This window comes from Mucilaginibacter sp. OK268 (assembly GCF_900103125.1).
Lineage (GTDB): Bacteria > Bacteroidota > Bacteroidia > Sphingobacteriales > Sphingobacteriaceae > Mucilaginibacter.
Genome location: NZ_FNJV01000001.1, coordinates 1,383,277 through 1,427,210 on the forward strand (window position 1 = coordinate 1,383,277; position 43,934 = coordinate 1,427,210).

A 43,934-nucleotide genomic window follows, 5' to 3' on the forward strand; every position below is an offset into this window, starting at 1 on the left:
TAAAACCCCGGCAAAAAACAGTTTTACCCACGAAGGGAAAATACTTTTATCAAGGTTGAGTTTACAATTATCACAGATAGGATAAACGGATAATTTATTTAGTGTTACATCGCCAAAATCCTGCTGGCAAAAAGCACATACCGATCCGGAAGGCGTGACTTCGGGGCCCTCAACCGGTTGTTCCTTTTCGTCGTTAATGTTTTCGGAGCAGGATATGATATACTGTTTACGGGCTTGAACCTGATCCTTCCGGGAATGGTTACCGGTATCTACACCGGCGCATTTTAATGGTGACATGTGATATAAGTGATAAGGCCGTTTGTATTACGCTTATTGCATTTGTTATACAAGGGTAAATATAATTTAAAAAACTAATTCATGAATACCGTAAAAGGAAATTTTTATCGGATAAAATGGCATTATCTTTTGATAAACCGGTGTTTAAGAATACGTTCCATTACGCTATTCGCATAGTTTAGCCCCATTGTGATCTTGGTGTTACCCAGGTGCAGCATGTTACCTTCAATTGTATTTATCTTTTGAGTATTTACGATATAACTTTTATGTACCTGCAGAAATTGTTCAGCGGGAAGTTTTCCCAATATTCCTTTGATAGTGAGGTAAACCACCAGTTTGTCATTCATCGTATGAAGTATCACATAGTTAGCCATTGCTTCTACATATACCAATTCATCGTAAACTATCTTTTCAATTTTTCCATCGCACTTTACATAAAAATGGCCTGCATCAGTTTTTTGCGCAACCGACTTGCTCTCTTTTAATGATTTAAGTTCAAAAGCTTTTAGGCAGGCTTTTAAAAAGCGTTCTAATGAAAATGGCTTTACCAGGTAATCAACAACCGCTAACTCAAAACCGTCCAATGCATATTGACCGTAGGCTGTGGTCATGATCACCATGGGCAAATTAGATACCGACCTTAAAAATTCCATACCGTTCATTTTGGGCATGTTGATATCCAGGAAAATCAAATCCACATCCATGTTATTGATCAGCGTAGTTGCTTTTAAGGGGTTTTCTGCAAGCCCTGCTAATTCTAAAAAATCAATTTCTTCCATATACTCCTGTATCAGTTTACGGGCAATTGGTTCGTCATCAATGATCAGGCATTTTAATTTCATATGTCAAATAAGGTTAAGATCACTTCATAGCTTTCTTCATACTCATTGATCTTTAAGTCATATTTATTGGAGTATAAAAGCTCCAGTCGTCTTTTAGCATTGGCTATACCTAAACCGGAAGATTTTTCGGCTTGAATAATATTAGCTTGCATGATAGCAGTGTCTTTTGTGTTTTCTATTTTGAAAAAGAGATACCCTTCTGTGCTCTTTAAATAAATATCAATATAGTTATCCATTCCCTCATGAATACTCACATATTTGAAGGCATTCTCTATAAATGTGATCAATAACAATGGCGCTATTTTTAAATTCCCATTGATGTTATCCTCGCGGAATGACACCCTGATCCGTTCATCAATCCTGCTTTTTTGCAGATCGATATAATTCTTAATATAATTAAGCTCCCTGTCCAGGTCTGTTTTTTCTACATTGCATTCATACAGTTGATAGCGAAGCATCTCGGAAAACTTAAGCAACATTTCTCGCGCCGGCTTATTGGATTTATCAATGTGGCCGTAGATGGAATTAATAGAGTTAAATAAAAAATGAGGATTAAACTGCGCCCTCAAAAAGTTTAGTTCTGTAGTCGCTTTTTCTTTTTCAATTTTCTCAATATAAATTTCAGAGCGAATCTTTTCGGCGATCATTTTACCGGCGAGGATCAACACTACCCAAAACAGGATGTTAATGAACGAATTATAAAAAATGCTTAGGTAATCGAAATGGGTGTTGGTAATTTTAAACACATATATGGTAACCAGCATAGATACGGGGATCCTTATTAAAGCCGTTACCGTAATGGCCAGGGTAAATATAATTCCGAATTTTACGTAGTACTTTTTATTCAACAGGTAAGGAATAGCATATAACGTATTGAAATAGTAATTGGCAGCTATAAATATCAAATAACAAAACTGGATGGTTATAGCATGAGTAAGTACCAGCGTGCTGTTTCTGAAAACAAATATCCAAAAGATATAAGCCAGGAGCCAAAACAAAAAGTGGTATATGATCAGATACTTTTTCAAAACGGATTTGCTTTACTATAAAAATACACAACTATTTCTGTTCTTCACTTCCGTCTGGAAATGCCTGGCCTTTATGACAGGTATTACAGGTTACAGTAAGGGCATCGCTGCCTATCAGCGGATGTTTGAGCTTAAAATATTTTTTATTGATCCCGATGGTCATGCGCATCATGGCCCTGGAAATCTCTTTTTCGGGCTTGGCATCACTGGCAAAATCAAGACCGTGGCCGTCTTTTGCGGTGGCATGGCAAAAATTACAGGTAACGCCTAAGCCATCCTGAAAATCATCAACCATGATGCTTTGCAGATCCTTTGAAGTGATATTTTGGGACAGCACTTTTAAGTTCTCATAATGTACATCAGCAGGTTTTGAGGATGTGGCCGCAACACAAACGGTTACTGTAACTGCAATGCCTGCAATAACAGCTAACTTTTTATTTATCTTCAAGGTAATTTATATTAAATGTAATCAACTGTTGTAGGAGAAGGCCTCAAGCTTTAACAGCGTAAATATTGAGCTGCACTTCCAGTTCATTTGCGATGGTGCTGGTTCCCCCAATCCCAAAATCTTTTCTGTTGATTTTAAATGAACCTTTGAAAAGAAATTCCTCCTGATGTTGTTCGGCACTAAAGGGGATCGATATATCTTTTGATTTTCCTTTAATAGTAAGCTTCCCTGTAACCAAATAATGACCGCCCTTCCCATCTGCCGTAACTTTAGCTGATAAAAAATGAATATTGGGGTAATCCCTGACGTTAAAATATCCTTCATCTTTCAGGTGTTTATCTCTCAGGGTATTATCCGTATTGATAGTGTTGGCATCGATGGTAATGTCCACACTGCTGTTGCCGGGAGTTTGCGGATCAAAGTTGATCAGCCCCTGGATGCCCTTGAAAGACCCTTTTACATCGAACCCGAAATTACGGATAGTAAATTCTACGGTTGATCTTGTATCAACAGGTTTATACTGTGCCAGGGCTATGGTGCCCGTTAGTATCAGGAGCATTAATAATGGTAATACTTTCATGTTTTATTTTTTGCAATTGATAAAAATGTGGAGCTACCGGTTTATGGCAGCCCCACTTTATTATTAACCCGTTGAACTAACCAGGTTCAACAGAATCTTTATTCAGCTTTTATTAATGGGGTATCAGTGATAGCGAGTGTATGATCATGTTCCTGATAGTTTACACTGGTGAGGCCGAGCAGTGTACGGAGTTTTTCGGCTGGAACTTTCATTGGGCCCGGCGAAGGTGCCGCGCCCGGAGCCGGTTGCGGAAAAGCGGTTGAATTTGCTGTATGGAATGTGATATTCCCTTCAATCTTCTGAATAGTTTGGTGAATATGACCGTTTAATACTGATACCGAACCAAAGCGCTTTAACAGGCTTAAGGCCTGGGCACTATCCTCGGTACCCCATCCCCATTGCGGATAGATAGCCCACATAGGGATATGCGCAAACACCACAACAGGCGTGCTTGATGAAAGCCCTTTTAAATCGCCCTCAAGCCATTTGATCTGATCCGGACCTAAATAGCCCAGCCCCCCCTCCACATGGTTGGTCACATTTACCAACCCAACAAAATGTACCCCGTTGGAGTCAAAACTATACCATCCATCACCTTTAGTTCCTTTACCATAACGCTCCAGGTAAAGCTTCCCATTATCTGTTACGTCATGCTCGCCGGGTACATAAAATATTTTTTCGGTCTTTACACTTTTTAACGATTGCTCCAACGCGTCGAATTCATCCGCTTGCGCCAGGTGCGATAAGTCGCCGGTGTGCAATACAAAGGATGGCGCATTTGGCATTGCATTAATTTTGGCTATGGTAGCTTGTAAGGTTGCTATAACATCAGGATTAGCGGCCTTATTAAAACCGATATGACTGTCGCTGATCTGAACGAAGCTGAAATCAGATTTTGGCACAATGAGTCCTTTTTTAAGGTTGCCGGTTGCTTTATCGATCATCTGACTCATGCCGTATGATTTTAAAATGCCTCCGGACATCATCCAAAGTACACCAGTGCCTGCCCAGGCCATACATTCCAGGAAGCCCCGGCGATCTATACCATCGTTATTAGCGTCAAGGGCTTGGCTGTCCTCTGCGTGAAAGTGGTTTTTCATAATTCTTATTTAATAATTATTGGAATACACCACTAAGAAAGATAAAGTGCCAACCTTAATATACTATTTTACATGAAGCAGAGGAAATACTTGATGAACATCGTTTTTCATTATTAATGAAAGATATAATCTCCTAACGAAACCCTTTTAGAGCCAAACTGTGAATTATTTACGCCGATATTGGATAAAATAAATTTTAAGTTTTAAATTAGATCAATGTAATTGGCAGTAAATCAGCTTGATCAATTATATTTACCTAAACCTAACCCCACATCACATGAAAGCATTTAAGCTATGGACGCTCACACAGGAGAATACCAGTCCATTCGTTATCATCGCGGTACTTTACTCCTTTTTTCTTGGCATGCCTTTTTTTTATTTTTTAGTCCTGGCGGGACATCCCCACGATTTCTATGAACATGATCGTCTCGCTGCAAAACAGGAACAACTGTGGAGTCTTCACATCCAACAACTAAAAAAGCTGAACAAAGATACCACGGTCTACTTCAATAATAAACCTGAACTCAATTGGAGACAGGATGCTGAATCAAGAGAATATGTGATGGTATCACGGATTGCTATTTATAGTGCCGTTGCTGCATTTGGAGCGATCGGCGCTGCAGTAAGCCTGATCACCAGGGCAAGAAATAAAAAGGAAGTGGGTAATATCACACCGCTGGAGCTGATCTCCATTCAAACCATTGGGGCAATATTTGCTGGTATCCTAACCCTTATATTTGTTGCCGACCTTATCGGAGGCAGGGTATTTCCCGAACCCGACCTCTTTTACCGTATCATTTACGTACACCCGGCATTTGCCAAATTGCTCATTTGGTGTTTCATCGCCGGGTTTAGCGAACGGTTCGTGCCCAATATTTTGAATAACCTGGTCAAACAAACTGATGAGAATAAGGAGGAAATAAAGAGCGCGGAATAAAAGCGGTGATCTTATGCCCATGAAATATACCGTTTCCTCGCAATACTGGAATCGATTTTAATTTTCGCAATTTTTATTCAAATAAAAAGCCCCACAGATATGCAGGGCTTTTGCCAGTATTTGTAAATTGGGAAGCGCTACTCTTTTTTATTTTTGTGTACGGTTACTGCTGAACGAATCCCGGAACATTTTCCAACCCTTTTTTGTCTTTTTCCAGAGAACTAAGAATTTGCCATCGTCAAATACCTTTCCCTGAGCATCAAAAGACTGCCAAAGACCCTCTTCCGTAACATACTGCCGGCCATCTCCGAAAATATTTTTGGTGATGAATTTACCTCCACGCAGACCATAGTTTTCGTATCCATCTTTAAAAAATTTTGCTAATTCGGCACGGCCACAAAGGATGGGGGAATTAGGGGGCAACAAACAAGCATCATCTGCATAATGATTAAGAATGGAGCCGTCATTTTTTGCAATAGCGATAAAATAAGTAGCATTGCTTGCTACAATTGCCTTTTTTGCCTCCTGTAATAATGTATTGTCTTGATTGGATTGGGCGTTTGCAATGAAATGCGCAAATGACAGGAAGAGAAGCAATAAAAATTTCTTGTAATTTTTCATCTTGATGAATTTTAAGTTGTTTTAACAAAAGTAAAATCCAGTAAACAAGGAAAATTGTAAAAGAACGAACAAATATGAATTGAAAAGTGATATTTTTATAATGTCATTATCTTTAGTTAGTTATGAGAGATAGGATATTTTTTCCGTCAGATATTTTAAAACCTTTTGTAAAGAATTACTGGACATGCCGCCACGATACAGATGTTCTGGAGGTTATGTATCCGAGCGGTTGTGTGGAACTCTGTATAGACATCTCCACAAATGATACTATCAGGCACCGGGGGAATAATTCGATGAGGGTGCCCTGTTTGGAAGTGTTAGGGCACTGGACGATCCCGACTACGGCCGCCCTCACTAAAGGGAATACATGCCTGATAACACGATTCCAGCCACATGCCAGCTCGCTTTTTTTTCCAAATCCGGCCTCTGATTTTACCAATGAATCCATTGACCTCTGTGATATTTTCAATAAGGAATCGGATGACTTTTATAGCCGCTTAATGGAGCAGCACTCTTTAGAACAGAAAATAGAAGTTTTGGAAGCGTTCTTGATTCAACGACTGATCAGGAATAAAAAGAGCAATCACCAATTGAAATTAGTTGAGCATTTGTGTAACTATGTTTCAAACGAAGATCGATCTTTCAATATACAAAGCCTGTCTGCACACTATGGGTTTTCTGAACGATATATTCAGAAGCTTTTTATAGATTGGGTTGGCATCAATCCCCAAAAGTTTTTTTCAGTTCATCGATTTAACAGGAGCCTGGAGTTATTAAGGTCATCTCCTAAACCGCTCACTTCCATAGCCTTTGAATGCGGCTATTATGATCAGGCGCACTTTATTAAGGAATTCAAATCGTATACTGGTTTAACGCCTAATCAGGTAAAAAAGCTTTAAAATGCCAAATGGACTATGTCCTGCCCCCGAATTATCATACTACCAGGGGACTCTTTTGGAAAAAAATTTTGAAATAAAATTTGCGAAACCAGTCAGTTGCGCATATATTTGCAACCAGTTGGTTTCTCATATAAATTTATAATAATTATGAAAAGTAAAATTCTGTTTGTTTTATGCCTATTGGCCGGTCTGATGTTTATCAATGCGGGTTTAGATAAATTCTTACACTACATGCCTGTGCCAAAGGATCTGCCCGAAAAAATGGTAAAGGCCGGGAAGGCATTTATGGAAATTGGTTGGCTTTTGCCCCTCGTTGGTGCAGCGGAAATCCTTGGCGGTTTGTTGTTGATATTCCCCAGAACCAGGCCTCTTGGCGCTATTGTTATCGTACCTGTTTTAATAGGCATTTTATTGACCAACATCAGCATGGCTCCATCCGGTTTGCCTATTGTATTTGCACTAATCGCTATTATTCTTTGGGTAATTATTGACAATAGGGAAAAGTACCTGCCCCTGATCAGGAAATAAATTTGGTTACAGGGCTTGATTACCATAATTAAGGCCGGTATAAAAAACACTTCAATGAGACGAGATATTTTTCAAGCCATAGCTGACCCGACACGGAGAGCGATCATTGCTTTAATTGCCATACAAGCAATGACACCCAATAGTATTGCTGAGCATTTTGATACCTCAAGGCAAGCAATTTCAAAGCATCTAAGGGTTTTAACTGAATGCGAACTGGTGAAACAAGAGCACCAGGGCCGGGAAATTTATTATCAATTGGAGATTGACAAAATGAAAGAAGTAGACAAATGGCTGGAACAATTCCGGCAGATTTGGGAAACTCGCTTTCAACAACTTGATGAACTTTTATCAACTATTAAAAATAAAAAATAATGAATCACAATTTGTACTTCGACTTTATTGCGGACAAGGAAAAAAATACACTGACAATCAAACGTGAGTTCTTAGCCGACCGGCAATTGATTTGGGACTGTTACACCAAGAGTGAATTACTTGACCGATGGTTTGCCCCTAAACCGTTAACTACCAAGACCAAATCAATGGATTTTCGCGAAGGAGGGCATTGGCACTATGCAATGGTAGAGCCAAATGGCACAGAATACTGGGGTTATACAGAATATGTAAAAATTAAACCGATTGACTACTATACGTCTTTAGATGCTTTCAGTAATGCAGAAGCTGAAATAAATAAAGACCTGCCCCGTGCAGAATGGCTGGTAACTTTTACCGATAAAGGAGAAAACGCTCTGGTAGAAACTATCGTCACCTACAAATCGCTTTCAGATCTGGAGCAGGTTATCCAAATGGGTATGGAACAAGGGATGATGGCGACGTTGGAAAAATTGGATGAATTATTATTGGCCTTAAAAAAATAAAAGAATAATCCGTAGCAAATGTACGCGTGTTGCGTGTGCATTTGCTACGGTAATTAAAGACTTTTGTCTACTCCGGATCCCTAACAGAATCCCCTGATCTATTCAAAATCCCACCATACTACTTGCTTGGGTGGATCACCCAAAGTATAAGGTTCCCCGATACGCGGAACGTTTACTGGGATCCCCAGCTTTTTAGCAGCGGGCAGGAGTCTTTTTATAGGTTCGTTCCAGGGATGATCGGCTTCTACAAATTTGGCCCAGTGGATAGGCTGTAACAAACGGGCATGCAGGTCGACGGCAGCCTGGGCAGCTTGCCCAAGCCACAAATGCGTCCATGGCCAGTTTGGACTGTATTGCCCGCATTCTAGCAGCGCCAGGTCAAATGGACCATATTGCTGGCCTATTTGTTTAAAATGTGGTCCATAACCACTATCGCCACTGTAAAACAGCCGGTACTGGTCTGCTTGTATCACATAAGATGCCCAAAGTGTTTTATTTTCTTTGGTATAAGAACGATTGCTGCGGTGCTGCGCCGGCGTAGCGGTGACCCGGAGGCCACCAGGCAGAATGACCGATTGGTTCCAATTCAGTTCGATGATCTTTTTAGGATCGAATCCCCAGTATACCAGATCTGAACCCACACCCATCGGTACTATCGCTGTTTTAATATGGTCTTTCAGTTTTTTTAGAGTGCGATAATCCAGGTGGTCATAATGATCATGCGAAATGATTAGCACATCAATCGGCGGCATATCCTCTGCGTGATAATGCTTAGTGCCTGGAAATGCCGTAATCAATCCAGGAACCGGCCCGGCATGGTTGCTAAAAATAGGATCGATGAGTATATTACCTTGCCCGGTTTTGATCAGTAAAGACGAATGCCCGAACCAAACGACGATAGGTGCGGGAGCAGCCAGGGTCTTTAAATCAGTTTTAACCCATGGTAGTGCGTGAGAAGGCCTGATGGTTTCAGGGCGTCTGTGTAGCATCATACGCAGCCGGCTGCGCTTGACGGTAGAGTCGGAACGTTCAGCCAAATTTTCGAAACTGCCATTTTTGTAATTAGGTAGAGTATCCAACCGGGCAAGCTCTCCACCTTCCGGGTTTTTCCCCAGCGATCTTACCATGCCACAGCCGACCGCCTCTGTCAGCAACAACGCAGCCAGTCCCATCCTCAAACACCAGTATTTCATACCCTACAAATAACGGTTAAGGTTTACTTATTGTTTCATCAGCGCCGAAACCGGGTATAGCATGATAGTGGTATTAGCCCCGATACCGCAAGCGTCAGACTTGCGGTATCGGGGCTTTTGCATTTAATTATGCATCATATTTTAATGGCAAGATTTGCCCCTAATCCTCAACAATGGTTATTTTTGCTAAAATCACGTTTAAAAAGTATCTTGTTATTTCGCTCAATATAGTCGCCCGATATAATCAAATATGGATGATTAGACGAATACCCTGCGCTGCGGCTTCTTACAATTATTTTGTCGTTAACTTTCAGGCTATTTAACTGCTGAAAATCCTTAGGAATAAATTGCATCATGTATTCTTCGCCATCAATTCTGACTATAAGCCATTTTGGTCCTGATGATTTCGCATTTGTGCGCTGAAAAGTAACAGAGGTTACCACGGCCTCCATATTGGCAAAAGCTTTTATGTACTTCCTTATTTTATCAGCACTGGCGTGCACTTTTTTACCTTCGGGAGAAACCTCCCATTCTTTGTATTTTATACCGTCAGGAGAAGCCTCCCATTTTTTCCTGTCATCCGCCATGTGGGCTTTCCTGTCAGCAATGGACAACGGTTTTGGGGACGGCTTAGTTTCATTTTTAATTACACGATTAGCAAATACTAGTCCGCTCACCACAACCAGCGGTAAGATCAGCACATAGATGAGAATTTTTTTATTTTTCATATCCTTTCAAATTGATTCAGCTAATCTAGTTTGATATTTTTCGGGTCGAGTGGTTTGGATTGTAAATAAAAATGTAAACTTTGTAAATAAATTATAAAATAGTAGCGGAATCGTCAGCCCCGGACGGAACCGGAATGAAAATCAGGCGTCCCCACGCTGCCGCAAGCGTCCCGCTTGTGGCATTTAAACATAAGGAAATATAACAGTTGCTCAGCATGGTAACCACAAGCGGGGCGCTTGCGGGAGCAGGGGAATGAATGCAAGATGTACTGTTACCGGACACCCGGGTAATTATACCGTCCGTATTCGCACGGGTGCTTTTTAAGATGCGTTCTAATTAACTATAAAACAGTTAGCTGGGCTACTGGCATAGTAATTGTCAAGGTCGATAAGCAGATTTAGCGTACTTTTTGAAGTTCGACAAGCTCTACAACTTACAATAATCAAAATTATAATTATGTTCTCGAACTACTTAAAGATTGCTTTCCGTGTTCTTTGGCGTAACAAAGTTTATGTTATCCTTAACATAGCAGGTCTTGGCTTTGCTATTGCCTGTTGTATATTGGCTTATCTTAATTATAATTACCGGACTAATTTCGACCAAAACCATACTGGTACCGAGCGGATTTACCGGCTCAATAGTATGCGGTTGATTGAAGGGAATAAGCAGCCCTGGGGTGTTACACCACTGCCATTAGCTAAGGCCATTGAGAAAGACATATCAGGAGTAGAACGGGTTGCCCGGCTCAGTAGTGCTGCCATTGTAGTAAAGCATGAGGAGAATACATTTGATGAACATATTCATTACGCAGATAAGAGCTTATTTGATTTTTTTAAATTCCCCTTAAAAAGCGGAAGCCTGTTAGGCTTTGACCAACCTGGTCAGGTAATTATCAGCGAGGCATTTGCCGAGAAATGTTTTTCGAAAGAAAATGCTGTCGGTCGGTCCCTGACAATCATTGGTTCAGATGGCAGTCCTAAGGTGTATATGGTTGCAGCCGTGGCTCAGAAAGTTTCGGCCAATTCAAGTATTCAGTTTAACATCATCACCTCATTTGAGAACGCACCTGTTAATAAGCAAACAGCATTTAATAGCTGGAAGAACCCTGGTCTTGTTACTACATTTGTAAAATTAAAAGACAAACAGTCCGCCGAATTAATAACAGGCACTTTTAACTCCTATGTACAGATTAACAATCGTAGCAACATCGATTGGCCGGTAACAGGCTTTTTTCTCCAACCCTTCTCTGGTTTAGCTACAAGTTCGGATATTGATATGCCAGGATACGTTTACGGTAGTCAGCTTACAGTTAATCCCCGTGGTGTACTGGTCATTGTTCCGGTTATTATGTCTCTTTTTATTTTGCTGATCACTTGCTTTAATTTTACTAATATTTCGGTGGCATTTGCCAGTGGAAGGTTAAAGGAGATAGGTATCCGCAAAGTAATAGGGGGCCTCAGGAGGCAGCTGATATGGCAGTTTCTTACCGAGAATATTGTTCTTTGTCTTTTAGCATCAGCATTGGCCTTGTTTTTTGTGCGATTACTATTACCAACGGTTATTCAGCTTACCGGTATCGACCTTTCACCTGACTTTGCAAGGGACTATGGTTTTTGGCTGTTTTTAATACTTATTCCTGCTGTAAGCGCGGTCTTTTCGGGGCTGTACCCCGCAATGTATATCAGCTCATTTGAGCCGGTTAAAATTCTCAAAGGCAAAACAGCCCTGGGTTCTTCCAATCGCTTTACCCGTTTTTTATTGATCGCACAATTCAGTTTGTCGTGTTTTGCCCTGGTAGTTGGTATCGTGATGTCACAGAATGCCTCATTTCAGAAGAAAGCAGATTTTGGATATGCCATCAATGAGGTAGCTGTGGTAGAAATAAATAGTCCGCAGGAATATACCGCCTTCAGTCAGGTAGTTCAGCAATACCCCGAAATAAAAAGTGTAGCAGGATGTATGCAACAAATTGGCGACGGGACTTATACGCAAACGGTTAAAATCCAAAATGAGAAAATTCCGGTACAGGCAGCAAAAGTTGGCGGAGAAGCCTACCTCAAAACTATGGGTATCCAGTTAATTCAGGGACGCCATTTTTATAATACGGATGCTGATGCTGAGGAATCAATCCTGGTTAACCAAACCTTCGTGCAGCGGTTAGGGTTGAAACAACCACTTGGTAAGCGCATAAGCCTGGATAGTGCCAAATACACCATTGTTGGCGTTGTTAACGATTATAAAGAATATGGCTTACACGACCTGGTGCCGCCATGTGTTTTGCACATGGCTAAACCTGCCGACTATAAATTTATGGTGGTGCGGGCAGATGAAAATAAATTGATTCAGGTAAACAGGCTCCTGCAGACAGCCTGGCACCAGGTTGCCCCCAATGCTCCATACCGGGGTTATCTTCAATCAGATCTGATTGAAAAAGAGCTCAGGATGACGCAAGGTTTTAAGTCGATTGCGTTTTTCCTGGCTGTGGTTACATTGCTCCTGTCGGCATCAGGCTTGTTTGCTCAAATTGCATTAAATATCGACAAACGAAGTAAGGAAATTGGCATGCGCAAAGTACTTGGTGCTTCTGTGATGCAAATTATCGCATTAATTAACCGGGAGTTCATACGCATTATCCTGATCGCGTTTGTAATTGGCTCGGCATTGGGGTATTTGTTCACCAGTAAATTTATTTTTCAGGTGATCTATAAATATCACCCCGATGCAGGCCCGGAACCATATATCGGCACCTTGTTGATTGTTGTACTTTCCTGCATGGCCATCATTGGGACTAAGGTGTTTCAGGCAGCTAAAGAAAACCCAATAAAGAGATTGCGTGCCGAATAGGTTTTTTAGACGAGATGATCCGTATAGGTTCGAATGCTGCCCAGCTTGGGGAGAGTAAAGTATTATACCCAACAAAAAAGAGACGCATGTAATGCGTCTCTACAAAAAATCCTATCTCCTGCTGCCGCAAGCGTCCCGCTTGTGGCATTTATAAACAATGATGGAATAACAGTTGCTTAGCATGGTAACCACAAGCGGGACGCTTGCGGGAGCGGGGCGTGAGCGATGGTAGTGATTTTTACTTATTTCACCTTTTTTGCGTCATGTATGCCATTTTGATTTAATATTAGCTTTGTTATTTGACCTTTATCTCCTTTAATAAATTCGATTTCGGCATCAACAATCTTTAAAAAAAACTTACTTTCCGATTCGGGAAATATTTCAACTTTTTCTTGTCCAGTTGCTTGTACAAACAGATTACCATCCTCTTTTGATATAGTTAAAATATATCTTGGTTCAAGCTCATATTGGCCAGAATAATTTTGCAAAACAGAATCAGGAACATCAACCGTTTTGATTGTTTTAGAGTGATTTAGATATTTAAATCCGTAAACTTTGGCTATACTGTTTACAATTTCGGGAATAAGGTTTCCGCCGTTTGCTGTGTTTACCATTATTACCAGACCGTTGCCATCTTCAATACTTCCATAATACTGGCTGATAAAACCCTCATCCACTCCACCGTGCTCAAAGTATTTTGTGCTATCCGGATAGCTATCAATAAAAACACCTAAGGCTGCACTTTCATTAGCATAGGGAGTAAGCATTAAGTTTGTCATTTGCTGGCTAAGCACTTTATGCGACTTACCCATGTAAGCTAATTGTGTTTCAATGATATATTTACAAAGGTCGGTTGGATTTGTCCATAAACCTGCGGCTGCCTGTTCGGGATAGATATGATATTTTCCTTTTACCTGCTTCCCATCTGAATAGTATGCTGCGGAAACTAATTTAGGTGCTTTATCTGTTGGCGGCTGCTGATAAGTGCTGGCTGTCATTCCCAAAGGCTTCAATACATTATCATACATAAATTTTTCATAAGGTTCATGGGTAATATCCATCACTATTAGTTGTGATATTGTTATACCGCCACCCGAATATTCATACTTAAGGCCCGGTTCGTACATCGAGCGTACGGCAGGAGAATTGGCAGGCTTTTTTCCATCAAGCACCTGTAGGATTGTGGGTATGGCATCACCTTTCTCATACCCGCCAAAACCGTGTACGGTTAAGCCACCTGTATGACTTAAAAGATTAGCAATCGTTAGTTTTTTTCCTTTCGAAAGGGGGGCGTGAGGAAATTTCCAACTGCGTAGGTAAGTATTAATATCTGTGTACAGGTCGATTTTTTTATCCTGCGCCAGTTTAAGCACTCCAACACTGTTTAATGACTTGCTGATTGACCCTGCCTGGAAAAGAGTTTGAGTAGTCACCGGTATTTTTAGACTGTCATCTGCCCAGCCATATCCTTTCGCCCATTCTATTTTATAGTTATGAATAATCGCGATGCTTACTCCATGAATATGATAATAGGTCATGCGGTCTTTTAAATTGTAAGTACCATCATTTTCTGACTGTATAACTGTAGTGAGGTTATTTTCTACTTGTTGTATTTTTTCCGCTGTATCACTGATTCGGCCACAAGTGGTTAACCCCACAATGGATACTAAAGCTAAAGCGCCGGAAAAAATAGTTGATTTCATATAAGCGACGGTGATACCCACTAAAATAGGGATAGTTTTATGTAAATGCCGCCAGTTTGAAAGACTTAATTTTATCAGTTGGGTAACAAGGAATTGATAGAGGGCTTCCGCCCCGGCTTAGCGTACCCACGCTGCCGCAAGCGTCCCGCTTGTGGCATTTATAAACATGATGGAAATATAACAGTTGCTCAGCATGGTAACCACAAGCGGGACGCTTGCGGTAGCGGGGATCATTCTTTCTTTAATTAGCTATAGAAAGACCTATTTTTATGCGGATTAACAATAATTTAGAATGATTAAATCAGATCAAATAATTCATAGATTTTCTATATATGAGATTAAAAGACATACATTCAAACCATACGACTTTAAATGGACAAAGTTTCATGAAAACAATTCCGATTTTGTACACCTCTACCCGGAGATACAATTAGACGTAGAAGAAAATGAATTGATTATTTGTTCAACCGTTATTGATGCAGATAACTATAGCATATTGACCACCCGGCGAATTGTTACCAAAGAAAACGGCATTGAGGATATAGGTTATATGGCAGGCGCAACAACACATGATTATCCCTTTTATGTTGGGCATGAAAAGTTTAATTATATTTTGGGAGCCGTAGTACTGCCAAATGGGAATGCATTTAGGCATTTTATCGAAGCCGGAAAGGCTTGTGCGATGATGATATACGGCATAAGAACTTTGATTTGGTCTCAGCAACTTACAGATTCTCGGATGATAAATCTGATGAGGCTGTGGGATAAGCGAAATAAAATAGATCTAAAATAATAAGTTTTGAAATCAAACAGTACTTCTCCTAAGTAAAACCTACCTGCGTGCATGCTAACGTGTGTTTCAGTTCACCTGCTGCCGCAAGCGTCCCGCTTGTGGCATTTAAAACAATGATGGAAATAACCATTACACAGCATGATAACCACAAGCGGGAGACGCTTGCGGGAGGTAGCGGGCAGTTTATTAAAGACCTTGTTTAATCGTCTCTATAAAGTCAATTTCGAATTTCCTTGGGTCTAGCTGTATTTGGACTTCTGAAACAAAGTTGCGCTTACACTCCATTATCTGTTTTGTGACAGGTATATTTTTCTGCTGATCCATGTAGTCGATTGACTTTACTAAATCATAACAATCGACTAATACATTTAATGCCTTTACTCTAAAACCTTGATAAGCCGCAGCTTTGTATTGGCCATGCCCGTCAATTTCGGTGTTCGGCAGAAAAAATCGTCCTTTATCAATCTCGGCGGATAAAGCGATTAATAAGTTGTGCCGCTGGTTGTAAAACTGCGAATCCTTTTTGGGATCAAGTAAACAAAGGTGACCAGCTGTAGACATTAAATCTATGGTGTTGTTTGCCCACTTCTTTAATTCTGCATTATAATCTTTCAATAACTTAAAATGCTCTATCTTCTTTTTCAGTTTCTCATTTTGGTAATTGATAAAGAAAACAGATAATGTCCAAATTGCGCCAATAATTGTAAAAATAACAGGAAGAATACTTCCTTCTACTGGATCAGTAGTACTCGCTAATAATATCATGGTTATTGTCTTTAATATTCCACTCCCGTCGTCACGGTTAATATCCTGTTGCCGCTGTTCGCCTTCGTTTTTCATTCGGCTCATGGTCTGCCTGACCTTGTGTTCCTTTTGCCCGCTTCTATCCTAAGCTACCGCAAGCAGGACGCTTGAAGTAGCGGAGAGAATAAAAATTTAGACTTCAACTTTTTCATAGTGATTAGCCAAATCGCTGATCAGAGAAAATCCTTGGTCTGTTAGATTATTTTTATTATCTATGATGTTATTCCAATATAATGCTGGAGCGATGCCTGGTATAATGCTTTCATTTATGCCCTCATTTATTAAATCGGACATAGTTTGTTGATCAATGCCCCTTAGCTTATCCGGCCCTATAGGAAGTAAAATTAATTCTTTAATATGTTCTATAAAATCTGGCTTTAGTTTTTTACTACTGCTGCCGATTCCGCCATCAACCAAATGTTTAGAAGGATCGAAATCGATTCCTGTAAGCTTTAATTCATATTTTTTTATTCCAAAATCAGCACGATTGCAATCTGCGCTTTTGGCAGTATGAAGTAATGCTTTAATCCAAACCTTGTTTATTGTAAACGGTGACCCACCACCGGTAGTGATGGTTAAAGATTCGTCACCCTGATCCGTGAAACTGAACTCTGGGGGTAGAGCCCCTTCATGAACGATGTTGCATCGATAAAATTTATACAGTATTTCGGCCATGCTATAACCTTTTCCATCAACTTCCAATTTCGGCTTTAAACCTTTCCAATTATCAGTTAAAAAAGTTTGAAAAGCTTCCTTATCGTTCATCCGCCCAGGCGGGGTAGCAATGGAAGCTGTACCGCTCGGGTACGTTTTTCGCGAGGAGGCGCCAATTACAACCATGCTCAATGCAAGAGCGCCATAATAGTGTTGATGCAGGTAAAGAAACTCTGCATCAGTTATTAACTGTTTGATATTCATATTGTTAAGGTTTAGTATAATACGAAGGTATTTAAAAGAACTGAAATTATTGCCTATTCAAACAATAATTTCAGTTAATAATAGATTGATGATGTTTATGTGCCCCCCGCCAGTTTAAGCATCTGCGCTTGAGCTTTTGATAGGTGAGTGTCGACGCTCACCATTTTGTGTTTAAGCGTGGACGCTTAAACTGGCGAAGTTTTAAGACTTACGAAGTTTTCAAAACTTCGTAAGTCTGCCTACGCTAAAACAAAAAAGAGACGCATACAATGCGTCTCTTCAAAAATTATATCAATCCTAAAATCCTTAAATCAAGGTTCAAACCTATTCAAACCAGGCCATAACCACTTCTTTGGTTGGCATGGTAATATCCAGCTTTAATTTTTTGCGCATACCACCCAGGTCATTGAAAACCTTGTTGGGGTTGCCGGCTTTGAGTTCTTCAACAGTGTTGAAGCCCATTTTATTCAGTACGGGTACCCATTCGGCGGGTACGCCTATGTTTACAAAATCTTCGGCGGTGGCTACTTTCGCTTTTTTCTCGGGGCGCATCTGCGGGAAGAACAATACTTCCTGTATAGTGCTCTGGTTGGTCATCAGCATCACCAAACGGTCGATACCTATACCCAGTCCCGATGTTGGCGGCATACCATATTCCAGGGCGCGTAAAAAATCGTCGTCCATAGCCATCGCTTCGTCGTCGCCTCTGCCAGCCAATATCAATTGCTCTTCTAAGCGCTCACGCTGATCGATAGGGTCGTTCAATTCCGAGTAGGCATTAGCTATCTCCTTGCCATTTACAAACAGCTCAAAACGCTCCACAAGGCCATCCTTGCTGCGATGCTTTTTGGCCAGCGGGGTCATCTCGATAGGGTAGTCGGTAATATAGGTTGGCTGGATCAGGTTGGCTTCTACTTTGGCGCTGAAGATCTCGTCGATCAGTTTGCCTTTACCCATAGTGGGGTTAACTTCTATTTTAAGTTCGGCACAGGTTTGACGCAAAGCAGCTTCGTCCATGGCCGATACATCGATACCGGTATATTTCAGGATCGAATCATACATCGACAGTTTCTCATACGGACCCGCAAAGTTGATCTCGTTTTTACCTACCTGTACCACCGGGATGCCATGCACGGCACGGGCCACGGTTTCCAGGCATTCCTCTACCATTTTCATCATCCATATATAGTCTTTATAGGCTACATAGATCTCCATAGCGGTAAACTCCGGGTTATGGGTGCGGTCCATGCCCTCGTTACGGAACATTTTACCAAACTCATACACACCATCGAAACCGGCTACGATCAAGCGTTTCAGGTATAGCTCATTAGCGATACGCAAAAACAGCGGCATATCCAGCGTGTTGTGATGTGTAGCGAAGGGACGTGCCGCCGCGCCGCCATGCACCGGCTGCAGTATAGGGGTTTCTACCTCCATCCAGCCCTGCTCGTTAAAATAACCACGCATAGCGCTGATGACTTTAGAGCGACTAATAAAAATGTTTTTGTATTCGGGGTTAACCGTTAAATCCACATAACGCTGGCGGTAACGCAGTTCCGGATCGGTAAAACCATCATGTATGGTACCGTCATCCTCGCGTTTTACAACCGGCAGTGGTTTAAGCGATTTGGAAAGAACGATCAGTTCACGAACGTGAACCGAGATCTCGCCGGTTTGGGTTAAAAATACATAACCTTTAACACCAACATAATCGCCAATGTCAAGCAGTTTTTTAAATACGGTATTGTACAGGGTTTTATCCTCATCCGGACAAATATCATCGCGTTTCAGATATATCTGTACGCGACCGGTTGAATCCTGGATCTCGGCGAATGACGCGCTACCCATGATACGACGGGTCATGATACGGCCGGCAATTACTACATTTTGGTAGGCCTCGGGTTTATCCTTAAAGTTATCGGTAATATCCTGTGCCCAGGCGTTAACATCAAAAGCTTCGGCAGGGTATGGGTTAATACCCAATGCCCTTAATTGTTGTAAAGATTCGCGGCGTATAATTTCCTGTTCGGATAGTGCAATACTCATGCTATAAACGGTATTTTAAATAATTTGCAAAAATAGCGTTTTTAATGAGTTTGATGGTGAGTTTTTTTATTGCGGATGAAAGAGGGGGCTCTTTTTCTTCACGCGTCATTGCGAGGTACGAAGCAATCTCTACATATACAGGGCGACCATGCCTATTTTCTCTGTACAGCATAGAGATTGCTTCGTACCTCGCAATGACGCCATTTATTAATGTAACACGAAGAGAAGGGCGGCGAGCGCAGCGGTCAGCATCGTGTGCCGATGGGGTTGCCATTCTCCCTATATTTTTGTACCTTTATATATACAGCAGCCCGGTTCTCTTTTTATCAGAGAACCGGGCTGTTTGGTTAAGAGAAAACAAGACCAAAAATTGACCAATTTTATGTTAATTTACTGTAAATCAATAATTTAATACTTTTTAAAGTTTAAAAAACTCCTCAAAACTGTGTTAAAATTTGTTAAAAAGTGTTAAAATGAGGTTTTTTTGAGCGGTTTTGACCTGTTTTTATGCTGTTTTTGATGAGAAAAGTGTTAAAATTAAAGGTTTAAAAAGTTTTTGAACTCCGTATTTTAACATTTGAAAAACCTAATATAATGATGATGAAAAAATTGGCTCCTGTATTCCTTTTTTTAGTAGCGCTTTCGGGCAGGGCGTTTAGCCAGGATGCTCCGGGTTTGTATGATGCCGGTACCAAACCACAACTGGTATCCAAACAATTCTCCTTTACCGAAGGCCCCGCTGTAGATAAGCAGGGCAATATATTTTTTACCGATCAGCCCAATAACAAGATCTGGAAGTATGATACCGATGGTAAGCTGTCGGTTTTTCTGGATAGCGCGGGCCGCTCCAACGGGATGTATTTTGATAAAAAGGGCAACCTCATCAGCTGTGCCGATGCTAAGGATGAGCTATGGTCTATCAGCCCAAAAGGTAAAGTTATCGTTCTGCTGAAGGATTATGAAGGGCATCTATTTAATGGCCCGAACGATGTTTGGATACACCCCAATGGCGGAATGTACATCACCGATCCTTACTATCAACGTGATTACTGGACCCGCAAAAAGCCTGACCTGGATGGACAAAAATTGTACTACCTGGCCAAAGGAAAACATAAAGCGGTTATTGTAGATGATAAATTTGTACGCCCCAACGGTATTGTAGGTACACCTGATGGCAAAACATTATATGTAGCTGATATCGGTGATAGCAAGATCTATAAATATGATATTAACAAAGATGGCTCACTGAGTAACCGTACCCAGTTTTTTGCCCAGGGATCCGATGGGATGGCCATTGATGAGCGCGGAAACATTTACTTATGCGGCAAAGGTGTTACCATTGTAAACCCCCAGGGCGAAAAAATAGGGCATATTGATATTGATGAGCCATGGTCGGCCAATGTATGTTTTGGTGGCAAAAACAAGGATGTTCTGTTCATCACCGCTTCAAAAGCAGTGTATACCATGCAGATGAAAGTGAAGGGCTTTGATTAAGATGCTTGTTGCTGTATAATTTGTTTTAGAAATGTATAGAAACAAGAAGCGCCCCTGATGGGCAGGGGCGCGTTCTAACCAATTATAAACCTAAATTATGAGAAGAGTTGCAAGGGAGGAGTCGAACCATCGTTTGCTGCCTGTCAGCTCCTTACAATAACTATGGTACAAATATACAAAGTATGTTTTATATTGCAATAGTTTCAATGATAATATTTATGTGTTAACAATTTGTTAATCATATGATACTTGGAGTATGATATTAATAATCAAATAAGTGTACTTTTTACAGCTAAACGCTGAATATCAATTAGATTTATCATGTAGTGTATGTTAATAATTACCCCTGCATTGATGGGATTTTGTAAATTGAACATGATTTTTGTACCTGGTTTGCAAATTAAATTGCTTTTCGCTGACAAAAAAGGATCAAAAAAACGAAACATTTCTTTACAAAGAGCGTAGGCCGGGACATTTCGGACAGGTAAATAAAAAAGCTGCTCCAAACAGGAACAGCTTTCAGAATTTTTATTTGATCGTATTAAATTATTGCTTTGGAGCAGCGTCGGCCGCATTAGCCGCTTTTTTCTGATCATGTTTTGCTTTTTTAGCAGCTTTCAGATCGGCAAATGCCTTTTTCTGATCGGCGGTTAAAAGGGCATTCAATTTTTGATCTGTTTGGGCTTGTATTGCTTTATGAGCGGCTTTGTTGGTTTTTTTATTAGTCTTATGCGCTTTTAAACTATCTACGCGTGTAGCCTCAGTTAAAAATAAGGCGTTCACCTGCTTGGTTTGATTTGCAGTTAGTTTTAGTTTCTTTTGCAGGTTTTGCGTTTTGTGCGCCGCCTTTTGAGCAGGCGTTTTAGCGGTTTGTTGCTGGGCATTGGCCAATACGTTTAAGCTGGTTACTAAGGCTATGATTAGAATTAATTTTTTCATTATCTTTTTTTATGAATGGTTTGTTAGGTATGACAAACGGAGGCTCGTTTGGTTTAACAAATATAAAATGAATGTAAGTAACAGAGACTTAACATAAAAAACTCAAATTTATAGTTAAACCAAAGTGTCATATTAAAGTCAAAGCATCTATAAATTCATGATCCTGCGCAAATGATCATCTATGAAAAAGACCATAAAGTACCTCTGCTGTATCACGTTGTTGATTTTGGGAACAGTATCGCTTTCCTCGTTTTTTGTTGCACATAATCATAATTCGCCTTTCAGATGGAAGTTTCCTTACCGGCAACAAGGCTTAACGGAAAGACAGGCAGCAGCACATTTACTAAACCGCTTCACCTATGGAGCCACGCCTGGCGAAATTGATGAGGTTGTAAAAACAGGCCTGGAAAGCTGGTTTAAACAGCAAATGGATGCCGATCTTCCGGATGATTCTCTTAACCGCCTATTAGCGCCATATGATGCCCTTAAGCTGAGTAATACACAGGTGGTTAATGAGTTTCCGAAAAATGCGCAGGTACTGCGTATGGCTATAAGTGCTGGCGTAGTGAATAAAGACTCTGTGAAAACTGATCAGAAAGCTTACCGCGATGTGCTGCAAAATTATATGCAGCAAAATGGTATGAAACCAGAGCAGGAACTTTTCAGGCAGTTTATCAACCAAAAGATATTGCGTGCCGCTTATACCAATAACCAGTTGCGGGAGGTAATGACCAGCTTTTGGTTCAACCATTTTAATGTATCCATCACCAAAAACGATTGCGCGCAATTTATACCAGCCTATGAGCGCGATGTGATCCGCCCTAATGCTCTGGGTAAATTCAATGATATTTTGCTGGCTACCGCCAAATCACCGGCTATGTTGTATTACCTGGATAACTTTACGAGTTCGGCTCCTAACAGTGATGTACCGGCAGCAAAAAAGCTGATCCGTGCCGCGCAGATGCAAAATATGCCCGGTCAGATGGTGGATAGCGGCAGGCGTGCTGCGCTGATGAATAAATTACAGAAAGCAAAAAATACGCAGGGGCTAAATGAGAATTATGCCCGTGAGGTGATGGAACTGCACACGCTCGGCGTAGATGGAGGATACACTCAACAGGATGTAACCCAGGCGGCCAAAGTATTAACCGGCTGGACAATTTACCCCATAGGGCAATACGGTAAGCTGGGGAAAAATATAATGGATAAAATAGGTGCCGATCGTTTGGAAAAACGAGGCTTTGTTCGCGATAGCGATTTCTTATTTAATGCCAATCGTCACGATAAAACAGAGAAGATGGTTTTAGGCAAGCATTTTGGCCCGGATGAAGGATATCAGGAAGGGGTACAGTTATTATCTATGCTGGCACATAGTCCGGCTACAGCAAAATTCATCAGTCGCAAAATAGCCGTGCGTTTTGTGAGCGACAATCCACCGCAAAGCCTGATAGATAAAATGGCCAAAACATTCCTGGCTAAGGATGGTGATATTAAACAGGTACTCATTACCATGGTAAGCGCGCCCGAATTCTGGAATTCATCAGCCTTGCGCGAAAAAACAAAATCGCCTTTTGAACTGGCTATAGGCTCTGTACGCAGTCTGCACGCTAATATTGAACAACCGTATCAACTGTATAACTGGATCAATAAAATGGGCGAGCGGGTGTATTATTACCAGGCCCCAACCGGTTTCCCGGATAAGGGACAATACTGGATCAATACCGGTGCACTGCTTAATCGTATGAATTTTGGCCTGGCTTTGGCTACCGGCCGTATACCCGGTGTAAAGATAGATCTGGCCGCGCTAAACAATCATCATGAACCCGAGAGTGCGCAGGCTGCGTTAACGATCTACAGCAAATTGATCATGCCGGAGCGTAAGCTCGACGAAACCATCAAACGCCTTACGCCACTACTTACCGACCCGAACCTGGCACAAAGAGTTGATGAAGCAAGTTCCAACAAACTTTATGTAAAAGAAGGGCAGCCTGCCAGTATGACCATGACCGCTCCGGAGAAGATGATGGCCGATAATAAATTGGCTGCACAAGGTAAGCGGTCAAATAATGTAACAGCCATGCAAAATACTGGTGGCAATAACTCCATGCTGGGGCAGGTAGTAGGAGTGATTATCGGTTCACCTGAATATCAACGACGTTAATCTATAAAAACATAGATCATGGTATCAAGAAGAGGATTTTTAAAATCAGGAGGTTTAGCCTTATTGGGCGTAGGTTTAATGGGTGGGATTCCCGGCTTTTTAGCCGAAGCCGCCGCAAGCGAAAAGATCATATCGCCCTATAAAAAACGTAAAACGCTGATCTGTATATTTCAAAGAGGTGCGATGGATGGCCTGATGGCTGTAACCCCATTTACCGATCAATATTTAAAAGACGCCCGGCCAACGCTGTTTATGTCGGCAGCAAAAGCAGGTAACAATAATCCCTTGATCGACCTGGATGGGAGGTTTGGCTTACACCCGTCCATGAAATCCTTTGAGCCTTTGTTTCGTGAAAAACGATTGGGGATAGTGCAGGGCATCGGGTCGCCAAACAATACCCGTTCGCATTTTGACGCCCAGGACTATATGGAGTCGGGTACGCCTTTTAATAAAGGTACCTCAAGCGGCTGGCTTAACCGGGCGGTTGGCTTATTGGGGCACGATGCCCTAACACCTTTTACCGCTGTGAGCATGACATCGGCTATGCCGCGGTCTTTTTATGGCGATAACCCCTCGGTGTCTATCAGTAATCTGCAAGATTTCGCCATCCAGATGCGCGGTAACCCGATTGGGGCTAATATGGCTGCCAAAAGCTTTGAAGATCTGTATGATCAAACCTCATCCGGCCTGTTAAAGCAAACCGGTAAAGAAAGCTTTGAAGCAGTTAAAATGTTGCAAAAAACAAATATTAAAAACTATACACCAGCCAATTACGCGGTATATCCAAATTCGGCCCTGGGTAATTCCTTAAAACAAATTGCCCAGCTGGTTAAAATGGATGTAGGATTGGAAGTAGCCTTTGCCGAATCGAACGGGTGGGATACGCACTTTAACCAGGGAACAGAAAACGGCATATTTGCCCGTAACGTGGCCGACCTGAGCGATAGCATTAGCGCCTTATGGTGTGATCTGGAAGCTTACCAGGACGACGTGACCGTGATGACCATGACCGAATTTGGCCGCACCGTACATCAGAATGGCACAGGCGGTACCGATCATGGCCGGGCATCATGTAATTTTATTTTAGGGAATGATATTAATGGTGGGCTGGTGCATGGCGATATGAAGCCCTTGGCAGTAGAAAACCTCGAAGATGGTCGTGACCTCGCGGTAACAACAGATTTTAGAAGTGTATTCAGCGAAGTGGCAGACAAGCATCTGAACATTAATAATGATCAGATGCTGTTCCCGGATTGGAAGGGAGACAGGATAGGGGTAATGCGAGGATAATATATTTTGATATCTTATCCCAGCCAGGCAATGGGTAGTTTTATATAAAAAACTGTACCACGACCTACAATGCTTTCTACATCGATGATGCCGCTGTGTTTTTCAATAATCTGGTGTACAATACTTAAGCCCAGGCCGGTTGATTCTTCGCCTCTGAGGCCGGTTCTGCGTGCTTTTGAAAAACGGGTAAATATGTCTGGAAGCATGTCGGCCGGTATACCAAGGCCATAGTCTTGTACTTCAATAACCAATTCTTCGTCCTTTTTATTCAGCCTGACATCTACGCGGCTATTGTCTTTTGAAAATTTGATGGCGTTACTGATCAAGTTATCAATGGCCCGGTGCAGTTTCTCCTTATTCACCTTGGCATAAGCCGGGTTGATATGACTGGTGAGTATGACGTCTGTTTTAAGGTCCTGTTGTATCTCCCAATCGTTCACAATGCCTTTTAGTAACTGGTTCAGCTCCGTTCTTTCCATTTCAAAAACATCGCCGGTGTCATTACGTGCGGCTTCCAGCAGATCGTCAATAATGGTTCTTGCCTTAACACAGGAGGCTTTCATCATATTCAGGTTTTCCTGCATTTCTTCGTTCAGGTCATGATCCATTTCCATGATCATGGCCAGTGATTCTACCGCCGCGATCGGGTTGCGGAGGTCGTGTGCAACCATGCCTAACACCTGGTTCTTAAATTCGCCCGCTTTTTCTATCTCTACATTTTTTTCCCTGATCTCGATCACCTGCTGATAATAATTAACCTTGTAAGAAAAAAAGTACCTGGAGGTAAGATAAAAGGCAGAAAGCAGAATAGCCGAAATCAATTGATTATACACCATTTGGGTAGAGTTGGTTTGGCTGTAAAACAAAAGGGCGGTGAACAAAATCTCGATAGTGATGATCAGTATAATGGTTTCGTAGTACTCAAAAACATATACGGCGCTTATCAGGCTTAAGGCAATAAGATATAAGGTTAAAGCATTGCTTGGATCGGATGTGGCAATAAAGCTTGAATACATGCCACAGGATATGATGTATATCGAAAATGAAAATACCAGGAGTGCCATACCGGCAGTCGCTTTTTTATGGCTTTTGAAATTGGCGATGAACAGGTTGCTCAGGATCAGAAAAACGGGTGTGATGATAATAAACACCCAATTGCTCAAGCTAAATTCCGGGAAATTTTGGGCGCGGGTAAGGCTTACCGGAAAAACAAAATACAATATCCTTATAATAACATTCAACAGCAAGAATATCATACTTCCGGCCCTTATAGCTACCAGGTTTTGATAGGTATAATAATCCCGGTATGATGCTCTGTACTTTGCCGGCAAGCTATTAAAAAAGAAATGAGTATTCAATTGTATCGCATATAAGGTTGTTGGGCAAAAATATCAAAATTTAATAAGAAATTTTTCAAATAATAACAAGCCAAAATGTCGTTTAAGTTTATATTTACCTGACTTTTTTTCATTATAGGCTAAATGGCAAGCGTTTTGATTAACACTCATCAATATGAACTTTAACAACTTTACAATAAAAGCCCAGGAAGCCGTACAAAAGGCTTCGGAAATTGCCACTGGTAATCAACAACAGGCAATTGAACCCGCGCACCTGTTAAAAGGCTTGTTGCTGGTTGATGAAAATGTTATAACTTATTTATTAAAAAAATTAAACGTAAACCTTAACCGGTTGAATGAAACGCTCGACGCGCAGATCAGCTCATACCCCAAGGTAAGCGGAAGCAATATTTATCTGTCATCAGATGCCAATTCGGCCTTGCAAAAAGCGCAGGGTTATTTAAAAGAATTTAAAGACGAATTTGTATCGGTTGAACATATACTATTAGGTATACTGGCAGCTGGTGGTACTATCAGTTCACTGTTAAAAGATCTCGGTGTAAATGAAAAAGATCTTAAAAAAGCCATTGTAAGTTTGCGTGGCGACAGCAAGGTAACCGATCAGAATGCCGAAGCTACTTATAATGCCTTAAATAAATATGCTCGTAACCTGAATGAGTATGCCGGCTCAGGCAAGCTGGATCCGGTTATTGGCAGGGATGAAGAGATCCGCAGGGTGATCCAGATCCTGTCTCGGCGTACCAAAAACAACCCGATACTGGTGGGTGAGCCCGGCGTGGGTAAAACTGCCATAGCCGAGGGTATTGCTTTCCGGATCATTAAAGGCGATGTACCTGAAAGCTTAAAAACCAAAGTGGTTTACTCGCTGGATATGGGAGCCCTGATAGCTGGTGCCAAATACAAAGGCGAATTTGAAGAACGCCTGAAAGCGGTGATTAAAGAAGTAACCCAAAGTGATGGCGAGATCATCCTGTTTATTGATGAGATCCACACATTGGTAGGGGCCGGTGGTGGAGAAGGCGCCATGGACGCGGCCAATATATTAAAGCCCGCATTAGCCCGTGGTGAGCTGCGCTCAATTGGTGCTACCACACTTAATGAGTATCAGAAATACCTGGAAAAAGATAAAGCGCTTGAACGCCGTTTCCAAAAGGTAATGGTTGAAGAACCTGATACCGCCGATGCCATATCTATTTTACGTGGTTTGAAGGAACGCTACGAAACCCACCATAAGGTGCGGATTAAAGACGAAGCTATTATAGCCGCGGTTGAAATGTCGCAAAGATATATTTCCGATAGGTTTTTACCCGATAAGGCTATCGACCTGATGGACGAGGCCGCTTCTAAACTGCGTTTGGAAATGGATTCGGTACCTGAAGTGGTTGATGAGCTGGAACGCCGTATCATGCAGCTGGAAATTGAACGCGAAGCTATCAAACGGGAAAAAGACGACCGTAAGGTGACTGATTTAAGCGAAGAAATAGCTAACCTATCCGCCCAACGCGATTCATTACGTGCCAAATGGAAAGGTGAAAAAGACCTGGTAGATGGTATTAACCAAAAGGTTGAACTGATTGAAAACTATAAGCTGGAAGCCGAACAGGCCGAACGCGCCGGTGATTATGGCAAAGTAGCTGAATTACGCTACGGAACCATTGTACAGGCACAGGCCGAAGTGGAAAAACTAAAGGCCGCGCTGCTGGAAAATCAAAGCGATAGCCGCATGCTGAAAGAGGAGGTTACTGCCGATGATATTGCCGGTGTAGTTTCCCGCTGGACAGGCATACCTGTTTCCAAAATGATACAGAGTGAGCGCGAAAAACTACTCCATTTGGAAGAAGAGCTGCACAAACGTGTAGCCGGGCAGGAAGAAGCTATTGAAGCTATCAGTGATGCCATACGCCGCAGCCGTGCTGGTTTACAGGATAAACGCAGACCTATTGGTTCATTTATATTCTTAGGTACAACTGGTGTAGGTAAAACCGAATTGGCCAAAGCCCTTGCAGAATATCTGTTCAACGACGAGGCTGCCTTAATCCGTATAGATATGAGCGAATACCAGGAACGCCATGCTGTATCTCGTCTGATCGGAGCGCCTCCGGGCTATGTAGGTTATGATGAAGGCGGTCAGCTTACCGAGGCTGTGCGTCGCAAACCTTATAGTGTGGTGTTGTTGGATGAAATTGAAAAAGCCCATCCGGATGTGTTTAATATTTTGTTGCAGGTATTGGACGATGGACGTTTGACCGATAATAAAGGTCGTGTGGTAAACTTTAAGAATACCATCATCATCATGACCTCCAACATAGGCTCAAACATTATCCAGGAAAACTTCCAGACATTGGAGGATGATAATCGTGAAGAGTTGATAGCCAAAACCAAAAACGAGTTGTTCACGTTGCTGCGTGCTACTATCCGTCCGGAATTTTTGAACCGTATTGACGAGATCATCATGTTCACCCCGCTCAGTCGCGATGAGATCCATGATATTGTGAAACTGCAGTTTAATCAGGTAAAACAAACCTTGGCCGAAATGGGCATCCCGATGGAAGCTACAGATGAGGCATTGGATTGGCTGGCCCAGTTGGGTTACGATCCGCAGTTTGGCGCCCGTCCATTGAAACGTGTCATCCAGAAAAAGATCCTGAACGAGCTGTCAAAACAGATCCTGGCCGGCACGGTTGATAAGGACAGTAACATTAAGGTAGATATGTTTGATAACAATTTTGTGTTTTTAAACACGCCAAAAACTACCGATGAACCTATAAAACAATAAAATAATAATTCCATCATATAGCAAAGAGCCACCCATTTGGGTGGCTCTTTGCATTTATAAAAAAAGGCTGTCATGCTGAGCTCCGTCGAAGCATGGTGGGCAGGCCTCTGCGCTCGACCCTTCGACGGAGCTCAGGGTGACAGCCCCTGTTATTTGTTAGCCTTTTCATGAGCTATTACTCTTTAAGGGGATGGGGCACAATTATGTACCTATATCACGGTTTTTCCTCGTCGTTTTCCTTGCTCTTTTCTTCAGCCATTTCTATTAAGGTTTCGTTGTCGATAATTCTGTCCCTGTTTTTTGATTGGGTTGGTCCTGCTCCGGTAATAGCGATACCGGTTACGGCCAATAATAAAAATAACACCAGGCAAAAAAGCCTGATTATTTTTTTTAGCTTTTTCATGCCGGTAGCAATGTGAGCCCGATATGCTTTTAAGCATAGCTAAGCCATGTAATAAAATTTATATATGGGTTTTTGATAAACAGGCAGGTTAGCCTATTTGGGAAAAAGTGGTGTTATTATACTGATCGGCTCTGTGATACAGGTGATCGATAGGGTATGCGAAGTAATGTTTAGTAGATAAAAATAAGTGCACTAAATATTGATAGCGGATTAACGTGAGATCGTTATAAATAATAATTCTATGACCGGTATATTTTTTACTTGCTGCGTATGATGAGGTATTGGTATAAAAAGCTAACGCTGCTCTTTTATAACTGATCCCTCCCTTTGAAACGAAACTTTTATCAGTAAATAGTTCGGTATCCGAAACGCGGTTACCGCTGGTACTGCTATGACTCACATAACCTGATAGCGCAAAAAAGCCAAGCAGGAAGGTAAATGCCAGCAGGTATTTTTTAAAAGAAGCCTTTATATTATTATCAAGCACACGTAAATATAACTAAATAGTTGTTATGTCTAATGATTTGTGAATGAGTAATTTTTTTATTTAAATGCCTTTTATTTGTATTCTTGATATTATTTAATAATATGTTAATATTGTGTAAATGTTTGAGTATAAACTTTTACAGAAGTTTACCGCACAATTATTTAGTACCGACACATATACAAACTTACCGAAAATCACTATGCTTAAATTTACCCAACCCGGGCTATTGTTCATAGCCTCTGCCCTTACCGGAATGCTGGTAATGGGTTGTCAGAAAAACAGTACTCCAAAAGCTCAAACTCCTGATGCAGCCGCCTCAATCAGCAAAAACATCAAAACTCAGGCAGTATCACTTACACAGGGTTTCGAAGTTGGCTCAACCAGCCCTAAAACAGCTTATGATGTATCACCCACCGGCTCAAGCAGCGGCGACAATGTTACGCTGTCTGGCAATTCATGGAATATGTATGACGCTTTGATAGGGAACCTGGCCGCAGATCAAAAAGCAGGCTCGTGGAGCGCCCGGATACGCAATACCGGCAAAATTACCATGCTATTTGACGTAACTACCGGCATAAGCACAGTTACCATTAAATCTGCAACTTATAACGGTGATACCGCAAGTCAATGGGGCTTGTTTTATTCTGTTGATGGTGGTACTACCTGGGCTCAGTCAGGTGCAAACATCACAACCGGTGCAACACTGGCTTTACAAACTTTTACCATTAACGTAACCGGCAACGCCCGTTTGGAGATCCGTAAATTAACCGGTGGTAGCAACCGTATCAATATTGATGATATAACCATCAATGATAATGGTGGTGGTACAACCCCTCCGCCGGTGGTGGTTACAGGAAAGAAATACCTGTTTGATGCCAGCCACCTGGAAAACGCAGGTAGCGCTGATTGGCAGATCGATGCCGATGGTACCGAAAGCGTGCCAATTTATACTGGCGGCACAACTACCGAAACCAAAGCACAACGTATCCCAACCCCGTCATATACAGGTATCACTTCCAGTACTCCGGAAACTTACTGGAAAGGTGGTATATCATCATGGGCTGTTTCATTGGTGAAATTAGGCGAATTGGTTGAAACTTTACCTGTAGGTACAGCCATTACTTATGGTAACGCTTCAAACCCTCAGGATTTGAGCAACTATGACGTATTTGTAGTAGTTGAGCCAAACCGTTTATTTACTGCTGCCGAAAAAACAGCTTTGATGAACTTTGTTTCAAACGGTGGTGGTTTATTTATGATTGCTGACCACACTGCAGCTACCACAGCCGGAACTGACGCTAATGGTTATAATCCATCTGACAGGGATGGCGATGGTTATGATTCACCACGTGTTTGGAATGACCTGATGACCAATAACGGTATCAACAACAACAATCCTTTTGGCTTCAATATCAATTATGTTGATATCAGCGAAGGCCCATCAACCAATGTTTATACCGGTACCAATGCCAATGCGCAAACAGTATTGAATGGTGCGACTGGTACAGCTTCAAAACTGGCTTTCTATAATGGCTCAACAGCAACGTTGACCCCAACAAATAATTCAAGCGTACAAGGCTTGTTCTGGCGTAATTCAGCTACAAACGGTGGCAACAGTAATGTAATGGCTTTATTAGCTACTTACGGAAGCGGTCGTATTGTTTGGATCGGAGATAGCTCACCTGCTGATGACGGTACCGGAGATACCGGTGATAGCCTGTTTAACGGTTGGTCTGGTGATTCACCTTCGGGCTTTACCTCACATCCGGCTTTACACCTTAACGCGTCGTTATGGTTAGCTAAGGCTATATAAATGTTTCCAGAGCCCTCGTGAATGGGGGATAGGATGCATCCTGAAACTTACGAAGTTTTTAAAACTTCGTAAGTTTTTTGTTTTAAGCCCACCTTATTCAAACAAGGCTCGTGTTTGGTGGTTGTACATAATAAGCAGCTAAACACTGCATCCTGTAATACTAAACAAAACATCACCACCATGAGAAGTTACGAAACCTTAGTGGATGCCACTAACGACCTCCTGAAAAGAGGATATACCGCCAACCTGAGTCTGGATGGTGACACTATAGATGATAATGCACAAAATATACACATGAGGGCCGACGACTTTGAAATTGATGAGTTTTACCGGTTTGAAGGAGCCAGTAATCCCGATGATATGTCGATAATTTATGCCGTATCATCGCCTAAATATAACCTTAAAGGGGTACTGATCAATGCCTACGGAACCTACGCGGATAATAGTGAATCGGCCATTGTCGCAAAACTGCACCATCATCAGGTAAGTAATAATTTGCACAGGGAAGACAGGCCGACTTCGGATTAGTTTTAAATGTGCGAATATGCAAAATGATGGTTTACACATTATATGATGGTTTTTCTGTTAACTAATTGATTATAAGATACATAAATCAATGTTAACCATGAAAAGTGTAAACCATGTAAACCCACTTTTAACAAAATGGTACGCCTGTTTGGGGACAATGCTTAGACCCCAACTGCACATTATTTTTGAATTAGCTTCAACGTAGTTTTTGCTGCCGACCTCATACCGGCGCTCTTGTCGCACAGGAATATCTTGAGCTGGCCCTCTAATTCTTCGGCGATCCAATCATAGCGGTACTTCAAATTAAAAAGCGCTTTACCGGCAAAGGCTTTTACAGCTACCTTAACTTTAGGATCAATCATCCAGTCAAAAAGTTGCTCAACTACTGGTTCCAGGTCAATAGTTTGGAGTTTTTGCCTGACGGAAGTTGGGGATGAGGTATCCGTCATGTGCATGATTAATTTGGTGTAATGCCGCATACAGCTTGGGTTGCTAACTCCTTTGAAACGGGATGCGAAGTACTCCAGATCATTAAGATAGTGTTCAGGATCTTTCAAAAACATGTTCTCTAATATCCATACCGCACGGAAACCAATCACCTTATCCTGATGAAAAGTAATATCAATCAGATCTCGTAAAGCAAAATGCTGTTCCTCTAAAATACGGGTTAGTTTCAATACTTTGGTTTTACCCAAGGTGTGCGATAATTCGTCGGTAAGTTGTTGGCAGGTAAGCATGTTATGCCAAATTTAAGGTTTTTTGTTGGGCCGGAAAATGTTTTATTGGTCTGAAAATTGCTCGGTTTTTTCAGACTACCTAAAACATATATCATGAAACCATACCTGTCATTATTGATCTTTTTTCTGTTCACGATCAAACTTTCTGCTCAATCATCCATTGCACCTATTCCCGGATGGAAAATGGATCTAAGCAACGGTCGTTATCGTTTTACTCCACCTGATGCCATCGGAACTTACGGGTTTAAATATGAGATATTTCCCCCGGTAAATAATAAAGTAAGTGATCTGACGGAATGGCTTAAAATGGCTACACTACAGGATCTGCGGGCATCCGGATATTCAGACCCTATACCCGGCGAACCTCGTGAGGCTAAAGACATTCAAACTTTAACTACTTATTCTGTTATTGTTCAGGATGCATCAAAGAAAAAATTGGCGGCCATGTATTTTGCATATTCCAGGCCCGATCATTCTATCCGTTACGGCAAGGTCGTGCGTTTACGTGAATATTCCGGTAATTACATCAATGTTGCCGCCACTCATTTTGTGGCTTTGTTGAAACAGGAAACAGCAGAAACCCCTAATAGCCCGAATACAACCGCTGCGGTGTCTCTCCAGCAAAATACAAGCGTTTCAGAGCCATTGCAGCAAACCAAAGGAAAAGGATTATCATCCGCAGATATCCGCGGTATAGTGTTACACAGCGAGAGCAGCTATGGCGTTGGTGGTATGCTTATATTTATATACAAACCCTATATTTTGTTGAGTGATGGCAGCCTTTATGAACATCCCGAAATTAGTCCGAACGATTTAAATGTGACCCAATCCAGGCAATCAGAACCTGAGAAATGGGGCACCTGGAAACTGAACGGGAAAACTTTAACCATTGTTCATGGCAGCAAAAGTGGCGCGATTGGCAAACCAAACGAGTGGACAGGTGGCTGGACCTGGGCTACTCCCGCCAAAAAGAATGAAAAATTAACCGCTACTTACGGTAGTATTTCGGGAGGTGGTAACACGTCCATAGGTGGCGGTTCTATTACGGTATCATCCAAATACATCACATTTAACAATAAAGGGCAATTTACCTATGAAAGTGTGGGTGGAGGTAGTTATAACGATAATACGGGTGGCGTATCGGCCTATTCTTCAAAAAATGCAGCCGGCACATATTTACTTGATGGCTATTCTATCGAATTGCGTTTTAATAACGGAAAAATAATACGGCAGTGTTTTTATTTTTACAGTGATGATCACGAAGTGTTTGGTATTGGGAATCATCCATACACCATTTCTAAATAAATTTAAGGTTCGAGGTGGGGTTGCGGGACTCGAGGAGCCAGATTGGGTTAGTGGATAGCACATTTTTGATCCCGGCAACACGACTCACGCAACCCGCTCCATGACCTCTCCCTACTTCTATAAAAATTTATACCTTTACCCGTTTTTAAATTAAAATTACTACATGGTTAAATTCAACCGTTTCACACTGGATAATGGTCTTCGGGTTATTGTTCACGAAGATAATACTACACCTATGGCGGTGCTTAACATTCTGTATGATGTGGGCGCCCGCGACGAAAACCCCGAGCAAACCGGTTTTGCGCATCTGTTTGAACACCTGATGTTTGGTGGATCGGTAAATATACCCAGCTATGACGAGCCCCTGCAAAGGGTAGGCGGCGAAAACAATGCCTTTACCAGCAACGATATCACCAACTATTATATTACGCTGCCCTCGGCCAATATCGAGACCGCTTTTTGGCTGGAGAGCGATAGGATGCTGAGCCTTGCCTTTAGCGAAAAAAGCCTGGAAGTACAGCGTAACGTGGTCATAGAGGAGTTTAAACAGCGTTATCTGAACCAACCTTATGGTGATGTTTGGTTAAAACTGCGCCCCCTGGCCTACAAGCATCATCCTTACCGTTGGGCTACTATAGGTAAAACCATTAAACATATCGAAGATGCCCGCATTGAAGATGTAAAAGCCTTCTTTAAAAAGCATTATACTCCGCAAAACGCCATTATGGTGGTTGGTGGCGATGTTACTACGGAGCAAGTGAAACAACTGGCCGAAAAATGGTTTGCACCTATTCCGGCAGGCGAAAAGTATCATCGTAACTTGCCGCAGGAACCTGACCAGCATGAAGAACGTCGCGAAACGGTTACCGCTAAAGTTCCATTGAACGATGTTTACATCAGTTTTCAGATGGGTGGCAGACTGGATGACGACTTTTATGCAACAGAGTTGTTGTCTGATGTGCTTTCGCGCGGTAACTCATCACGTTTATACCGCAGCTTAGTTCAGGACAGGCAGATTTTCAGCGAAGTACACGCTTATATAACCAGCAGTCTGGATAAAGGCATGTTTATACTGGAAGGTAAACCACTCGAACATATCAGCATTGAACAAGCGGAAGCCGCCTTGTGGGAAGAACTGGAAAAAGTTAAGAATGAAGAGATCCCTGCGGATGAGTTAACCAAGGTACAAAATAAGACCGAATCGACCATGGTTTTCTCGGAAATGTCACTGTTGGATAAGGCCATGAACCTGGCTTCATTTGAATTGCTGGGCGATGCAGAAATGCTTAATCAGGAAACATCAAGATACCTGGCGGTAACTGCTGCTCAGATAAAAGATACAGCCGCTAAGATATTCAGGAAAGATAACTCATCAACCCTTGTTTATCTGGCCGAAAAAACTGAATCGGCATTAGCTTAAATAAACTCTGATTCAGACAAAAAAATAAAAAACATGATCGACAGAAAATTAGCCCCGGATTTTAAGGCTATTGAAAATATAAACCTCATCAAACCTGAACATAAAAAGCTGGACAACGGCTGTAATGTTTATTGTTTTAACTCGGGCGACCAGGAGCTGGTACGGATTGAATGGATCTTTAACAACCTGCGTTTTGATGGGGCTAAGCCCTTGCTAAACATGGCAGTAAACACCATGCTCACAGAGGGAACGACAACACTTTCGGCCTCTGAAATTGCCGATAAGGTTGATTTTTACGGCGCCTTTTTACAGGTTGATTACGGGTATGAGAATTCGCTGGTTACACTGTACAGCTTAAATAAACATTTACACCATACGCTGCCGGTTATTCTGGATATCCTTACAAATTCTGAATTCCCGGAAAAAGAGTTGGAAACATTTAAGCGTAACCAACAGCAAAAATTACAGGTAAGTCTTCAGAAAAATGATGTGCTTGCCCGTCGCGATTTTAATAAGGCTATTTACGGAGAAACTATTTATGGCCTGGGTGCAAGCTTTGATAACTATAAAAGCCTGCAGCGCGAAGATCTGCTGGCACATTTTAAACAAATGTACCAGCCTGCAAATTGTACTTTAATAATTGCAGGTAAAATTGAACCGGATACTCTAACGCTGATTAAAGAAACCTTTGATAAAAGCTGGACAAATGGTCCTGTAGCCGCGGATACGTCACAACCTGAACTTAAACCAGCCGCTGAGTTGTTTTATTTAACCGAAAAGCCGGATGCATTGCAATCGGCTATCAGGATAGGCTTACCGGTAGTTAACCGTAACCATCCAGATTTTCAGCCTTTGCAGGTATTAAACACGGTTTTAGGTGGTTATTTTGGTTCACGATTGATGGCCAATATTCGTGAAGATAAAGGCTATACCTATGGTATAGGTTCTGGTCTAAACTCGTTTAAACAGGGCGGCGCTTTCTTTATTGCCACCGAGGTTGGTGCTGATGTATGCAAAGCTGCAATCGGCGAAATTGAAAAAGAGCTCGAGCTGCTTAAAACCGAATTGGTACCTGAAGATGAATTATCGCTGGTACGCAACTTTATGCTGGGATCTTTACTGGGCAGCCTGGAGAATGTGTTTTCACATGCCGATAAATTCAAAAGCATCTACTTTGCCGGTTTAGATTATGATTACTACGATAGGTACGCCACAACAGTAAAAACAACAACCGCCGTTGAATTGCGTAACCTGGCTAATAAATATCTGAATTTCGATCAGTTTTACAAAGTGATCGTAGGGAAATATTAGGATTTGACTCTCAGCGCGTCATTGCGAGGAACGAAGCAATCCCCATAAGCAGAGCCACTCTGTAAGTAGGGGGCACACTAAGTTCGCAGTGACGCGTTTTTTATAATTCTGCATTCCAACTCCCAAATCAGATTTATCATACAAAGGCAATTTTCTACGTGCTTTTAAATAAATCCTAAATCGAATACCCAAAATCCGAAATAATTATTACCTTTGCCCGGCAAATAATAACTCCAAAATAATTATTTGCTATGCAGTTAGACCCATCAAAATTTGTTGCCGAAGGATTAACTTACGACGACGTTTTACTACTCCCGGCTTATTCAGAAGTTTTACCGCGCGAAGTTAACACCAGTACTTTTTTAACAAAAAACATCCGGTTAAACATCCCAATTATCTCGGCAGCTATGGACACCGTTACCGAATCTGGTTTGGCTATTGCCATAGCCCAGGCCGGTGGTATAGGCATATTGCACAAAAACATGACCATACAGGCCCAGGCCGACGAGGTTCGCAAAGTTAAACGTTCAGAAAGCGGAATGATACAAGATCCCGTAACGCTGCTGGAAGATGCTTTGCTTGCAGATGCTTTCCAGATCATGAAAGAATTTAGCATTGGCGGTATCCCGGTAATTGATGCGGATCATAAACTGAAAGGGATCATTACCAACCGTGACTTGCGTTTTCAGAAAGATATGTCGGTGCCTGTAAGTGAGGTAATGACCAAAACAGGTTTGATCATTGCTCCAGAAGGCACTACACTAACCGAAGCCGCAGCTATTTTACAAGGTAATAAAATTGAAAAACTGCCTGTGATAAACAAAGATGGTAAGCTGGTAGGCCTGATCACTTATAAAGATATTCAAAAAGTAAAAAACTTCCCTAATGCCTGTAAAGACGAATTTGGTCGTTTACGTGTGGGAGCCGCTGTTGGAGTTGCTGCGGATAACATTGACCGTGTAACCGCGTTGGTTAACGCCGGTGTGGATGTGGTTACGGTTGATACCGCCCACGGTCATTCAAAGGGAGTTATTGAAATGGTTAAGGCGGTAAAAAAATTATATCCAAACTTACAAGTTATTGCCGGTAACATAGCTACCGGCGATGCTGCACTTGCCCTTGCTGATGCCGGTGCCGACGCGGTAAAAGTAGGTATTGGTCCGGGTTCTATATGTACTACCCGTATTATTGCCGGTGTGGGCGTACCACAGCTTTACGCGGTTTATGAATGTGCCAAGGCATTAGAAGGCCGTGGTATACCGGTAATTGCCGATGGTGGCATCAAACAAACTGGTGATATTGTTAAGGCTATTGCGGCTGGTGCAAGTTCTATTATGGCCGGCTCGCTCTTTGCCGGGGTGGAAGAATCACCAGGCGAAACCATTATATACGAAGGACGTAAATTTAAATCATACCGTGGTATGGGTTCTGTGGAAGCCATGGCTAAAGGTTCAAAAGACCGTTATTTTCAGGATGAGACTGATGTAGTTACCAAACTGGTTCCAGAAGGTATTGTTGGTCGTGTACCATTTAAAGGTAACATGGCCGAGGTAATATTCCAATACATTGGCGGTTTACGTGCCGGTATGCACTACTGTGGTGCCGCCAACATCGAGGATCTGCAAAGAGCCAAATTTGTACGTATCACCGCAGCAGGTATGCGCGAAAGCCATCCACATGATATTACTATCACTAAAGAAGCTCCTAACTATACCAGCAGGTAATTCTTAGTTTAAAAACGGCATAATATAACTGTCTGTAAAATACGTTGAGATTATTCTTAAGTATTTTACAGACAGTTTTGTTTTACAGCATTACTGGCCGGTTATAGATGATGACTTTGAAATTAAGCTGTTGGCGGTGATGACCTTTAATGCCTGGTCATCATTGAAACCTACTTTAATAAGTGCATCAAAATAGTCTTTATTTAATTTGGCTATTTCGGCTATTTTACCGGGTTGCTTAAAGTAGGCAAGTTGAGCGTCAAGTACTGATTTTGCCATAGATGCGTACATTGGGCCCATAGAACTCATGGCGTTTTGCATTTCATTGGAGTTTCCATAAAACAATCCTGTAGTGGCTGTGTCTCTTTGTATTGGCGGTGGCGGCATTAATACCACATCGGTTACTTTTATTTTTGTTCCTGGAGGAAATGATTTTGTAAGGCTTACATTATAAAAATTAAAAAAAGTAATGCCATCGTTTCTGATACCTGGTCTTTCAATGATATCAATGGAGTTTGCATTTGCAGGTATTTTTTTAAAATAAACTTTGAATACAAGCTTATCACCTTTTTTACTAAAAGTATGTTTAGCTGGTACCATAGCTATGTTTTCTGATTTTACATAATTATAATGCTCATTATTTACATCGGTTTGGATGAATATTTCCTTATTGAGTTGGGCCCATGTGTTGTCGCCGTTGGCCGTATACTCAAAGCTGACAGTCGTAAATTGTTTATCAGTTTCAATTTTGGTTATCCTGCTGTTCCAGTCATCGCTGCCTCCTAACTGTGGATTTTCAATATTTTGCGCAAAGCCAGGTAAGCTGGCTATCAGCAGGAAAGCTGATAAGATTAAGAATTTTCTCATTGTGAATAATTTAGGATATAGTTTTTATAAATATAAAAATAAGCCTTAAATGTAGGGCTGACAAATAAAAAAACAAGTAATAATTAATCATTCCATAAGCTTCAATATAAATTGGCCTGATATATTTGTGGGATGAAAGCTATCTGCGTATTCTGTGGTGCCAATTTTAACGGCGACCCGGTATTGAAACAAGCGGTTGAACAACTGGCCGAACTAATGGTAACCCGCAATATTACCCTGGTATATGGTGGCGGTAAAGTAGGGATAATGGGTCTGCTGGCCGATAATGTTCTGGCACACGGAGGTAAAGCCATCGGTATTATCCCACAGTTTCTGATGGATAAAGAGGTTGGACACACGGGCTTAACCGAGTTGCATATTGTTGAAAATATGCATCAGCGTAAACAAATGATGAATGATCTGTGCGATGCTATCATCACACTCCCCGGTGGGATAGGTACCCTTGAAGAGTTTTTTGAGGTGCTGACCTGGTTACAATTGGGCCTGCATAAACATCCGATAGGTTTATTGAATGTAAGCGGTTTCTACGATTTCCTACTTAAACAACTGGGTGTAATGGTTGAACAAAAATTCATGAAGCCAGCCAACCGCGAACTTGTGATCACTTCCGGCGATCCTATTGAGTTGGTTAACCTCATGGATGGTTTTAATGTTACACCGGATGAGGTTTGGTTTAAAGACAGAAATCTGATATAGATATGCGGATGTGCAGATTTCAGATGTGCAGATAAAAAAATCAATGCATCTATAATTTGCACATCTGCATATTTGCACATCCGCACATCCAAAACTCACTCCCCACCTTCCGGGCCATAAAAAATAACCCAGGTGGCAAAGTCGTCGGTGAAGTTTTCAAAGCGGTGCTCAACTCCGGCTTTCACAAACAATACATCACCCTGTTGAAAACTGGTGCGTACACCATCATTCAAAAACTCCCCATATCCACTGATGATCACGTATAATTCATCCTGCAAGTGCGGCGTTTGAGGGTCGATATTTACTGGCCGGTATATCTCAACCGACATGCTGCCATGCTCAATAACTTTAACAAATAAATTTTCGGGCTTGTTGCTTAAATGCTGCAACGCTTTAATGACCGATGATTTCATTATAATTAGGGATTTAAATGTTGTACTTCGTGCGTTTTACGTGATACGTTGTATGTCTGGATTGATCGCGTTATGTATAATTAAAACATACAACGTATCATGTAAACCCCGAAACTTATGCAACCTGACTTATGGTCCAAAAATCGTCGGCCAGATCGGTACTGGTGATATAATCGTAAGGCATATAAAAATAACCCTTCAATCCCCAGCTATCACCCCAACTGTTACGTACAATAAAAGCCTTCTTTTGATCATCATAGCCCACAGCCATTACTGCATGTCCGCCTATCACACTTTCTGTTTTGGAAGGCATAGGTAAAACACCGCTTTTTGCTACAGCATCGCCCTCAAAGCTTTGGTAAGCTGTAAAGCCAAATACAAAAGGATTGCCACCAGCAAGACACGTTTTTAACTCATTAATAGCCGTATTATTTAAACGAGTGTATTGCAATGCCTTGTTTTTTAAAGCCTTTGTATATAACGATTTGGTGGGTTTTTTAGCAAATTTACTAACAGCGTATGGCCAAAGAGTTTCGTCGCAAACGCCTGAGGTGGCAACAGATTTAACACCATCACGTAATTGCGCTCCGCTGTCTTCTTTTACGTGGCCCTCTAAAACGCGTTCGTTATAATAAATAAACAGGCGTGATGGATTAAATACCGGCAGTTTTTGTTTTATGAGTTCAAACTGAAAAGCGCCGGCTATGGCATTGGCTGTGCAGGAGCCTAATGCTCCCTGGTCATAAACCGCTGGGCACTGCGCACGCAGGTCGACCAGTGGAGGAGTGGGCTGAGCCAATGCCTCGTGGCGTACAACGGCATATTGAAAGTCGCGGTGATCGGGCAGGTCTGGTAACCAGCCGTAGTGTTTGGTTTGTTGTATCATATCAGGGATGAAATAATTATGCAATAAAGGTATAGCGTTTGATGCTCATTCACGTGCGTGTTTTTACGTTATCTGGTGCGTACTGATACCTGAATGTTTGAACAAGATAAATAGTTGATTAGCAATGTCAAAATATTTTTTACTCTATAATGTGCAAAACAAAACAGCAATTCGTTAGCTTTTGATCCTTTAATTTTTCCTAATTTACATTTTCCTATTATAAACCAATTATGGATATCGCATTCAATATTAATGAGGATATAAACAAACAGCTTGTTTATGAGCTCAATACCAGGCTCAAAAAAATATATGAAGGTGGGGGCGAAAAGGCCGCGGCCAAGCAAAAAGAAAAAGGAAAAATGCTGGCCCGGGAGCGTGTGGCTTATCTGATTGATGACGACAAGCCCTGGTTGGAAATGGGCGCTTTTACTGCCGACGGTATGTATGCCGAACATGGTGGTTGCCCATCGGGTGGTGTGGTGTGTGGCATTGGCTATGTATCGGGGCGGCAGTGCGTGATAGTTGCTAATGATGCCACGGTAAAAGCAGGTGCCTGGTTCCCGATAACTGCTAAGAAAAATCTGCGTGCGCAAGAGATATCCATGGAGAATCGTTTACCGATCATTTACCTGGTCGATTCCGCCGGCGTTTATCTGCCTATGCAGGACGAAATATTTCCGGATAAAGAACATTTTGGACGCATCTTTCGCAATAATGCCATCATGAGCAGCATGGGCATCATCCAGATCTCGGCCATTATGGGCTCCTGTGTAGCTGGTGGGGCTTATTTACCTATTATGAGCGATGAGGCCATGATTGTGGAAGGTACCGGTTCGGTTTTCCTGGCTGGGTCATACCTGGTAAAATCCGCCATTGGCGAGGATGTGGATAACGAAACGCTGGGTGGTGCCACAACCCACTGCGAAATATCGGGCGTTACGGATTATAAACAACCAAACGATAAAGCCTGCCTGGATTCTATCCGCAATATCATGAGTATGGTGGGCGATTATAACAAAGCTGGTTTCGATCGCATAAAACCTGTTGCACCCAAATTAAACGAAAAAGATATTTACGGCATCCTGCCCGATAACCGCGAAAAAGCTTATGATATGCGGGAGATCATTTTGCGTTTGTTGGATGATTCGGCTTTTGAGGAGTACAAGGAAGGCTATGGTCAATCCATTATTTGTGGTCTGGGCCGTATCGATGGCTGGGCAGTAGGCATAGTAGCCAATCAGCGCAAGGTGATCAAATCAAAAAAAGGCGAGATGCAGTTTGGCGGTGTTATTTATTCCGATTCGGCCGATAAAGCCACACGCTTTATCATGAACTGTAATCAAAAAAAGATTCCCCTGGTGTTTTTGCAGGATGTTACCGGCTTTATGGTAGGCAGTCGCTCAGAACAAGGAGGCATCATAAAAGATGGCGCCAAAATGGTGAACGCGGTAGCTAATTCAGTAGTGCCTAAGTTTACTATTGTGATAGGCAATTCCTATGGCGCGGGTAATTATGCCATGTGCGGTAAAGCCTATGATCCCAGGTTGATCTACGCCTGGCCTTCAGCTAAAATAGCGGTAATGGGGGGCGGACAAGCGGCTAAAACCTTGTTACAGATACAGGCCGCTGGCTTAAAAGCCCGGGGCGAAGTAGTTGATGAAGTAAAAGAGGCCGAGCTACTGAAACAAATAACCGATAGATACAACAGTCAAACAACACCATATTATGCCGCCGCAAGGCTTTGGGTTGATGGTATTATCGACCCGCTGGAAACCCGCAAGGTGATTTCTATGGGTATCGAAGCCGCCAATCACGCACCTATTGAAAAAGCGTTCAATGTAGGAGTGATACAAACGTAAATAAGCTGTGCAATTTTCAATATGTCATTGCGATTTCTATGATACAAACAAATGCTTTTGGTAAGGTACTTGGTTTTTAATAACAGCGAAGATTCGATGGATGATTTTATTTCTTACTGCATTTAGGACAGACATCTTATTTTTCCCTTCATCAATCTTTCTCTTAAAGTATTCTCCCAGATCATTTTTTAAGCGTATTGCACTCATGGCAGCCAGATGCAATACGCTTTTAATGGCTTTGTCGGCATATACAGACACCTT

General features: G+C 41.8%; 41 protein-coding genes and 1 pseudogene (1 of these 42 running past the window's edge). 19 read left to right on the forward strand and 23 right to left on the reverse strand.

What is annotated here, in order from left to right; genetic code table 11:
• The 6 genes from BLR84_RS05655 to BLR84_RS05680 form a co-directional block, all read right to left on the reverse strand.
• On the reverse strand, positions 1-297 hold the 5' end (the start) of the coding sequence (locus BLR84_RS05655) for a hypothetical protein (RefSeq protein ID WP_090465517.1). The gene continues 612 nt to the left of window position 1, outside the view; only the first 297 of its 909 coding nucleotides appear in the window; it begins with the start codon at positions 295-297; the stop codon falls past the left edge of the window.
• Positions 298-419: 122 nt separating this feature from the next.
• The gene (locus BLR84_RS05660) at positions 420-1,139 is read right to left on the reverse strand and encodes a LytR/AlgR family response regulator transcription factor (protein ID WP_090465520.1); all 720 of its coding nucleotides are present in this window, start codon (positions 1,137-1,139) and stop codon (positions 420-422) included.
• On the reverse strand, positions 1,136-2,167 hold the full coding sequence (locus BLR84_RS05665) for a sensor histidine kinase (RefSeq protein WP_090465523.1): 1,032 nt from the start codon (positions 2,165-2,167) through the stop codon (positions 1,136-1,138). Before BLR84_RS05665 ends, BLR84_RS05660 begins: the two co-directional genes overlap by 4 nt.
• 31 nt (positions 2,168-2,198) lie before the next feature.
• Positions 2,199-2,615: a c-type cytochrome gene (locus BLR84_RS05670; protein WP_255366864.1), complete on the reverse strand. Its 417-nt coding sequence runs from the start codon at positions 2,613-2,615 to the stop codon at positions 2,199-2,201.
• A gap of 43 nt (positions 2,616-2,658) precedes the next feature.
• Positions 2,659-3,195 (reverse strand): YceI family protein, encoded by a 537-nt coding sequence (locus BLR84_RS05675; RefSeq protein ID WP_090465526.1) that lies wholly within the window; start codon positions 3,193-3,195, stop codon positions 2,659-2,661.
• Between the two features lie 98 nt (positions 3,196-3,293).
• Positions 3,294-4,295, reverse strand: a complete 1,002-nt coding sequence (locus BLR84_RS05680; protein ID WP_090465530.1) for a metallophosphoesterase family protein — start codon at positions 4,293-4,295, stop codon at positions 3,294-3,296.
• Positions 4,296-4,572: 277 nt separating this feature from the next.
• On the opposite strand from BLR84_RS05680, the gene BLR84_RS05685 reads away from it, so the two are divergent.
• Positions 4,573-5,232 (forward strand): hypothetical protein, encoded by a 660-nt coding sequence (locus BLR84_RS05685; RefSeq protein WP_090465532.1) that lies wholly within the window; start codon positions 4,573-4,575, stop codon positions 5,230-5,232.
• Between the two features lie 147 nt (positions 5,233-5,379).
• On the opposite strand, the gene BLR84_RS05690 is transcribed toward BLR84_RS05685, so the two are convergent.
• Positions 5,380-5,853: a YybH family protein gene (locus BLR84_RS05690; protein ID WP_090465535.1), complete on the reverse strand. Its 474-nt coding sequence runs from the start codon at positions 5,851-5,853 to the stop codon at positions 5,380-5,382.
• Between the two features lie 122 nt (positions 5,854-5,975).
• Here BLR84_RS05690 and BLR84_RS05695 point away from each other — a divergent pair, with 122 nt between their 5' ends.
• From BLR84_RS05695 to BLR84_RS05710, 4 genes are all read left to right on the forward strand, one after another.
• Positions 5,976-6,752 carry a helix-turn-helix domain-containing protein gene (locus tag BLR84_RS05695; protein WP_090465539.1) on the forward strand — a complete coding sequence of 259 codons (777 nt, stop codon included), beginning with the start codon at positions 5,976-5,978 and terminating at the stop codon, positions 6,750-6,752.
• A gap of 147 nt (positions 6,753-6,899) precedes the next feature.
• Positions 6,900-7,280, forward strand: coding sequence for a DoxX family membrane protein (locus tag BLR84_RS05700; protein ID WP_090465542.1), 381 nt, complete (start codon positions 6,900-6,902; stop codon positions 7,278-7,280).
• 54 nt (positions 7,281-7,334) lie between these two features.
• A complete protein-coding gene (locus BLR84_RS05705; RefSeq protein ID WP_090465545.1) occupies positions 7,335-7,652 on the forward strand; it encodes an ArsR/SmtB family transcription factor in 318 nt (105 codons plus the stop codon).
• Complete coding sequence (locus BLR84_RS05710; protein ID WP_090465548.1) at positions 7,652-8,155, forward strand: SRPBCC family protein; 504 nt, start codon at positions 7,652-7,654, stop codon at positions 8,153-8,155. The genes BLR84_RS05705 and BLR84_RS05710 overlap by 1 nt, the downstream gene beginning before the upstream one ends.
• 98 nt (positions 8,156-8,253) lie before the next feature.
• Here the strand turns inward: BLR84_RS05710 and BLR84_RS05715 are convergent, their stop codons facing one another.
• Both BLR84_RS05715 and BLR84_RS05720 read right to left on the reverse strand, forming a co-directional pair.
• Positions 8,254-9,348: an MBL fold metallo-hydrolase gene (locus BLR84_RS05715; protein ID WP_218128210.1), complete on the reverse strand. Its 1,095-nt coding sequence runs from the start codon at positions 9,346-9,348 to the stop codon at positions 8,254-8,256.
• Between the two features lie 167 nt (positions 9,349-9,515).
• Positions 9,516-10,076 (reverse strand): hypothetical protein, encoded by a 561-nt coding sequence (locus tag BLR84_RS05720; RefSeq protein ID WP_090465551.1) that lies wholly within the window; start codon positions 10,074-10,076, stop codon positions 9,516-9,518.
• Between the two features lie 457 nt (positions 10,077-10,533).
• Here BLR84_RS05720 and BLR84_RS05725 point away from each other — a divergent pair, with 457 nt between their 5' ends.
• Positions 10,534-12,921 carry an ABC transporter permease gene (locus tag BLR84_RS05725; RefSeq protein ID WP_090465554.1) on the forward strand — a complete coding sequence of 796 codons (2,388 nt, stop codon included), beginning with the start codon at positions 10,534-10,536 and terminating at the stop codon, positions 12,919-12,921.
• Positions 12,922-13,163: 242 nt separating this feature from the next.
• On the opposite strand, the gene BLR84_RS05730 is transcribed toward BLR84_RS05725, so the two are convergent.
• Positions 13,164-14,624, reverse strand: coding sequence for a serine hydrolase (locus BLR84_RS05730; RefSeq protein WP_090465557.1), 1,461 nt, complete (start codon positions 14,622-14,624; stop codon positions 13,164-13,166).
• Positions 14,625-14,916: 292 nt separating this feature from the next.
• Here BLR84_RS05730 and BLR84_RS05735 point away from each other — a divergent pair, with 292 nt between their 5' ends.
• Positions 14,917-15,417, forward strand: a complete 501-nt coding sequence (locus tag BLR84_RS05735; protein WP_090465560.1) for a hypothetical protein — start codon at positions 14,917-14,919, stop codon at positions 15,415-15,417.
• Between the two features lie 186 nt (positions 15,418-15,603).
• Here the strand turns inward: BLR84_RS05735 and BLR84_RS05740 are convergent, their stop codons facing one another.
• The 4 genes from BLR84_RS05740 to BLR84_RS29625 all read right to left on the reverse strand — a co-directional run bounded on the left by BLR84_RS05740 (position 15,604) and on the right by BLR84_RS29625 (position 19,459).
• A complete protein-coding gene (locus BLR84_RS05740; RefSeq protein WP_143013835.1) occupies positions 15,604-16,257 on the reverse strand; it encodes a hypothetical protein in 654 nt (217 codons plus the stop codon).
• Positions 16,258-16,353: 96 nt separating this feature from the next.
• Positions 16,354-17,139: a hypothetical protein gene (locus BLR84_RS05745; protein ID WP_090465565.1), complete on the reverse strand. Its 786-nt coding sequence runs from the start codon at positions 17,137-17,139 to the stop codon at positions 16,354-16,356.
• Positions 17,140-17,463: 324 nt separating this feature from the next.
• Entirely contained in the window at positions 17,464-19,185 is a 1,722-nt protein-coding gene (gene lysS, locus BLR84_RS05750; RefSeq protein ID WP_090465567.1) for a lysine--tRNA ligase, read from the reverse strand.
• Between the two features lies 1 nt (position 19,186).
• Positions 19,187-19,459, reverse strand: coding sequence for a hypothetical protein (locus BLR84_RS29625; protein ID WP_143013836.1), 273 nt, complete (start codon positions 19,457-19,459; stop codon positions 19,187-19,189).
• 320 nt (positions 19,460-19,779) lie between these two features.
• On the opposite strand from BLR84_RS29625, the gene BLR84_RS05755 reads away from it, so the two are divergent.
• Positions 19,780-20,679: an SMP-30/gluconolactonase/LRE family protein gene (locus BLR84_RS05755; protein WP_090465571.1), complete on the forward strand. Its 900-nt coding sequence runs from the start codon at positions 19,780-19,782 to the stop codon at positions 20,677-20,679.
• 546 nt (positions 20,680-21,225) lie between these two features.
• On the opposite strand, the gene BLR84_RS05760 is transcribed toward BLR84_RS05755, so the two are convergent.
• Complete coding sequence (locus BLR84_RS05760; protein ID WP_090465574.1) at positions 21,226-21,618, reverse strand: hypothetical protein; 393 nt, start codon at positions 21,616-21,618, stop codon at positions 21,226-21,228.
• A 181-nt stretch (positions 21,619-21,799) separates the two neighbouring features.
• Between BLR84_RS05760 and BLR84_RS05765 the strand changes: the two genes are divergently transcribed.
• Positions 21,800-23,779: a DUF1800 domain-containing protein gene (locus BLR84_RS05765; protein WP_090465577.1), complete on the forward strand. Its 1,980-nt coding sequence runs from the start codon at positions 21,800-21,802 to the stop codon at positions 23,777-23,779.
• An 18-nt stretch (positions 23,780-23,797) separates the two neighbouring features.
• The gene (locus tag BLR84_RS05770) at positions 23,798-25,069 is read left to right on the forward strand and encodes a DUF1501 domain-containing protein (RefSeq protein WP_090465580.1); all 1,272 of its coding nucleotides are present in this window, start codon (positions 23,798-23,800) and stop codon (positions 25,067-25,069) included.
• Positions 25,070-25,083: 14 nt separating this feature from the next.
• Here the strand turns inward: BLR84_RS05770 and BLR84_RS05775 are convergent, their stop codons facing one another.
• Positions 25,084-26,400, reverse strand: a complete 1,317-nt coding sequence (locus BLR84_RS05775; protein ID WP_143013837.1) for a sensor histidine kinase — start codon at positions 26,398-26,400, stop codon at positions 25,084-25,086.
• A 181-nt stretch (positions 26,401-26,581) separates the two neighbouring features.
• Here BLR84_RS05775 and clpB point away from each other — a divergent pair, with 181 nt between their 5' ends.
• Complete coding sequence (gene clpB, locus BLR84_RS05780) at positions 26,582-29,203, forward strand: ATP-dependent chaperone ClpB (RefSeq protein ID WP_090465585.1); 2,622 nt, start codon at positions 26,582-26,584, stop codon at positions 29,201-29,203.
• A gap of 214 nt (positions 29,204-29,417) precedes the next feature.
• On the opposite strand, the gene BLR84_RS05785 is transcribed toward clpB, so the two are convergent.
• A complete protein-coding gene (locus BLR84_RS05785; RefSeq protein WP_090465588.1) occupies positions 29,418-29,606 on the reverse strand; it encodes a hypothetical protein in 189 nt (62 codons plus the stop codon).
• An 88-nt stretch (positions 29,607-29,694) separates the two neighbouring features.
• Positions 29,695-30,093: a hypothetical protein gene (locus BLR84_RS05790; RefSeq protein ID WP_090465591.1), complete on the reverse strand. Its 399-nt coding sequence runs from the start codon at positions 30,091-30,093 to the stop codon at positions 29,695-29,697.
• Between the two features lie 199 nt (positions 30,094-30,292).
• Here BLR84_RS05790 and BLR84_RS05795 point away from each other — a divergent pair, with 199 nt between their 5' ends.
• Together BLR84_RS05795 and BLR84_RS05800 are read left to right on the forward strand one after the other, a co-directional pair.
• Positions 30,293-31,906, forward strand: coding sequence for a hydrolase (locus BLR84_RS05795; RefSeq protein ID WP_090465879.1), 1,614 nt, complete (start codon positions 30,293-30,295; stop codon positions 31,904-31,906).
• Positions 31,907-32,086: 180 nt separating this feature from the next.
• Positions 32,087-32,434 (forward strand): phosphoribosylpyrophosphate synthetase, encoded by a 348-nt coding sequence (locus BLR84_RS05800; protein WP_090465882.1) that lies wholly within the window; start codon positions 32,087-32,089, stop codon positions 32,432-32,434.
• Between the two features lie 179 nt (positions 32,435-32,613).
• Here BLR84_RS05800 and BLR84_RS05805 read toward each other — a convergent pair whose 3' ends face one another.
• Positions 32,614-33,171, reverse strand: a complete 558-nt coding sequence (locus tag BLR84_RS05805) for a hypothetical protein (RefSeq protein WP_090465594.1) — start codon at positions 33,169-33,171, stop codon at positions 32,614-32,616.
• 93 nt (positions 33,172-33,264) lie between these two features.
• On the opposite strand from BLR84_RS05805, the gene BLR84_RS05810 reads away from it, so the two are divergent.
• From BLR84_RS05810 to guaB, 4 genes are all read left to right on the forward strand, one after another.
• Positions 33,265-34,476 (forward strand): hypothetical protein, encoded by a 1,212-nt coding sequence (locus BLR84_RS05810; protein ID WP_090465598.1) that lies wholly within the window; start codon positions 33,265-33,267, stop codon positions 34,474-34,476.
• Between the two features lie 163 nt (positions 34,477-34,639).
• The gene (locus BLR84_RS05815; protein ID WP_090465601.1) at positions 34,640-35,896 is read left to right on the forward strand and encodes a M16 family metallopeptidase; all 1,257 of its coding nucleotides are present in this window, start codon (positions 34,640-34,642) and stop codon (positions 35,894-35,896) included.
• Between the two features lie 33 nt (positions 35,897-35,929).
• The gene (locus tag BLR84_RS05820; RefSeq protein WP_090465604.1) at positions 35,930-37,207 is read left to right on the forward strand and encodes a M16 family metallopeptidase; all 1,278 of its coding nucleotides are present in this window, start codon (positions 35,930-35,932) and stop codon (positions 37,205-37,207) included.
• A 251-nt stretch (positions 37,208-37,458) separates the two neighbouring features.
• Positions 37,459-38,931, forward strand: coding sequence for an IMP dehydrogenase (gene guaB, locus BLR84_RS05825; RefSeq protein WP_090465607.1), 1,473 nt, complete (start codon positions 37,459-37,461; stop codon positions 38,929-38,931).
• A gap of 90 nt (positions 38,932-39,021) precedes the next feature.
• On the opposite strand, the gene BLR84_RS05830 is transcribed toward guaB, so the two are convergent.
• Positions 39,022-39,798, reverse strand: coding sequence for a hypothetical protein (locus BLR84_RS05830; protein WP_090465610.1), 777 nt, complete (start codon positions 39,796-39,798; stop codon positions 39,022-39,024).
• A gap of 132 nt (positions 39,799-39,930) precedes the next feature.
• On the opposite strand from BLR84_RS05830, the gene BLR84_RS05835 reads away from it, so the two are divergent.
• Complete coding sequence (locus BLR84_RS05835; protein WP_090465614.1) at positions 39,931-40,515, forward strand: LOG family protein; 585 nt, start codon at positions 39,931-39,933, stop codon at positions 40,513-40,515.
• Positions 40,516-40,610: 95 nt separating this feature from the next.
• Here BLR84_RS05835 and BLR84_RS05840 read toward each other — a convergent pair whose 3' ends face one another.
• Together BLR84_RS05840 and BLR84_RS05845 are read right to left on the reverse strand one after the other, a co-directional pair.
• Positions 40,611-40,928, reverse strand: coding sequence for a cupin domain-containing protein (locus BLR84_RS05840; protein WP_090465617.1), 318 nt, complete (start codon positions 40,926-40,928; stop codon positions 40,611-40,613).
• Between the two features lie 115 nt (positions 40,929-41,043).
• Complete coding sequence (locus tag BLR84_RS05845; protein ID WP_090465619.1) at positions 41,044-41,814, reverse strand: C1 family peptidase; 771 nt, start codon at positions 41,812-41,814, stop codon at positions 41,044-41,046.
• Positions 41,815-42,044: 230 nt separating this feature from the next.
• Between BLR84_RS05845 and BLR84_RS05850 the strand changes: the two genes are divergently transcribed.
• Positions 42,045-43,673, forward strand: a complete 1,629-nt coding sequence (locus tag BLR84_RS05850) for an acyl-CoA carboxylase subunit beta (protein WP_090465622.1) — start codon at positions 42,045-42,047, stop codon at positions 43,671-43,673.
• Positions 43,674-43,709: 36 nt separating this feature from the next.
• Here the strand turns inward: BLR84_RS05850 and BLR84_RS30220 are convergent.
• A pseudogene (locus BLR84_RS30220) lies at positions 43,710-43,934 on the reverse strand (IS110 family transposase); the annotation flags it as partial.

Excerpts from the sequence above, each read along its gene's own strand:
- BLR84_RS05660 (WP_090465520.1), bottom strand. The coding sequence starts at position 1,139 with ATGAAATTAAAATGCCTGATCATTGATGACGAACCAATTGCCCGTAAA.
- BLR84_RS05675 (WP_090465526.1), bottom strand. The coding sequence starts at position 3,195 with ATGAAAGTATTACCATTATTAATGCTCCTGATACTAACGGGCACCATA.
- BLR84_RS05680 (WP_090465530.1), bottom strand. The coding sequence starts at position 4,295 with ATGAAAAACCACTTTCACGCAGAGGACAGCCAAGCCCTTGACGCTAAT.
- BLR84_RS05685 (WP_090465532.1), top strand. The coding sequence starts at position 4,573 with ATGAAAGCATTTAAGCTATGGACGCTCACACAGGAGAATACCAGTCCA.
- BLR84_RS05690 (WP_090465535.1), bottom strand. The coding sequence starts at position 5,853 with ATGAAAAATTACAAGAAATTTTTATTGCTTCTCTTCCTGTCATTTGCG.
- BLR84_RS05695 (WP_090465539.1), top strand. The coding sequence starts at position 5,976 with ATGAGAGATAGGATATTTTTTCCGTCAGATATTTTAAAACCTTTTGTA.
- BLR84_RS05700 (WP_090465542.1), top strand. The coding sequence starts at position 6,900 with ATGAAAAGTAAAATTCTGTTTGTTTTATGCCTATTGGCCGGTCTGATG.
- BLR84_RS05705 (WP_090465545.1), top strand. The coding sequence starts at position 7,335 with ATGAGACGAGATATTTTTCAAGCCATAGCTGACCCGACACGGAGAGCG.
- BLR84_RS05710 (WP_090465548.1), top strand. The coding sequence starts at position 7,652 with ATGAATCACAATTTGTACTTCGACTTTATTGCGGACAAGGAAAAAAAT.
- BLR84_RS05715 (WP_218128210.1), bottom strand. The coding sequence starts at position 9,348 with ATGAAATACTGGTGTTTGAGGATGGGACTGGCTGCGTTGTTGCTGACA.
- BLR84_RS05720 (WP_090465551.1), bottom strand. The coding sequence starts at position 10,076 with ATGAAAAATAAAAAAATTCTCATCTATGTGCTGATCTTACCGCTGGTT.
- BLR84_RS05725 (WP_090465554.1), top strand. The coding sequence starts at position 10,534 with ATGTTCTCGAACTACTTAAAGATTGCTTTCCGTGTTCTTTGGCGTAAC.
- BLR84_RS05730 (WP_090465557.1), bottom strand. The coding sequence starts at position 14,624 with ATGAAATCAACTATTTTTTCCGGCGCTTTAGCTTTAGTATCCATTGTG.
- BLR84_RS05735 (WP_090465560.1), top strand. The coding sequence starts at position 14,917 with ATGATTAAATCAGATCAAATAATTCATAGATTTTCTATATATGAGATT.
- BLR84_RS05740 (WP_143013835.1), bottom strand. The coding sequence starts at position 16,257 with ATGAAAAACGAAGGCGAACAGCGGCAACAGGATATTAACCGTGACGAC.
- BLR84_RS05745 (WP_090465565.1), bottom strand. The coding sequence starts at position 17,139 with ATGAATATCAAACAGTTAATAACTGATGCAGAGTTTCTTTACCTGCAT.
- lysS (WP_090465567.1), bottom strand. The coding sequence starts at position 19,185 with ATGAGTATTGCACTATCCGAACAGGAAATTATACGCCGCGAATCTTTA.
- BLR84_RS29625 (WP_143013836.1), bottom strand. The coding sequence starts at position 19,459 with ATGGCAACCCCATCGGCACACGATGCTGACCGCTGCGCTCGCCGCCCT.
- BLR84_RS05755 (WP_090465571.1), top strand. The coding sequence starts at position 19,780 with ATGATGATGAAAAAATTGGCTCCTGTATTCCTTTTTTTAGTAGCGCTT.
- BLR84_RS05760 (WP_090465574.1), bottom strand. The coding sequence starts at position 21,618 with ATGAAAAAATTAATTCTAATCATAGCCTTAGTAACCAGCTTAAACGTA.
- BLR84_RS05765 (WP_090465577.1), top strand. The coding sequence starts at position 21,800 with ATGAAAAAGACCATAAAGTACCTCTGCTGTATCACGTTGTTGATTTTG.
- BLR84_RS05770 (WP_090465580.1), top strand. The coding sequence starts at position 23,798 with ATGGTATCAAGAAGAGGATTTTTAAAATCAGGAGGTTTAGCCTTATTG.
- clpB (WP_090465585.1), top strand. The coding sequence starts at position 26,582 with ATGAACTTTAACAACTTTACAATAAAAGCCCAGGAAGCCGTACAAAAG.
- BLR84_RS05785 (WP_090465588.1), bottom strand. The coding sequence starts at position 29,606 with ATGAAAAAGCTAAAAAAAATAATCAGGCTTTTTTGCCTGGTGTTATTT.
- BLR84_RS05795 (WP_090465879.1), top strand. The coding sequence starts at position 30,293 with ATGCTTAAATTTACCCAACCCGGGCTATTGTTCATAGCCTCTGCCCTT.
- BLR84_RS05800 (WP_090465882.1), top strand. The coding sequence starts at position 32,087 with ATGAGAAGTTACGAAACCTTAGTGGATGCCACTAACGACCTCCTGAAA.
- BLR84_RS05805 (WP_090465594.1), bottom strand. The coding sequence starts at position 33,171 with ATGCTTACCTGCCAACAACTTACCGACGAATTATCGCACACCTTGGGT.
- BLR84_RS05810 (WP_090465598.1), top strand. The coding sequence starts at position 33,265 with ATGAAACCATACCTGTCATTATTGATCTTTTTTCTGTTCACGATCAAA.
- BLR84_RS05815 (WP_090465601.1), top strand. The coding sequence starts at position 34,640 with ATGGTTAAATTCAACCGTTTCACACTGGATAATGGTCTTCGGGTTATT.
- BLR84_RS05820 (WP_090465604.1), top strand. The coding sequence starts at position 35,930 with ATGATCGACAGAAAATTAGCCCCGGATTTTAAGGCTATTGAAAATATA.
- guaB (WP_090465607.1), top strand. The coding sequence starts at position 37,459 with ATGCAGTTAGACCCATCAAAATTTGTTGCCGAAGGATTAACTTACGAC.
- BLR84_RS05830 (WP_090465610.1), bottom strand. The coding sequence starts at position 39,798 with ATGAGAAAATTCTTAATCTTATCAGCTTTCCTGCTGATAGCCAGCTTA.
- BLR84_RS05835 (WP_090465614.1), top strand. The coding sequence starts at position 39,931 with ATGAAAGCTATCTGCGTATTCTGTGGTGCCAATTTTAACGGCGACCCG.
- BLR84_RS05840 (WP_090465617.1), bottom strand. The coding sequence starts at position 40,928 with ATGAAATCATCGGTCATTAAAGCGTTGCAGCATTTAAGCAACAAGCCC.
- BLR84_RS05845 (WP_090465619.1), bottom strand. The coding sequence starts at position 41,814 with ATGATACAACAAACCAAACACTACGGCTGGTTACCAGACCTGCCCGAT.
- BLR84_RS05850 (WP_090465622.1), top strand. The coding sequence starts at position 42,045 with ATGGATATCGCATTCAATATTAATGAGGATATAAACAAACAGCTTGTT.